The organism is Streptomyces sp. PsTaAH-137 (assembly GCF_003259365.1).
In the GTDB taxonomy this organism is placed as follows: Bacteria; Actinomycetota; Actinomycetes; order Streptomycetales; family Streptomycetaceae; genus Streptomyces.
Map to the genome: position 1 here is coordinate 230,687 of NZ_QLLY01000003.1, position 57,671 is coordinate 288,357.

Here is a 57,671-nt window from a genome sequence, read left to right on the forward strand (position 1 = left end):
TCATCGCCTCCTCCGGTCAGCCTCCGGAAGGAGCCGGAGAGCACCGCGGGCAGGGTGCAGGAGTCCGGCCCCTCGGCCGGCGAGACCGGCCCCGGAGTCCGGCGCCGGCAGCGGGACGGGCGGCGCGGGGATCCGGTCCGGCAGGAAGCCGTGGGCGCGTGCCGCGAGATGGCCTGCGCGGTAACGGTCCACCTTCCGGTGCCAGTTGAGGACGCCCGCCAGCCAGTTCCGGAGCTGCCGGACATAGCCGTCGACGGTCTCCCGCGCGTCCGCGTCGAGGCCGAAGTCGTCGCACAGGACGGGGAGTTCGTGCGCGACCACGTGTTCGAACTGCTGGAGGCGCTGGGTCATCAGATCGTGCACGACGTGCAGGGCCGTGGGGTAGTCGACGCCGAAGAAGGTCTGCACGACGAGGACGGCGTTGTGCAGCTCGCCCTCGTACTCGATCTCCTTCTGGTAGGAGAAGACGTCGTTGACCAGGCAGGCGTAGTCGACGGCCGCGTTCTCCAGCGAGCGGACGGGGCCGCTGCGGTACACCTCGGGCGGCACGGCCGGGCCGTGGCCGAGCCGGCACAGGCTCATGGTGAGGTCGGAGCCGAAGGTGGCGCGGCGCATCTCCAGGTAGTCGACGGGGTCGGGGACGCGGTTCTGCGCCTGGTTGGCCAGCTCCCAGAGCCAGCTCTCGGTCATCGTGTCGACGGCCGCCTTCAGCGTGGTCCGCTCCTCGGCGCTCATCCCGGCCGCCGTGCGCGCCCACAGGTCGAGGAGCCCGCGCTCCATGGCGTTGGCCGGTGCCGGCACCGGCTCTCCCTCGGTGACCGGCATGCAGGCCGACAGGCGTTCGGTGCACAGCTTGGCGGCGGCGATGTCGTGGCGGCCGCCGAAGACGAGGGGGTAGTAGTCGTCCGCGTACGTCCCCCAGGCGAGCCAGGCCGTGGCGAGGTCGAGCGCCTCGGGCGTGCCGTCCGGGTCGATGCCCGCCGCGCACAGGGCGAGATCGGCCGCCGCGAGCCTGTTCTCGTCCCAGACGCCCTCGGCCAGGATGCCCGTCCGGTGCGCCCAGGGCACGAGGCGGGCGCGGGCGCCGTCGAGGCCGGGGTTGAGGCGGAGCTCGAACGGCAGGGACAGGTCGGGGATCAGCGACGGGCCGACCTTCTGGAACGGCACATGGGTGTACGCCCGCAGCCGCTCGACCCCGAGGGCGTCGAACAGGGCCCGTACGTCGGTGCCGCGGGTCCCGACCCCGGTGGGACCGTGCAGCGGGCCGCGCTCGCGCACCGCGCCCTTGTTCATGTAGCGGCTGGACCGCAGGTGCCACTCGTGCCCGCCGGACTGCCAGTCCTGGAGGCCCCGGGCGTACGCGGCGACGGCGGCGACCTGGTCCGGGGTGAGCCCCTTGTCGGCGGCGAGCGCGGGCACCTCGGTGAACGCGGTGTGCTCGAACTGGTGCAGCCGTGAGGTGAGGACGTCGTTGACGGCCTCCGCCGCCTCCTGCGTCGTGCAGCCGAAGAAGGTCTCCAGGACCAGGACGCCGTTGGACAGCTCGCCCTCGTCCCGGACCTCACGCTCGTACGAGAAGAGGTCGTTGCGCAGGTGCACCGCGTCGGAGAACGTCTCCATGAGGACGCGCAGGGGCCGCGACCGGGCGACGGGCGCGGGGATCTCGGCGGTGGCGTACTCGACGAGCCCCGCGGACCAGGGGGCGCCGCCGACCTTGCGGCGCATCTCGATGTACTCGACGGGGTTGGCGATCCGGCCCTCGTCGATGTTGGACAGTTCCCACATCGACTCGTTGAGCAGGTGTTCGGTCGACTCGGCGAAGCGGCGGCGCCAGTCCATCGACATGGCGGGCACGGTACGCCGCCACAGATCGGCGAGGCCCGCCTCCACCGGGTTGCGCGGTTCCGGGACGGGCGCGGCCAGGTCCATGGGCATGAACAGCGGCAGCCGCTCCAGGTGGGCCTTGCCGGCGGCGCGGTCGTTGGTGCGCTTGAACATGTCCAGGAAGTGGTCGTCGAAGAAGAAGACCCACACGTACCAGTCGGTGATCAGGGAGAGCGCGGGACCGTCGCAGTCGGGGTGCGTGTACGCGCACAGCAGTCCGTAGTCGTGGGCGTCCAGGTCGCTCTGCTCCCAGACACCGGATCCCTCCAGCATCCCCATCTCCCGGGCCCAGGCGGTGGAGTGGGCGCGCGCCTCGTCGAGACCGGGATTGATGCGTGCCGTGTACGGCATGTAGAAGCGCGGCAACTGGAACGGCTGCGAGGGCGCCGAGGTGGACTGCTCAGTCATGTGCGCGGCCCTACCCGTGACCGCGCACAGCCATCCACGGGGCGGCAGATGATCGCACTATCGCGTGAACGGGGAATGGATCGGGCCCGGGTGGGGAACCGGCGGCGCGCCCTGGGTACGCCCGCCCCGTCCCGTGCACGTACTAGCGGGCGCTCCAGTGCTCGGGGCGGTCCAGGGTTTGCGGGATGCGGGTGGCCTTGTCGCCTCGTGCCGCGTTCAGCTGGGCCTGGGTGAGGAAGAGGGCGCCTCTCAGGTCGGCGCCCTCGATCCGGGCGTCGCGCAGGTCGGCGCCGATCAGGTCCGCCGCGCGCAGGTCGGCGCCGGTCAGGTCGGCGGCGACGAGGAGGGCGCCGCGCAGGTTGGCGCCGCGGAGGTCGGCCTTGCTCAGGCGGGCGCCCATCAGGTCGGCGCCGCGATGGTTCTTCTTGCGGCCCGGAACGGCGGCGCGTTCCAGCTCGCTCGCCTTCAGCAGCACGGTGTTGACGTCGGCGCGGATCGTGGGGACGTCGGCGGCGAGGAGTTCGTCGGCGCCCGCGCGCGTGAGCCGGTCGACCTCGGCGCGGGCCCGGCGCGCCTCCCCGTGCACGGAGGCGGCGCGCGGCAGGTCCAGTACGTCGGTCAAGTAGCGCAAAAGCTCTTGCAGTTGACGCATGACGGGGAAGACCTCGTACATGGCCCGCGCGGTCTGCGGCCGCTCGCGCCAGCTGACGCCCTCGAAGGTGAGCTGCGAGATCTTCTGCCCGGCGCCGAAGCAGTCGAAGACGGTGCAGCCCCGGTAGCCCTCGTCGCGCAGCCGCGTGTGGATGCCGCAGCGGAAGTCCTCCTGGAGGTTGTGGCAGGCCGTGCCCGCGTTCTTGTCCGCCGCGAAGTCCCGCGACTTGGCGAAGGGCAGCGCCACGCAGCACAGGCCGAAGCAGTTCCCGCAGTCGGCGCGCAGCTCGGCGCGGTCGACGGGACGGTCGGTGGCGGGCTCGGAAGCGGAGCCGGAGGAGGTCACGCCCCCATTGTCACCGATCGGCGGTGTACGCCCCCTTGTGGGTGGCCCGGGCGCGCGCGACCGTGGACGCGACCGGCACCGCCCCAGACCCCCAGGAGTCGACGTGGCCTCCTCCCACTCCTCCCGCTCGCCCCTGCAACCGTCGGCGGCGTCGGCGTTCCGGCTCCCCCACGAGCTGCACGGCGACGGGCCGCACAAGGTGATCGCGGTGCACGGCTGGTTCGCCGACCGGGCCGCGTTCGCGCCGATCGTGCCGGACCTGGACCGCGACACGTTCCAGTACGGATTCGTCGACCTGCGCGGATACGGCGAGGCGAAGGACGTGCCGGGCGCGTACACGACGGCCGAGGGCGCGGCGGACGTCCTGGATCTCGCGGACCGGCTCGGCTGGCGGCGGTTCTCGCTGATCGGGCACTCGATGGGCGCCAGTGTGGCGCAGCGCGTGGTGGCGGTGGCCGAGGAGCGGGTGCGCCGGCTCGTGGGCGTCTCGCCGGTGCCCGCGTCGGGGCTGCCGCTGCCGCCCGAGCAGTGGGAGCTGTTCTCGACGGCGGACACCAGGCCGGAGAACCGGCGCGCGATCCTCGACGTCACCACGGGCGGCGTCCGCCCGGCCGCCTGGCTGGACCGCATGGTGCGCCGCTCGCTGGAGTCCAGCGACGCCAAGGCGTTCCGGAGCTGGCTCGACTCGTGGACCGGTGACGACTTCCACACCGGTGTCGAGGGTTCGACGGTGCCGGCGCTCGCGGTGACGGGCCAGCTCGACCCGGCCCTTCCTGCGGACCTGATCCGGGCGACCTGGCTGCGCTGGTTCGTCCGCGGCGAGCTGGTCGACCTGCCGGTGTGCGGGCACTACGCGATGGACGAGGCGCCGCTCGCGCTGATCCGGGTCGCGGAGGACTTCCTGCGGGCGGACCCGGCATGACGCCACGGCGCGGCGTGCCCGGCGTTCCCGATGTGTTCGACCCGCGCCTATACGCGCGTGGCGTCCCGTACGACGGCTACCGCGTCCTGCGCGACCACCATCCGGTGTCCTGGCAGGCCGAGCCCGCGGTCCTCGGCTGGCCTGAGGGGCCCGGCTTCTGGGCGGTGACCCGGCACGCCGACGTCGTACGGGTCCTGAAGGACTCCGCGACGTACTCCTCGGCCCTGGGCGCGACGCAGATCCGCGACCCCGACCCCGCGGACCTGCCCTTCATCCGCGGCATGATGCTGAACCAGGACCCGCCCGCGCACGGCCGGCTGCGCCGGCTGGTGAGCCGGGCGTTCACGCCGCGCCGGGTGGCGGCGTTCGAGCGGGCGGCCCGCGAGCGGGCGGTGTCGCTGCTGGCCAAGGCGGTCGCGGGCCAGGACGTGGTGGACCTGGTCACGACGGTCACCGACGACTACGCCCTGCTGAACCTCACCGATCTGCTCGGCGTCCCGGAGTCGGACCGCACCCTCATGCTGGGCTGGACGCGCCGCGTCATCGGTTACCAGGACCCGGACGAGGGCACCGAGCCCGTCGCGGGCGGCCCGCCGGTGAACCCGCGCTCGCCGGCCGCGCTGGCCGACATGTTCGCGTACGCGGACGAGCTGACCGCCCACAAGCGCGCCCACCCGGCCGACGACGTGCTGACGACGCTCGCCGCCGACCCCGAACTCACCGCGCCCGAACGGCAGATGTTCTTCTTCCTGCTCACGGTCGCGGGCAACGACACGGTCCGCAGCGCGGCCCCGGGCGGCCTCGCGCTGCTGGCCGGGGACCCGGCCGCGTACCGGCGGCTGCGCACCGGTCGGGTGGACCCGGCGACGGCGACGGACGAGCTGCTGCGCCGCCATCCGCCCGTCCTGAGTTTCCGCCGCACGGCCACCGAGGAGACCCGGCTGGCGGGCGCCCGGATCGGGCGGGGCGACAAGGTCGTCGTGTTCCACGCCTCCGCCAACCACGACGAGCGCGTCTGGCCCGACCCCTTCACCCTCGACCTGGCCCGCGCCCCGAACCCCCATGTGTCGTTCGGCGACGGCCCGCACGTCTGCCTCGGCGCGCACTTCGCCCGGCTCCAGCTGCGCGTGCTGTACGAGGAGGTGGGCCGGGCCCTGCCGGAGCTGTCGCTCGCGGGGGCACCGCGACGGCTCGTGTCGAACTTCATCAACGGGGTCAAGGAGCTGCCGGTGCACCTCGCGCCACCGGCCCGGTGACAGCCGAAAGGGGCCGCCCCGGACTCCGGGACGGCCCCTTGATCGCCTGCGCACCGGCGGTTACTCCGTCGGCTCCAGCTTCAGCGAGACCGAGTTGATGCAGTACCGCTGGTCCGTGGGCGTCGCATACCCCTCACCCTCGAACACGTGCCCGAGGTGCGATCCGCAGCGCGCACAGCGCACCTCGGTCCGCACCATCCCGTGCGAGCGGTCCTCGATCAGCTCCACGGCCGCCGAGTCCTTGGGGTCGTAGAAGCTCGGCCAGCCGCAGTGCGACTCGAACTTCTCGGTGGACGTGAACAGCTCCGCGCCGCAGGCACGACAGGAGTACACGCCCTTGGTCTTCGTGTCGGTGTACTCGCCGGTGAAGGCGGGCTCGGTGCCGGCCTGGCGCAGTACCGCGTACTCCGCCGGGTTCAGCTCCGCGCGCCACTGCTCGTCCGGCTTCTCGACGTCGTACGCCATGTCCCTCATCCCTTCAGACGGTCCAGGATCCGCGGGCCGAGGTCGGTGACATCGCCCGCGCCCATGGTGAGAACAAGATCCCCCGGCTTGGCCATTCCCGCGACCGCGGCCACGGCGGCGTCCTTGTCCTGGGCGGCCTGCACGTCGGCGCCCGCGGCCCGGGCCGCGTCGATGATCAGGGCGCTGGTGACGCCCGGGATCGGGTCCTCGCGCGCCGGGTAGATGTCGAGGACCACCGAGGCGTCGGCGAGGGCGAGGGCGTCGCCCATCTCCTTGCCGAGCTCCTGCGTGCGGGAGAACAGGTGCGGCTGGAAGAGGACCAGCAGCCGGGAGTCGCCCGCCGCCGAGCGCATCGCCTCCAGGTCGGCGGACATCTCGGTGGGGTGGTGGGCGTAGGAGTCGATGACCTGCACCCCGTTCTCCTCGCCCTTGAGCTGGAGGCGGCGCTTGACGCCCGTGTAGGACTTCAGCGCGCCGGCCAGGTTGCGGGACGGGATGCCCATGGCGACGCCTGCCGCGAGCGCCGCGACGGCGTTGTGCGCGTAGTGGCGGCCGGGGACCGAGACGGTGAAGGTGAGCAGCTTGCCGTCGAGCAGGACCGTCACTTCGCTGGTCAGACCACGCGGGGTGATCTTGTGGATGCGGATGTCGGCCGACTCGGACTCGCCGTACGTGACGACCTTCAGGGAGGTGGTGTCACGGATGCGGCGGGTCAGCTCCGCGGCGCCCGACTGGTCGGCGGCGATGACCAGGGTGCCTCCGGGGACGATCTTCGTCGTGAACGTCTCGAAGGACTCGTAGATCTCGTCCATCGACGCGTAGTTGGCGTGGTGGTCGAGCTCGACGTTGAGGATGATCGCGACTTCCGGCCTGTACTTGTGGAAGCTGCGGTCCGACTCGTCGGCCTCGGCGACGAAGATGTCGCCCTCGCCGTGCAGCGCGTTCGAGCCGGGGACGTCGAGGTCGCCGCCGATCGCGTACGAGGGGTCGAGGCCGAGCGAGGACAGCGACACGGCGAGCATCGACGTCGTGGTCGTCTTGCCGTGGGTGCCCGCCACCGCGATCGGGCGCAGGCCGTCCATGAGGGAGGCCAGCGCGTCGGAGCGGTGCACGACCGGGATGCCGAGCTCCTTGGCGCGGGCCAGCTCGGGGTTGTCCTCGCGGATCGCGGAGGAGACCACGACGCAGGTCGTCTCCGGGGACACGTGAGCCGCGTCGTGCCCGATGTGCACGGTGGCGCCGAGCTCGCGCAGGGCCCCGGCCGTGGCGGACTCGCGCGCGTCGCTGCCCGCCACGTGCGCGCCGCGCTGGGCGAGGATCTTGGCGATGCCCGACATCCCGGCGCCGCCGATGCCGATGAAGTGCGGTCGCTCCATGGCGGCGCTGGAATGCGGAAGGCCGGGTGCCATGCGTGTTACTCCCCTGAGGTTCCGGTGCGTCCTGATCCGCGGCGCGTGGGGCCGCGGAGCGGACCCAGCCTATTGCCTCGGGACCGGCCGCCCCGCACCCGCACGCCCCACGTCACGCCTTGCTGTGCGAGAACAGCTTCAGGACCGGCACGCCGACCTTGTGGCGGGCCTGCGAGGCCCAGTCGCGGTGGAAGAACTCCTCGACGTAGTGCGGGTCGGTCAGCACGATGACCTCGTCCGCCTTGACCTCGTCGACCAGCGCCTTGAGCGCGTTCAGCGGGTGGTCCTCGATGAGCCGGCCCTGCGCGGCGCTGCCCGCCTGGTGCAGGGCGGCCAGGGAGACCTGGAGGGCCTGCTCTGCGGGCCGCTTGGCCTCGTCGCCCTCGGGGACCTCGCCCTCGCGGGCCGCTTCGTCCAGCTCGCCCATCGCCACGTCGTCGATGGCGCGCAGCAGCCGGTCGGCCTGGTCGCCACGGGGCTGGAGCAGTACATGGAAGGTGACATCCTCGTCACCGTGCAAGGTGGTGACAAACTCCACGTCGGCAGACGTCAGGGCCTTCTCGATCATCAATACGCTCGTGAACACGACGGGCGCCCTTCTTCTCCTACCGTGGGCCGTCCTTCGACGGGACCCTGCGGAACTGCGGAAACCATCCTGCCCCGTGGCCGCACGGGGTCTGCGAGTTTTAGTGTGCCCAGCGAAGACTAAACGGAACAGATCATTCCGTTCAGTGTCGCCTCCGACCGTATCGGGTGAACAGAAAACCGTCCTCCTCCAGCAGAGAGACCAGCTCGAAACGTTCCGGCACGCGCAGCACCGAGCCGCCGGCGATGCGCTGGGCATCGCCGGCGGTGAGCATCGGCGACACCGTCAGGCACAGCTCGTCGAGTACCCCGCCCGCGACGAATTGACCGAGCATCCGCGGCCCGCCCTCGGTGAGCAGCCGCCGGTGCCCGCGCTCGGCGAGGGCCGCGACCGCGCGGTCCGCTTCGACCGCGGCGCCCTCCCCGGCGAGCAGCACCTCGGCGCCGGACCCGCGCGCGGCCCCGATCCGGTCGGCCGGGGCGCCCGAGCCGGTGATCACATAGGTGGGGACCAGGGGCTCGGTGAACAGCGGCAGGGTGAAGTCCAGGTCCAGGCTCGCGCTGATCACCGCGATCGACGGGGCGGCGCCCTGGCCTGCCGCGGCGCGGCGGGCGGCGAACGCCTCACGCGCGCGGGCCGGACGGTATCCCTCCTGGCGGACGGTCTGCGCGCCGACCACCACCACGTCGGCGAGGCCGCGCAGGGTGCCGAAGATCCGCATGTCGGTGTCGTTCGAGATGGGCTGGGAGCGGCCGTCGTGCTGGGCGGCGCCGTCGAGCGTGGAGACCATGTTGGCGCGCAGCCAGGGCGCCTCGGCGGCCTGCGGCGGATAGGCGTAGGCGTCGGCGAGCGCGTCGAGGCTCCACGCGCCGTCGCGGGGCTCCGCGGCGGCCGGGGCCTCCCCGGTCCCCTCCCGGCCCAGGTGATCTGCTGTTTCGTACGTCACAGGGAACAGGCGTCGCATGACGTGCAGTGTGGCACGGCCATTAAGCTGATGAGCTGTGTCATCCTCCACCCAGTCGTCCTCCGCCCACGGGGCTTCCGGCCACGGGCCCGCCGCCCCCGCCACCCCGCAGTCCCTGTGCGCCCGCGAGCCGCACGTCCCCGCGGAGCGCCTGGTCGCGGAGATGGTGCCGCCGCCCCGCTTCGCGTCGGCCCGCTTCGACACCTACATCCCGGACCCGAACCAGCCGAGCCAGACCCAGGCCGTCGAGGTCCTCGGCTCCTTCGCGGCCGGGCTCGGCGGCGCGCACTCCTCCGGCTCCGGCAAGCGGAAGTGGTTCGCCAAGAAGCCGGCCGCCCCGACCGGCCCGCGCGGCGTCTACCTCGACGGCGGCTACGGCGTCGGCAAGACCCACCTCCTCGCCTCCCTCTGGCACGCGACCCCGGCCGAGCCCGCGCTCAAGGCGTTCGGCACCTTCGTCGAACTGACGAACCTGGTCGGCGCCCTCGGCTTCCAGCAGACGGTGAAGACGCTCGGCGGACACCGCCTGCTGTGCATCGACGAGTTCGAGCTCGACGACCCCGGCGACACCGTGCTCGTCTCCTCGCTCCTCGCCCGCCTCGTGGAGTCGGGCGTCGCGCTCGCCGCCACCTCGAACACGCTGCCCGGCAAGCTCGGCGAGGGCCGGTTCGCGGCCGTGGACTTCCTGCGCGAGATCCAGGGCCTGTCCGCGCACTTCCGTCCGCTGCGCATCGACGGCGAGGACTACCGCCACCGGGGCCTGCCCGAGGCGCCGCCGCCCTTCTCCGACGAGCAGGTCACCGAGGCCGCGTACGCCACCGAGGGCGCCTCGCTCGACGACTTCCCGCACCTGCTCGAACACCTCGCGCGCGTGCACCCCAGCCGCTACGGCGCGCTGACGGACGACCTGACGGCGGTCTGCCTCACCGGCGTGTCCGCCGTGCCCGACCAGTCCACGGCGCTGCGCCTGGTCGTCCTGGCCGACCGGCTCTACGACCGGGAGATCCCGGTGCTCGCGGCGGGCGAGCCGTTCGACAAGCTGTTCAGCGAGGAGATGCTGAACGGCGGGTACCGCAAGAAGTACTTCCGCGCCATATCCCGGCTCACCGCGCTGGCCCGGGACGCCAAGGGCCTCGTAGCGGCCTGAGAAGCCGCGCCCCGGCCGTCTGCCGGTGCGCGCGTCCACGTGGTAGACACAGCCGGGTCACAGTTCCTGTCCGCCAACAGGAGGTTGCACCCATGTCACGCACCACGCAGACGCGCACCGGCGACTCGCGCACCACTGATGCACGACAGTCCGCGACACGACGTCAGATCCTCGCCCGCACCGGCGCGTTGGGGGTGGGGATCGCCTTCGCCGGGGAGCTGTCCGAGCTGTTCACCGGCTCGGCCGCGGCCCAGGGGCGCGCCGGATACGGCCCCCTGGTCGAGGACCCGGCCGGCCTGCTCGACCTCCCCGCGGGCTTCCGCTACAAGGTGCTCTCCCGCGAGGGCGACGCACTGCGCTCGGGTGAGGGGGCGGTGCCCAGCAACCACGACGGCATGGCCGCCTTCGCGGGAGAGAAGGGCCGGGTGCGTCTCGTGCGCAACCACGAGAACAGGGTCACCGGCCGGGTCCCGGTCCCCGTCGTCGAGGGCATCACCTACGACCCGATGGGCAAGGGCGGCTGTACGGCGCTCACGCTCGACCGGCACAACGGCGTCCTCGACGAGCGGGTCGCCATCGCGGGCACCGCGGTCAACTGCGCGGGCGGGCCCACCCCGTGGGGCACCTGGCTGACCTGCGAGGAGACCGAGGACAGAGCCGGCACCAACGGCTACACGAAGGACCACGGCTTCATCTTCGAGGTCGACCCCGTCGACCCGCGGCGCTCGGGCGCCGTCCCGCTGACCGCGATGGGCCGCTTCCAGCACGAGGCGATCGCCGTCGACCCGCGGCGCGGTGTCGTCTACGAGACGGAGGACGCCTTCGACAAACCGTTCGGCCTCTTCTACCGCTTCCTGCCCGACAAGCCACGCGGCGGCCTCGGCTCCCTGCGCGCGGGCGGCACGCTCCAGGCGATGCGGGTGCCGGGCGTGCCCGACCTGTCGGCGGTCCAGGAGACGGGAGCCACCTTCGGCGGCATCGAGTGGGTCGACGTACCCGACCCGCTGGCGGCCACCACCGCGATCCGCAACCAGGACTTCGGCCCGAAGGGCATCACCCACGCCCAGAAGCTGGAGGGCTGCTACTGGGGCGGCAGCTGCGTCTACTTCGTCTCGTCCTACGCGCGCAGCCGCGAGGGCTCGGCCGCCGACCACTTCGGCCAGATCTGGCGTTACGACCCGTCGGCCCGCCGCCTGACCCTGGTCGTCGTCTTCGGACCGGACACCGACGTACAGCTGCCGGGCGAGGAGCCGGACAACATCTGTCTCGCGCCGAGCGGCGGGCTGATGGTGTGCGAGGACGGCGAGGGCGCGCAGCACGTCTTCGGGGTGACCCGCAGGGGCGAGGTGTACGCGATGGCGCGCGGGCGGCAGAACATCGGGACCGCGCAGGAACCGGCCTGGGGCGAGTTCGCCGGGGTCACCTTCGCTCCCGACGGGAAGTCGATGTACGTGAACGTGTACACGCCCGGGACGACGTTCGCGGTGACCGGCCCCTGGCACAAGTAGCGCGGGCGCCGGGACCGACGCAGGATCGTAGGACCTGACCGGAAGGGGCGCGCGGTGGCGAAGGGCAAGAGCAAGCAGGGCGGCGACGGCGGCAAGAACGGCAAGAAGAAGGCCGCGCCCGCACTGAGCGAGCTGCTGCGCGTCCCCGGGGGCGAGCGGGTCGATCTGTCGGCGTACGACGCGGCCGCCACCCCGGGCGGCCCGCGGGACAAGGCGGCGGGGGTCGCGGCCGCCGCGGAGCTCGGCCCGCGTCTGGCCGGGCTCCAGGAGCGGCTGTGGGCCGCGGGCTCGGCCGGCGACCGGCGCCGGGTGCTGCTGGTCCTCCAGGGCATGGACACCAGCGGGAAGGGCGGCACGGTCAAGCACGTCATCGGCCAGTTCAACCCGTCGGGCTGCCGCATCAAGGCGTTCAAGGCCCCCACCCCGGAGGAGCTGAACCACCCCTTCCTGTGGCGGGTCGTCAAGGCGCTGCCGGAGCCGGGCGAGATCGGCATCTTCGACCGGTCGCAGTACGAGGACGTGCTCGTCGCCCGGGTGCGGGAGCTGGTGCCGCGCGCTTCGCTGGGGCGCCGCTACGGGCAGATCAACCGGTTCGAGAAGACCCTCGCCGACGACGGCGTGACCGTGATCAAGTGCTTCCTGCACATCTCCTACGAGCAGCAGAAGCGCCGTCTCCTCGAACGGCTCGACAACCCGGACAAGCACTGGAAGTTCAGCACCGGCGACATCGACGACCGCACGCTGTGGCCCGCCTACCAGGAGGCGTACGAGATCGCGCTGGAGCGCTGCTCGACGGAGGCGGCGCCCTGGTTCGTGATCCCGGCGGACCGCAAGTGGTACCGGAACTGGGCCGTCAGCACGCTGCTCCTGGAGCATCTGGAGGCGCTCGACCCGCAGTACCCGAAGGCGGACTTCGACGTGGCGGAGAGCCGTCGGCGGCTCGTCGCGATGGACTGACCGGGCCGCGTGCGCCGGGGGGACGCGGAGACGGACATGTCCGCCGTGCCCCTTGGGCAGGGTGCCCTTATGAATCAACCTTCCGCACAGTCATGGGAGTTCACGGACGACCGGGGGCATCTGGCCGCCTCGCTCGACACACCGGCCCGGATCGTGGCCTACATACAGGCCGGGGCGAGTTTGTGGGATCTCGGGACCCGGCCCGTGGGGATCTTCGGTTCGTACCACGACGGGGACAGCCCCGACCGCGCCAAGTCCGGCGCGCTGCCGCTCGACGAGGTGCCGTACCTGGGGGCCGGAGCCGGGCTCGGCCTGGACGACGTGCTCGCGGTGCGGCCGGACCTGGTGGTCGCGCTCACCTACGGGGGCGGGCAGGTCTACGGGATCGAGCCCGACACGGCGAAGCATCTGGAGGAGCACGTCCCGGTCGTCGTGATCGACGTGGGACAGGGGCGGACCCTCGCCGGGGTGCGTGAACGATTCGCCGAGCTCGGCAGATCGCTCGGCACCGCGGAGGGCCCGGACGCGCTGGCCGCCCTCACCCGGGCGGAGTCCGGCCTCGCCGAACTGACGGCGTCCGCGCGGGGGGCGGCCCGGGTGCTGGCCCTGTCGCCGGGCGGCCCGGACAGCGTCCACCTGGCGCGGCCCGCCAAGTGGCCCGACCTGAGCGCCCTGACGGGCCTCGGGGTGCACACCGTCGAGCCGCCCGAGGGCCCCGGGGCCAACTGGCACACCGGCACCTGGGCGGACGCGGCCGAACTCGCCCCGGACGTCGTCCTGCTGGACGCCCGCGCGAACGCGGCGCCGTCCGGCCAGTACGCCGGTGACGCCCACTGGGCGGCCGTGGCCGAGCGGGCCGTCGTGCTGCCGTGGAACCCGGAGACGCCCGCCAGCGCCGCCGCTCACGCCGCCTTCTTCGAGCGGCTCACCAGGGCCTTGCGCGGCGACGGCTGAGACAGGTTTCCACTCCTGGGGTTCCGGGCACCCGCGCGGCAGTTCCTCCGATGCCGTTGAGGGAGACGGAAATGGAGTGGTTGAACCGGGCCGCGTGCGTGCACGAGGACCCCGAGTTGTTCTTCCCGGTCGGTACGGCCGGGCCCGCCGTGCAGGACGCCGAGGCCGCGAAGGAGGTCTGCCACCGGTGCCCGGTCGTCGCCGAATGCCTCGACTGGGCCGTGACCACGGAGCAGACGACCGGCGTGTGGGGCGGCACCTCCGAGCGTGAGCGGGCCCGGCTGATCAGAGCCGCGCGCCGGATGCGCGGCGGGCGGACGGTCCTGGCCCGCTGACCGGGTGAGCGGAACCGAACGGTAACCGAATAATCCGATTTACCCAGTTATCGTCGCGGCGTGATCAGCTATCGCTCCTTCCGCCGCACCGTTCTGTCGTGCGCCATCGGCGCCCTCGCGCTCGGGGCCGCCGCCTGCTCCGGCGAATCCGGACACGCACCGTCGGGGCAGGCCGGGCGGCCCGCCGCGAGCCCGTCGGCCGCGGCGACGCCGACCGGGCCGCCCCGGCTCGCCCCGGGCCCGTCGGGCCTCACCCCGGTCTTCAAGAGCGCCGAGAGACCCGTGAAGGGCGCCCAGGACGCACGGAGTCGGACCGTCGCGCTCACCTTCGACGCCGACATGACCGCCGACCAGGGACCGCGGGCCGCCGCGGGCGAGCACTTCGACAACCCGCGGCTCATCGCGACGCTGCGCCGCCTGAAGGTCCCGGCGACCGTCTTCATGACCGGCCGCTGGGCCGAGGAGTACCCGGCTCAGGCGCGGGACATCGGCGGCGACCCGCTCTTCGAGGTCGCGAACCACTCGTACAGCCACTACGCCTTCACCGGCGACTGCTACGGCCTGCCGACCGTGCCGGCGGCGGGGATGCGGGCGGACGTGGAGAAGGCGTTCACCGCGTTCCGCAAGGCCGGCGTGCGGCACGTCGTGCCCTACTTCCGCTTCCCGGGCGGCTGTTACGACCGGGGCGCGCTGCGGGCGCTCACCCCGGCCGGGGTCACGGCGATCCAGTGGGACGTGGTGAGCGGCGACGCGTTCGCGACGGACGCGGGCGCGGTGACCCGGCAGGTGCTCGACGGGGTGCGGCCGGGTTCGGTGGTCGTCATGCACTGCACGCGCAGCGCGGCGCCGACGACGGAGCGCGTGGTGCGGGACGTGGTCCCGGCGCTGCGGGCGAAGGGCTACCGGTTCGTGCGGGTGTCGGAGCTGGTGGGGGCGGCGGCCCGGAAGCGGTGACGCGCCGCCGTACGCTGGCCGGCATGGCCGATGACCGCGTCCCCGCCCCTGCGACCGCTCCCGAGGAGCCCTTCGCCGAGTGCGTGCTGTGCCGGGAGCCCACGGAGTTCCCGGAGTCGACGAAGGGCGCCACGCTGTGCCCGGTGTGCACGTGGCAGGAGGCGCAGCGCACCGCGTGCTCCGGCTAGGGCCTGTCGGTCGGCGGCGCGGCGAAGGTATGTGCGGCAGGCTGGCAGACTGGAGGGCGTGACCAGCGACGACACCGCCACCGACAGCCCTTTCCGGTCCGAGCCCACCGCGCGGGACGAGGCGCCGCAGTTCGTGCTGCCGCTCGTCGTCCGGATCGAGCGGGCCGCGCCGCCGGTCCGCACGGACGCGCTGGAGACGGCGGCCCGCGCGGTGCTGACGATCCTCTCGGACGAGCGCTCGCTCGGCGACGGGGAGTGGGCGCGGGCGATGCGGGACTGGCAGGACGCCCGGATCCGCAAGGTGGTGCGACGGGCCAGGGGCGCCGAGTGGCGGCGCGCCGAGGCTCTCGAGGGCATCACGGTGACCGGTGCCGCCGGGACCGAGGTGCGGGTCTTCCCGCCGGTCCCGCTCGACGGCTGGCCCAAGGACCTGGCCCGGCTCCAGGTCTCCGGCACGGATCTCGACGACCCCGAGCCGCCGGCCGCCCCCGATGCGGCGGGGGTGACGCTCTGGCTCAACCCGGAGCTGGAGATGACCGCGGGCAAGGCCATGGCGCAGGCCGGGCACGGCGCCCAGCTCGCCTGGTGGGAGCTGTCGGACGCACGGCGCAAGGAGTGGCGCGAGGCGGGCTTCCCGCTGGCGGTGCGGGTGTGCGAGGACCGCGACCGCTGGGCGGCGCTGACCCGCGCCGGGCTGCCGGTGGTGCGCGACGCCGGGTTCACGGAGATCGCCCCGGGCTCGTGCACCGTGGTCGCCGAGGGCCCCCGGGACGGCGGCTGGCTGCCGGATCTCGGGCATGCGTGAAGCACGGGAAACACACGGGCCGCACCACGGAAAGCGACCGAATCGGACCCTGGCGGTCCGTCTCGCGGGGGCCTAGCATCGGGTGAGCAGAGCGAGCAGCGCCGGACGGGGAGTTCCGTCGGCCGCCCGCCGCACGCCCCGAGACCCCGGGTCCTTCCGTCCGCCGTTCCCCGAGCGGCCGGGGGCGTTCACGCCGTCGTTCGGCCCCGGCCCCTCGTCCTTGCCGGCCCCTTCGGGGCGGTCTCCCGCCTGCCCCGGCCGGCGGGGACGGTGAGCACGCGAGCCACGCAGGGGGAGGCGCAGGCTTCCGTGCCCGTGGGCCGCCGCCGATGCCGGCTCAGCCGCCGGCGGCGGTCACTCGCCCCTCCCCCGGAACCTCAAATGTTCCTCTGAACGTCTCCCGCCGTGGGTTCGGCCGGACGCGCCGGGGCCATGACACCTGGACAGAGTCGGCGCGGAGGAGGGGGACGGACATGCGGCAGCTTCCGCGGCTGGGTACGGGGATCGGATGGCGGCCGGAGATCGCCGACGTGGTCGAGGCGATGCCGGGCATCGACTGGGTCGAGGCGGTCGCCGAGAACGTCTGTCCCGGGCATCTGCCCGACTCGCTGCGACGGCTGCTCGACCGGGGCGTGACCGTCGTGCCGCACGGGGTGTCGCTGGGGCTCGGCGGCGCCGAGCGGCCCGACGAGGGGCGGCTCGCCGACCTCGCGGCGCGGGCCGAGGCGCTGGGGGCGCCGCTGGTCACCGAGCACATCGCGTTCGTCCGGGCGGGCGGCGAGCGCACCGCGTCGCCGCTTCTGGAGGCCGGGCACCTGCTGCCGGTGCCGCGCACCCGGGACGCGCTCGACGTGCTCTGCGAGAACATCCGAATCGCGCAGGACGCGCTGCCGGTGCCGCTCGCCGTGGAGAACATCGCGGCGCTGTTCGGCTGGCCGGGCGAGGAGATGTCCGAGGGGCAGTTCCTGTACGAGCTGGTGGAGCGCACCGGCGTCCGGCTGCTGATCGACGTGGCGAACCTGCACACGAACCACGTCAACCGGGGCGAGGACCCGGCCAAGGCGCTGGACGAGCTGCCCGTCGAGGCGATCGCCTACGTGCATGTGGCGGGCGGCTTCGAGCGGGACGGGGTGTGGCACGACAGCCACGCCCACCCGGTGCCCCGGGCGGTGCTCGACATCCTGGCGGACCTGGCGTCCCGGGTGACCCCGCCGGGCGTCCTGCTGGAGCGGGACGAGAACTTCCCCGAGGACTCGGGCGAGTTGGGGCGCGAGGTGGAGACCGTCCGGGCCACGGTGCGCGCGGCCGGCGGCCCCGCACCGGCCGCCCCGGGGGACGCGGCCCGCGCGGAGGTGGCCGGGGCCGACGACTCCGTACGGGGACGGGTCGCCCTCGCCCAGACCGCCCTGCTCTCCGCGCTGGTCGCGGGCACCCCGGCGCCGGAGGGCTTCGACCGGGTCCGGCTCGCCGTGCAGAGCCGCGCGCTCGCGAGCAAGCGGGCCGACGTCGTCGCCAAGGTGGCACCCGAACTGCCGGTGATCCTGGGCGCGTCGGCGTACCGGACGGCGTTTCTCGCCTACGCGGCACGCCGGCCGATGACCGACGGCTACCGGCGCGACGCACTGGACTTCGCCGAGGACCTGCTCCTGGAGCAGCGGGTCCCGGAGGCGGGCCCGCGCCGCGAGCTGACGGCCTGGTGGCTGGACCGGTCCGGCCCCGCGCCGCTGACGGGCCGCCCGGTGGCCCGGGCACTGCGGGCCGCACGGTTCGCGTTGCGCAGGGGCTGACCGCGGGCCGGGTACACACCGGGGCGGGGCGCGCGGGCCCGCACAACCCCCGCGTCCCGTACGGCGGTTGACGTAGTCCGTGCGGATGCCCGGCACCCGGTGCCGGGGAGCACTAGCGTGCGGTGCCGCACCAGGAGGCACCATGCGATCGCTCTCGCCGACCCGCGGCACCCGTCTTGTCCCCCGGCTGAACGGGACCGCGCTCATCATCACCGGGCTGCTGGCCACCCTGGCCGCGCTCGCCTTTCCCCTCTGGTCCTACGCGGACCGGTCGGCCACCGGCCTGGACACCCTCGACGCGCAGACGGTGCCGACCCGGTTCGGCCCGCTGTCGGCGACGGACCGGCTCTTCATCACGAAGGTGCGGCTCGCCGGGCTGTGGGAGATGCCCGCCGGGCAGCAGGCCGAGGAGCGGGCCCCGACCAAGGCGATCGAGACGGCGGGCGAGCACCTGGTCGAGGGCCACACGTTCCTGGACGCGCGGGTGCGGGAGGTCGCCGCGCAGCTCCACCTGGAACTGCCCAACCAGCCCAATCCCCAGCAGCAGAGCTGGCTGCGGACCCTGACCGCGGCGAAGGGCCTGGACTACGAGCGCGAGTTCGCCAACATCCTGCGCGCCGCGCACGGCCAGGTCTTCGCCCTCGTCGCCCAGGTGCGTGCCTCGACCCGCAACACGCTCGTACGGGACCTCGCGGACGACGCCAACACCACGGTCCTGGACCACATGAAGGTCCTGGAGGCGACGGGCCTGGTCGACTTCGACGCGCTGGCGCGGAACGCGGCCACCGCGACCCCGCCGCCCGGGACCCGCTCCCCCGCCCCGCCCGGGCCGACCGCGTCCCCGGACTCGGCGACGCCCGTCACCCCGTCGCCGACGTTCTCGCTGCCGCCCGCGGCGTCCAGCCCGGCGGCCGGGCGATGAGTGTCCGCATAGTGACTATGCCGTAGCGGAAACTCGAACACCTGTCATAGAAACACCACATGTTCTGGGTCCTGTATCTCCTCCTGGCCTGCGCGGCCGCCGCCGTGTCCTGCGGACGGCTGTGCCTCGCGGCCGTGCGCGCCGCCGAGGGCGAGCGCGCCGAGGACGCCGCGCGGGCCGGCGCGCACGTCCTGTCGGACCACGAACTGTCCCTGTACGAGACGGCGTTCCTGTCCGGCGGGCCGGTGCGGGTCGTGGACGTGACGCTGGTGTCGATGGCGCGCGGCCGTCGGCTGCTGCTCGCGCACACCGGCTGGGCGACGGTCGTCGACCCGGTGGGCGGGGACGCCATGGAGCGTTCCGTGCTCGGCGCGATCGGGCCGGCCGGGCAGTCGCGGACGGCGCCGCTGCGGGCCGCCACCGTCGCGGGCGACGCGGTGCGGGCGCTGGCCGACGGGCTCGTCGCGGCGGGCCTCGCGGTCCCGGAGGCGGCCCGCTCGGCCGTCTCGGGCGCGGTACGGCAGGTGCGCGCGGCGGCCGTCGCGGTGGTCGTGCTCGGCGCGCTCGCGACGCTCACCCCGGGCGAGGGCACCGAGGCGCAGCAGACCCCGGTGGCGCTCTGGTTCGCGCTTCCGCTGCTGCTCACCCTGAGCTGTCTGGCCATCGCCCGGATCGAGATCCACCCCTACACGCGCTGGGCCTCGCCGGTCGGGCAGCGGCTGCTCGCCGCGCGTCCCGCGGCCGCGGGCAGTCTGTTCGCGGTCGCCGTGCGCGGGCTGCGCGCGGTGGACGATCCGCAGGTGCGGGCCGCGCTCGCCGAGTGAGCGAAGAGCCCGGGCCGACGCAACGGGGTCATTGATCCGACACCGGCGACCCGGTGCTTTACATCACCAACCACCGCACGAAGTATCCGCGTATGAGACACGCGTTGCGAGCCACGTCCGTCCTCTGCGCCGCCGCGGGGTCGCTGGTCCTGTCCGCGCCGGCCGCCTCCCCCGTGTCCCCCGTCTCCCCCGTCCCGCTCCCCGGCCCCGCCGCCGCGCCGGAGCGGGCCGGTGTCGCGGTCGCCGCCGCGCGGGCCGCCGTCGCGGGCATCACCTGGAAAGCCTGCCCGGAGGTGGAGGAGCTGGACGACCCGGTGCGCTGCGGCACCGTCTCCGTCCCCCTCGACTACGCGCACCCGTCCGGCAGGCGGATCGACCTGACCGTCAGCCGGGTCGCCGCGCGCGGCAAGAAGAGCGAGCGGCAGGGCGCGTTCGTGTTCAACCCGGGCGGCCCCGGCGGCAACGGCATGTACTTCCCGCTGGCCGGCGTGATGCCGGAGTGGAAGCGGATCGGCGCCGCCTACGATCTGATCGGTTACGCGCCTCGCGGAGTCGGGCGGTCCGCTCCGCTCTCGTGCCAGGACCCGAAGCGCTTCGCGAAGGCGCCGACCCAGTCGCCGACGCACCCTTCGGCCTCGTACAAGAAGGAGCGTGTCGCGCAGGCCAGGTCGTACGCGGCGGGCTGCGCGAAGAACCCGGGGATCGAGCACTACACGACGCTCGACAACGCCCGTGACCTGGAGGTGCTGCGGGCCGCGCTGGGCGAGCCGAAGCTCACGTACATGGGTGCCTCCTACGGGTCGTACATCGGCGCCGTGTACGCGCGGCTGTTCCCCTCGCACGTGCGCCGCATGGTCTTCGACTCGGCGGTCGACCCGGACCCGCGCAAGGTCTGGTACGGGAACAACCTGGAGCAGTCGGCGGCGTTCGAGCGCCGCTGGAGCGACTTCCGGACGTGGGTCGCCAAGCACGACAGCACGTACCACCTGGGCGCGACGCCCGAGGCGGTGCTGCGCTCGTACGAGAAGGTGCGCGCGGAGCTCGCGCACGAGCCGGCCGGCGGGAAGGTCGGCCCGGGACAGTTGCAGTCGGCGTTCCTCCAGGCCGGGTACTACGACGACTACTGGCCGATGCGGGCCGCCGCCCTGTCCGCCTATCTGAAGGGCGACCCGAAGCCGCTGATCGGCCAGGCCACACCGCCGTCGGGGACGCGTGCCGAGCTGGAGAACGAGAACGCGACCGCCGTCTACACGGCCGTCGAGTGCAACGACGCGCCCTGGCCCACCGACTTCCGCGTCTGGGACCGCGACAACACGGCGCTCGCGAAGAAGGCACCGTTCGAGACGTGGGACAACGCGTGGATGAACCTGCCGTGCGCGTACTGGTCGACGCCCCGGCAGCAGCCGGTCGACGTGACGACGGCACCCGGTGAGCTGCCGCCGACCCTGATCCTCGCCGCCGAACGGGACGCGGCGACGCCGTTCACCGGCGCGCGGGAGCTGAACCGGCGGATCGCCGGGTCGGTACTGGTGACGGAGAAGAACGCCGGGACGCACGGGATCGGCGGCGGCGCCAATGCCTGTGTGAACGGGCACTTCGACGCGTATGTGCTGGAGGGGCGGCTGCCCGAGCGGCGCGGGGCGTCCTGTGCGGCCCACGCGGAGCCGACGCCGCTGAACTGAAGCCCCTCCGGCGGTTGAGGAGCGGGGTCCGGGGCAGAGCCCCGTGCCCCGCGCTCAAGCGGGCGGCACGACTTACGCGAGCCCTGCCACCAGGTCGGCGACCGACTTGCGGCGCCCGGTGTAGAACGGCACCTCTTCACGGACGTGCCGCCGGGCCTCGGAGGCGCGCAGGTGACGCATCAGGTCGACGATGCGGTACAGCTCGTCGGCCTCGAAGGCGAGAATCCACTCGTAGTCGCCGAGCGAGAACGAGGCGACGGTGTTGGCCCGCACGTCGGCGAAGCCGCGCGCCATCTTGCCGTGGTCGGCGAGCATCTTGCGGCGCTCGTCGTCGGGCAGCAGGTACCAGTCGTAGGACCGCACGAAGGGGTAGACGCTCACGTAGTCGCGGGGCGTCTCGTCGGCGAGGAACGCCGGGATGTGCGAGCGGTTGAACTCGGCGGGGCGGTGCAGCGCCATGTTCGACCAGACCGGCTCCAGGGCGCGGCCCAGCTTCGTGCGGCGGAAGAGGTTGTACGCCTCCTGCAGCTCGTCGGCCGTCTCCGCGTGCCACCAGATCATGAGGTCGGCGTCGGCGCGCAGGCCGGACACGTCGTACGTGCCGCGGACCGTGATGTCCTTCGCCGCGAGCTGGTCGAACAGCTCCTGGACCTCGTCGGCGTACCCGGCCCTGTCCTCGGGGAGGACGTCCTTCAGCTTGAAGACCGACCAGAGCGTGTAGCGGATGGTCTCGTTGAGATCCTTCGCCAACTTGCCCTTGTTCGGGATACGGGCTGCCGCCGCGTCGGGGGTGGTGTTCTCGTCGCTCATGTCCCTCATTCTCCCGCGTCGCCGTCCGCGTCCGGCACCGGGTCCCCGCGCAGCTCGTCCACGGCCGCGTAGGCGCTCGCGATGCAGGCCGGAATGCCGACGCCGTCGTACGCGGCGCCGCACACGGCGACGCCGGGGAGCCGTCCGATGTGCTCGCGGACGCGGGTGACGCGGTCCGCGTGGCCGACCGGGTACTGGGGCAGGCCGTCCTGCCAGCGCGTGACGTGGGCGTCGACGGGAGTGGCGGTCAGGGCGACGGCCTCGCGCAGGTCGCGGCGGGCGATGTCGACGAGCTCGGCGTCGTCGCGGGCCAGGTCCTTCTCGTCGCCGTACCGGCCGACCGAGGTCCGCACGATGCGCAGGTCGGGGTTCTCGTCGGCGATCCAGCCCCACTTGTGGGAGGCGAAGGTGGCGGCCTTGATGGTGCGGCCGTCGACCGGGGGCACGAGGAAGCCGCTGCCGGGCGGGAGGCCGGCCTCGCTCGTGCGGTAGGCCAGGGTGATCAGGGCCATGCTCGCGTACTCGATCGCGCGGAGTTCCTGGGCGGCGTTCGGGGAGGCGGTGCGCAGGACGCTCGCCGCGGCGGGGGCCGGGAGGGCGATGATCACTTGGGGGGCGCTGAAGGTGCGGCCCGACTCGGTGACCAGGCGCCATTGCGGCCGGTGCGGTGCCGTCGCGTGCTCGTCGGGGGTGGCCGGGCGCGCGGTTCCCCGCGCCCCCAGCTGCACCGCGCGTTCGCCGAGAATGATCTCGCCGCCCTTTGCGCGGACCGACTTCGCCACCGCCTCCGGGAGGGTGCCGACGCCGCCCTCGATGCCCATGAAGACCGGGGCGGGCCGATCCGCGGGCTGGGGGGTGCGGGCCTGGATGGCGCGGACGGCCGCCGTCAGGGACGTGTGCCGGCGGGCCTCGTCGAAGAGCTGCGGGACCGCGCTGCGCAGCGAGATGCGGTAGGCGTCGCCCGCGTACACGCCGCCGAGGAGCGGTTCGACGAGGCGGTCGACGACCTCGCGGCCGAGCCGCGCCGCGACGTACTCGCCGACCGCGATGTCGTCGCCGATCGGGGTGGGCGGGAGGTCCGCGTCCTGCGCGATACGGGCGAGGCCCTCGTCGGAGAGGACACCGGCGAGCGCGTCGGCGGTGCCGGGGACGCCCATGACATGACCCTTGGGCATGGGGCGCAGCGCGTCCCGGGTCCAGATCGAGGCGGTGGCGGTCGACGGCGGCTGGAGGCGGTCACCGAGGCCGGCCTCCTTCGCGAGGCCCACGGCCTCGGGGCGGCGGGCCAGCATCGACTCGGCGCCGAGGTCGACGCGCGCGCCGGCGATCTCGCCCGCGCGCAGTTTGCCGCCGAGCCGGTCGGAGCTCTCCAGGACGGTGACCCGGACACCGGGGTCCCGGTCGAGCAATCGGTGGGCGGCCGCCAGGCCCGTGATGCCACCGCCGATCACCAGGACGTCCCTGACGGTCTCTGTTTCCGTACGTGTGTCCGCTTCGCGCATGTCTCCCACTCTCTCAGAACGGACGGCCGTCTCCGCCGAGTCCCGACCGTTACCGGTTCGCCGCCGCCCGGCAATCACCGAATGGCGCACTCGCGCGTCAAAGGAAGCGTCCGACGACCGGCGTTTCTCAGGGGGTACGTTCATGCAGGCATCCGGCACGACCACGCTGCGGCGAGCGCCGCGCATCCTCGCTCCGCTGCTGCTCGCCGCGGCTCTGGCCCTGACCGGCTGTTCGGGCGCGGACTCGTCCGCCGACGGGGACAACGCCAAGTCCGGCGTGCGGGCCGACTCCGCGGGCGGGGGAAGCGCCGCGGACTCGCAGGCCACGGGCGGCGGGGCGGCCCGCTCCGGCAGCGAGGGCTCGGCGGACGGCGGCTCCGCGAAGGCGACGAAGCCGCCGAAGCTCACCGGCACCCACATCATCCGCACCGCCTCCCTCTCGGTCCGCGTCAAGGACGTGCCGGACGCGCTCGACGCGGCGCGTGTCGCGACCGAGAACGCGGGCGGCTATGTCGGCGACGAGGAGACCGACCGCGACGGCCACGGGCACGAGCGCACCCGGGTCACTCTGCGGGTTCCGCAGGAGTCGTACGAGAAGGTGATCGGCCAACTCGCCGGAACCGGACGCCTGTTGTCCCGGAACCAGAGCGCCCAGGACGTCACCGACCAGGTCGTCGACGTGGACAGCCGGGTCGCGTCGCAGCGGGCCAGCGTGGCGCGGGTGCGTGAACTCATGGACAAGGCGACGGCGTTGAGCGACGTCGTGGCCCTGGAGGGCGAGCTGAGCAGCCGTGAGTCCGCGCTGGAGGCGCTGCTCGCGCAGCAGTCGTCCCTGAAGGACCGGACGACGATGTCGACGATCTCCCTGAAGCTGTCCGAGGCGCCGCCGGCCGCGGCGGGCGGCAAGGACGACGACGGGCCCGGGTTCCTGGACGCCCTGTCGGGCGGCTGGGGCGCCTTCGTGACGTTCCTGACGTGGGTCGGGATCGTGCTCGCGGCCGTGCTGCCGTTCGCCGCCCTCCTCGCGCTCCTGGCACTGCTGTGGCTGCGGGTGATCCGGCCCCGGCTGCCGCGGCGGCCCGCGCCGGAGCCGGTCCGCACGGCGGTCGGCCCGCTGCCGGAGCACCCCCGGTCCGGGGCGGGTGAGCAGGACTGACGCGCCGGGTCCACGTAGCGTGGGCCCATGACTGCTGAGCGACTTGTGGTGATCGGCGGCGACGCGGCGGGCATGTCCGCAGCGTCGCAGGCACGCCGTCTGCGGGGCCCGGACGAGCTGGAGATCGTGGCGTTCGAGCGGGGGCACTTCACGTCGTACTCGGCGTGCGGGATCCCGTACTGGGTGGGCGGACAGGTCGGTGAGCGCGACGAGTTGATCGCCCGGTCGCCCGAGGAGCACCGGGCCCGCGGCATCGGTCTGCGGACGCGGACCGAGGTGGTCGAGCTGGATCTCCGGGAGCGGCGGGTGCGCTCCCGCGACCTCGACAGTGGGGCCGAGTCCTGGACCCCGTACGACAAGCTCGTGATCGCGACGGGCGCCCGGCCGGTCCGTCCCGAGCTGCCCGGCATCGACGCGGCCGGGGTGCACGGGGTGCAGACGCTCGACGACGGGCAGGCGCTGCTCGACTCCCTCCGGGAGACGCCGGGGCGGCGGGCCGTGGTCGTCGGCGCCGGGTACATCGGGGTCGAGATGGCCGAGGCGCTGCTCAACCGGGGCTACGAGGTGACCGTGGTCAACAGGGGCGCCGAGCCGATGTCCACGCTCGACCCGGACATGGGCCGGCTGGTGCACAAGGCGATGACCGGCATGGGCATCACCATGGTCGACGACGCCGAGGTGACCGAGATCCGCACCGGGGACGACGGGCGGGTGCGCGCCGTGGTCACGCGGGACGCCGAGTTCCCCGCCGACGTCGTGGTCCTGGGCATCGGAGTGCGTCCGGAGACGACACTGGCGCGGGCCGCCGGACTGCCGCTCGGTGAACACGGGGGCCTGCTCACGGACTTGGCGATGCGGGTGCGCGGGCCCGAGGCGGGCGGCGTCGTCTGGGCGGGCGGCGACTGCGTCGAGGTGCTCGACCTGGTGTCGCGGCGCGAGCGGCACATCGCGCTCGGCACGCACGCGAACAAGCACGGGCAGGTCATCGGGTCGAACGTGGGCGGCGGGTACGCCACGTTCCCGGGTGTCGTCGGTACGGCCGTCAGCAAGGTCTGCGAGCTGGAGATCGCCAGGACCGGACTGCGCGAGAAGGACGCCCTGCGGGCCGGGCTCCAGTACGTGACGGCCACCATCGAGTCGACGAGCCGGGCGGGCTACTACCCCGGGGCCGCCCCGATGACGGTCAAGATGCTGGCCGAGCGGCGCACCGGGCGGCTGCTCGGGGTGCAGATCGTGGGCCGGGAGGGCGCCGCGAAGCGCGTCGACGTGGCGGCGGTGGCCCTGACCGCCGGAATGACGGTGGAACAGATGACGGCGCTCGACCTGGGCTACGCGCCGCCGTTCTCCCCGGTGTGGGACCCGGTCCTGGTGGCGGCCCGCAAGACGGTCGCGGCGGTACGCGCCCAGAGTTAGGGCGGGTACCGCCGCGACCGGTGTGCCTGCCGTGTTCTGGCGGGCTAGGGCCTGTCTCTCAGATCCCTCCGTCCGCCCGGAGGGCGGGCCCTGCGGCGGCTGGTGCGTGCTCTCAGGGGGTCCCCCCGGCCGAAGGCTGGGGGAGTGCCGGGTGCACGGCCTCGTACTGGGCGTACTCGGCCTTGTGCCCGGTGCGGCGAGAGCGCGTGCCAGGCGTCGCGGGGCAGGAGGGATCTGGGAGACAGGCCTAGCGGGCGGTCTGCGTGTGGACGTAGTCCACGAGGCGGGTCAGCGCCTCCGGGTCGGTGGTCGGCAGGACGCCGTGGCCGAGGTTGAACACGTGGCCCTCCAGGCCCGCCGCGGCGTCCAGGACCTCGCGCGCCTTCTCCTCGACCGCCTCGGGGGTGGAGAAGAGGATCGCCGGGTCGAAGTTGCCCTGAAGCGCCTTGCCGGGGCCGACGCGGCGCGCGGCCTCGTCGAGCGGGACGCGCCAGTCGACGCCGACGACGTCCGCGCCGGCCTCGCCCATCAGGCCGAGCAGCTCACCGGTGCCGACGCCGAAGTGGATGCGCGGCACGCCGTACTGCGCCACCGCCTCGAACACCTTCGCGGAGGCGGGCATGACGCTGCGGCGGTAGTCGGCGGGCGACAGCGCGCCGACCCACGAGTCGAAGAGCTGGACGGCGCTGGCGCCGGCCTCGATCTGCACCTTCAGGAACGCGGAGGTGATCTCGGCGAGCCGGTCGAGCAGGTCGGCCCACAGCTCCGGCTCGCCGTACATGAGGGCCTTGGTGATCTCGTGGTTGCGGGACGGGCCGCCCTCCACGAGGTAGCTGGCGAGGGTGAACGGCGCGCCCGCGAAGCCGATGAGCGGCGTGCCGCCGAGCTCGGCGGTGAGCAGGCCGATGGCCTCGGTGACGTAGGCGACGTCGTCCGGGGTCAGGTCGCGCAGCTGCGCCAGGTCGGCGCGGCTGCGGATGGGGTTGGCGATGACCGGGCCGACACCGGGCTTGATGTCGAGGTCGATGCCGATGGCCTTGAGCGGGACGACGATGTCGCTGTAGTAGATCGCCGCGTCGACCTTGTGCCGGCGCACCGGCTGCATCGTGATCTCGGCGACCAGCTCGGGCCGCGTGCACGACTCCAGCATCGGGATGCCTTCACGGACCTTGAGGTACTCGGGCAGCGAACGGCCCGCCTGGCGCATGAACCACACCGGGGTGTGCGGCACGGGCTCACGCCTGCATGCCTTCAGAAAAGCTGAATCCTTGACTGCGTCGGTGGTCGCTGACGGCTGCTGGCCCGTGGCCTCGGTGTTGGCACTCACACGGATGAGTTTCGCACGCTCGCGCGTCACTCCGGGAACGGCGTCGGCGCCGGGTGTCCTTACCCGCGCGGGGCGTCCGTTCCCCTTAACCTTCCCCGCATGGCCGCGGCCTGCGAACACCGCAGACGGCGCAGACGATGCCGACAGGATGAGTGAATCAGTGAGGGACGGGCAGAACGCTCGGGACATGAACGCTGCACAGAAGAAGGACGACACGGCGCCCGCTGCCCCTCCTGCCTTCCGCACGGCGGTCGACGCCCTGCGCGTCGCACGGCTGCGCCCGGAGATCGAGATCGACCCCACGCGCCCGCCCCAGCGCCTGGCTCCCTTCGCGTACGCGCTGGAGGCCGCCGTCATCGAGCCGGGTCCCGACTCGGACGACGCGGAGGCGCTGGCCGACGGCCGTCTGGTGCTGCTGCACGATCCCGGAGGGCACGAGGCGTGGCACGGCACGTTCCGCCTGGTGACCCTGGTCCGCGCGGAGCTGGAGCCGGAGATGGCGGCCGATCCGCTGCTGCCGGACGTGTGCTGGTCGTGGCTGACCGGCGCGCTCCGGGCGAGGGGTCTCTCGTACGGGGAGCCGTCGGGCACGGTCACCCGGGCCAGCTCGCACTATTTCGGCGGGATCGGCGACCGGCCCGCCGCCTCGCAGATCGAGATCCGTGCGTCCTGGACGCCGCGCGAGGGCCGCGGCGGGGTGCCGGACACGGCGGCGCATCTGGCCGCGTGGTGCGAGCTGCTGTGCCAGCTCGCCGGGCTGCCGCCCGCGCCGGCCGCTCCGCAGGGCGGGGAGGGCGGCGCGGTCGTGACGCTGCCGCAGCGCAGGGGCCCCCAGGCCAACTGATTCCGAGGGGCGGTTTTCGGCCGCATAGGCCGTACCGCCCCTCTCGCATGTCCGCTGTCCGGGCGAATCGATTCGGTTCGATCTTCGGATGATCGAGCGCTTGTCCGAATTGGGTGAATTGTTACTCACCAAATCGTGATCTTTCCCTAAAGGCGGGCGGGTTTGCTGCCGAAGACCTCAGTGACCTTGAAAGCACGGTTCGTCCCGGCTTCTTCCCCCAGCCGGCTCCGTCCCGCACCCCAGGAGGCCTGGTGTCCGTTCTTCTCGAGCAGCCCTCAAGCCTGGTCGCCTACCGCCCGAACAAGCCGACCGCGATGGTCGTCGTGGCCGATCCGCGCGTACGCTCCACCGTCACCCGCCATCTGTGGGCGCTCGGAGTACGCGATGTGATCGAGGCCTCGTCCGTCGCTGAGGCTCGTCCCCGCATCGGCAACCCCCGTGACATCTGCGTCGCCGACGTCCACCTCCCCGACGGATCCGGACTGACGCTTCTCTCCGAAACCCGAGCCGCGGGCTGGCCCAACGGCCTCGCCCTCTCCGCCGCCGACGACATCGGCGCCGTACGCAATGCCCTGGCGGGCGGCGTGAAGGGCTATGTCGTCACCGGTACCCGTACCAACGTCGGCCTTCCGAACCGTCCCGGCGCCGCTCCGATCGGCTCCGCGGCCGCCCGGATGGGGCACCGCCGTCCCCCGGGTGCCCCGAGCCACCCGGGTGGCTACCGCGAGCTCTCCGGCCGTGAGGTCGAGGTGCTCCGGCTCGTCGCCGAGGGTCAGTCGAACAAGGCCATCGGAGTCTCGATGGGCCTGTCCGCCCTGACCGTCAAGAGCCACCTCGCCCGGATCGCCCGCAAGCTCGGCACGGGTGACCGTGCCGGGATGGTGGCGGTCGCCCTCCGCACCGGAATCATTCACTGACCCTCCCCTCTCCCCCGCTGGCCGGATCTTTCCGGTTTACGCACCTTGGGCGCCCGTCGACGGAACGTTCCGTCGACGGGCGCCGTCCGTTCACAGATACCCTTGACAGGTGACCGACGCCCAAGAAACCGCAGCAGACAGCTCACTGCGCACCACCGGAGCCCCGCGGCGGCAGCCGCAGACGCCCCCGGCTCCGGACACCGACGTCACTGCTGACGGGGCACCGGTCCCCCTGCTCGAACCCCGTGAGGGCATTCCTCCGGTGATCGCCGACGCGTCCGCGCTGGCCGATGTCGTCGCGGCCTTCGCCGCGGGCACCGGCCCGGTGGCCGTCGACGCCGAGCGCGCGTCCGGGTACCGCTACGGGCAGCGTGCATATCTGGTGCAGCTGCGCCGCGAGGGTGCGGGCACCGCGCTCATCGACCCCGTGGGCTGCCCCGACCTCTCCGCCCTCGGCGACGCGCTGGCCGACGCCGAGTGGGATCTGCACGCCGCCACCCAGGATCTGCCGTGCCTGCGCGAAATAGGCATGCGCCCCTCGCGGCTCTTCGACACCGAGCTGGCCGGACGGCTCGCCGGGTTCCCGCGCGTGGGCCTGGGCGCCATGGTCGAGAACGTGCTCGGCTACACGCTGGAGAAGGGGCACTCCGCGGTCGACTGGTCGACCCGGCCGCTGCCCGAGCCCTGGCTGCGCTACGCCGCGCTGGACGTGGAGCTCCTCGTCGATCTGCGGGACGCCCTGGAGAAGGAGCTCGACCGGCAGGGCAAGCTCGAATGGGCCCACGAGGAGTTCGACGCGATCGCGTCGGCGCCGCCCGCGCCGCCGCGCAAGGACCCGTGGCGGCGGACCTCCGGCATGCACAAGGTGCGGCGCCGTCGTCAGATGGCCGTCGTACGGGAGCTGTGGACCGCGCGGGACAAGGTCGCCCAGCGGCGCGACGTCTCGCCGGGCAAGGTGCTGGGTGACGGGGCGATCGTCGAGGCCGCGCTCGCGCTGCCGGTGAATGTGCAGGCCATGTCGGGGCTGCCCGGGTTCGGGCACCGGATGGGCCGGCGTCAGCTGGAGCAGTGGCAGGCCGCCGTCGACCGGGCCAGGGAGCTGCCCGAGTCGGAGCTCCCCCAGCCCGGGCAGCCGGTCGCCGGGCCGCCTCCGCCGCGCGCCTGGGCCGACAAGGACCCGGCCGCCGCGGCTCGGCTGTCCGCGGCGCGGGCCGGGGTGACGGCGCTCGCCGAGACGCTGAACATGCCGCAGGAGAACCTGATCACGCCGGACACCGTGCGGCGGGTCTGCTGGGAGCCGCCGTCCTCGGTGGACGCCGACTCCGTCTCGGCGGCCCTGGCCGCCCACGGGGCGCGGCGCTGGCAGATCGAGCAGGTCACGCCGGTTCTGGTGACGGCGTTGTCGGCCGGCTGACGGCCGGTGGCCGCTTCTCGCGCAGTTCCCCGCGCCCCTGAAGGGCGAGCTTCGCTCGCTTCAGGGGCGCGGGGAACTGCGCGACCGGCCACGACGAAAGCCGCGGCCGACGGACCGCCCCCGAATGTGACGTTCGCCGCTCCGGCCGAGGGGGCTGGGCAGCATGGTTACCCGCAAGTAGCATGAAGGGGTGAGCGCGCGCTCAGTCGCGCGCCGCGGCAGTGCCGTCCCGCATCTTGGAGGAGAGCCATCGTGCCTCGTACCGTCAGGGACGTCGTCTTCGTCGACGGCGTCCGCACCCCGTTCGGCAAGGCGGGCCCGAAGGGCATCTACCACGAGACCCGCGCCGACGACCTCGTCGTGAAGTCCATCCGGGAGCTGCTGCGCCGCAACCCGAACCTGGACCCGGCCAAGATCGACGAGGTCGCCATCGCCGCGACCACGCAGATCGGCGACCAGGGCCTGACCCTGGGCCGCACGGCCGGCATCCTCGCCGGACTGCCGCAGTCGGTCCCGGGCTACTCCATCGACCGTATGTGCGCCGGTGCGCTCACTGCGGTCACCACGACGGCCGGCTCCATCGCGTTCGGCGCGTACGACGCCGTCATCGCCGGTGGCGTCGAGCACATGGGCCGCCACCCCATGGGCGAGGGCGTCGACCCGAACCCGCGCTTCGTCAGCGAGAAGCTCGTCGACGAGTCGGCCCTGTTCATGGGCATGACCGCGGAGAACCTGCACGACCGCTACCCGCACATCACCAAGCAGCGCGCCGACGAGTACGCCGTGCGCTCGCAGGAGAAGGCGGCGAAGGCGTACGCGAACGGCAAGATCCAGCAGGACCTGGTGCCGATCTCGGTGCGCAACACCAACGCCGAGGTGGGCGAGACCGGTTGGGGTCTCGTGACGTCCGACGAGCCGATGCGCCCGGGCACCACCCTGGAGAACCTCGCCGGTCTGAAGACGCCGTTCCGTACGCACGGCCGCGTCACCGCCGGCAACGCCGCGGGCCTGAACGACGGCGCCACCGCGTCGCTGCTCGCCTCCGAGGACTTCGCCCGGGAGAACAATCTCCCGGTCAAGATGCGCCTCGTCAGCTACGCCTTCGTCGGCGTGGAGCCGGAGGTCATGGGCTACGGCCCGATCCCGGCGACGGAGAAGGCCCTCGCCAAGGCGGGCCTGACCATCGACGACATCGGCCTGTTCGAGATCAACGAGGCGTTCGCCGTCCAGGTGCTCGCCCTGCTCGACCACTACGGCATCGCCGACGACGACCCGCGCGTGAACCAGTACGGCGGCGCCATCGCCTTCGGCCACCCGCTGGCCTCGTCCGGCGTGCGTCTGATGACCCAGCTGGCCCGGCAGTTCGAGGAGCAGCCCGAGGTCCGCTACGGCATCACGACCATGTGCGTCGGCTTCGGCATGGGCGCGACGGTCATCTGGGAGAACCCGAACTTCGAGGGGGACAAGTGAGCACCACCACCGCAGAGCTCCTCAAGGGTGCCGCCGAGCTGTTCCCCGGTGAGGTCGTGACGTCCGCGCACGTACGTCACCTGGAACTGCCGTACGGCGCCGGTCGGTTCGCGCTGATCACGCTGGACAACGGCTTCGACCACACCAAGCCGACCACCTTCGGCCCGGGTTCGCTGGCGAACCTGAACGTCGCCATCGACCAGGTCGAGAAGGAGGCGGCCGACGGCGACATCGTCGGTGTCGGTATCACCGGCAAGCCGTTCATCTTCGCCGTCGGCGCCGACCTCAAGGGCGTCGAGCTGCTGAAGAACCACGACGACGCGCTCGCCATCGGCAAGGGCGGCCACGAGGTCTTCAAGCGCCTCTCGGGCCTGGCCGTGCCGACGTTCGCGTACTACAACGGTGCCGCGATGGGCGGTGGCGTCGAGGTCGGTCTGCACTGCTCGTACCGCACCGTCTCCAAGGCGCTCCCCGCGTTCTCGCTGCCCGAGGTCTTCCTCGGTCTCGTCCCCGGCTGGGGCGGCTGCGCGCTGCTGCCGAACCTGATCGGTGCCGACAAGGCCGTCTCGGTGATCATCGAGAACAGCCTGAACCAGAACAAGCAGCTCAACGGCAAGAAGGTGCACGAGCTCGGGATCGCCGACGCGATCTTCGAGGGCGCCGACTTCCTGGAGCAGTCGCTGATCTGGACCGCTCAGGTGCTGAAGGGCGACGTCAAGGTCGAGCGCCCGGACATCGACCGCGGTGAGGCCTGGGACCAGGCCGTCGCGCGCGGCAGGTTCATCGCCGACTCCAAGGTGCACGGCGCGGCCCCGGCCGCGTACCGCGCACTGGAGATCATCGCCGCCGCGAAGAGCGGGGACCTCCAGGCCGGGTTCGACGCCGAGGACAAGGCCCTCGCGGACCTCATCATGGGCGGCGAACTGCGCGCCGGCATCTACTCGTTCAACCTGGTGCAGAAGCGTGGCAAGCGGCCCGCCGGCGCCCCGGACAAGAGCCTGGCCCGCCCGGTCACCAAGGTCGGCGTCGTGGGCGCGGGCCTGATGGCCTCGCAGCTCGCCCTGCTCTTCCTGCGCCGCCTCGAGGTGCCGGTCGTGCTGACCGACATCGACCAGGAGCGCGTCGACAAGGGTGTGGGCTACGTCCACGCCGAGATCGACAAGCTGCTCGGCAAGGGCCGCGTCAACCAGGACAAGGCGAACCGCCTCAAGGGCCTGGTCTCCGGTGTGCTGGACAAGGCCGAGGGCTTCTCCGACGCCGACTTCATCATCGAGGCCGTCTTCGAGGAGATCGGCGTCAAGCAGCAGGTGTTCGCCGAGGTCGAGGCCGTCGCCCCGGCGCACGCGATCCTGGCGACGAACACCTCGTCCCTCTCGGTCTCCGAGATGGCGTCGAAGCTCAAGCACCCCGAGCGGGTCGTCGGCTTCCACTTCTTCAACCCGGTCGCGATCCTCCCGCTCCTGGAGATCGTGCGCGGCGAGCAGACCGACGACGCGGCGCTCGCCACGGCGTTCGGCGTCGCCAAGAAGCTGAAGAAGACCGCGGTGCTCGTGAAGGACGCCCCGGCGTTCGTCGTGAACCGCATCCTGACCCGCTTCATGGGCGAGATCCAGAACGTCATCGACGAGGGCACGCCGGTCGAGGTCGCGGAGAAGGCGGTGGAGCCGCTCGGCCTGCCGATGTCCCCGCTGGTCCTCCTCGAACTGGTCGGCCCGGCCATCGGCCTGCACGTCTCGGAGACCCTGAACCGCGCCTTCCCGGAGCGCTTCACGGTGTCCCCGAACCTGGCGGCCGTCGTCAAGGCCGGCAAGCGCGGCTTCTACGTCTACGACTCCGGGAAGCCGGAGCTGGACCCCGAGGTCGCAGCCCTCCTCAAGCAGGGCGACGTCGTCCTCACCGAGGAGCAGGTCCGCGACCGCGTGCTCGACGCCGTCGCCCAGGAGATCGGGCTCATGCTCGACGAGGGCGTCGTCGCCGAGGCCCAGGACATCGACCTGTGCCTGATCACGGGCGCCGGCTGGCCCTTCCACCTGGGCGGCATCACGCCGTACCTGGACCGCGAGGGCGTCTCCCAGCGCGTGAACGGCAAGCCGTTCCTGGAGGCCGGGATCGCCAGCGTCCCCGCGTAGTCCCGCTCGATCTGACGGTGGCCGTTCCCGCATTCGGTGCGGGGGCGGCCATCGCCGTTCTCGATTTGCTGCGCTCGCCCAGCGGGAGTGCCGCCGTCAGCCGGCGTACGCCTCCTGCCACGCCTCCAGCGCGAGCCCGGGTTCATCCTTGCGGCGGGTGAGGAGCAGGCGGGCCGGAGCGCCCGGTACATACGCGGCGGCGACCACCCGGCCGGCGCCGTCCTCGGTCAGGGCGAGACGGGCGTCCGGCGGCAGCGGGGCGCCCGACTCCGTCCACCAGGCCCCCGCACTCTCCACCTCGGTCGGGTACGCGGCGAACGCGACCCGCCCGCCCCGGGACCGCTGGGCCAGCAAGGTGCAGTCCACGTCGTCGAGGCGGCAGCGGACCGCGACCGGGGCGCCGTCGCCCGCGGCGTCCACCAGCCGCACCGGGTCCGCGCCGCCGCGCCAGGCGTACAGACCGCCGTCCTCGGTGACGTAGAAGAGGGTGGTGTGCTCGGCGGAGGTCGCGAGGGCGCACAGGGTGTCCGGGCGGACGGCCGCGGGCTGCGGCTTGTCATCGAGGACCGGGGCGGCACCGGGCTCCTGCTGCCGCCAGCACAGGATGCCCTCCGCGCTCGCGGCGTACAGCGTGATCAGGCCCGACTCACCGGCGACGACGGCCGGCCGGCCGCGGACACCGCGGCCCTTGAGGTCGCGCCAGGGACCCCAGCCGCTCTTCTCCTCCTGGACGCGCAGGCTCATGCCGCCGCCCTTGTTGCGGACGAAGACATGGGCGCGGCCCTGCGCGTCGACGGCTACGGCGGGTGGGCCCATGCGGTCGCCCTTCTTGTTGGGGTGGCCGATCGCGGACCAGTCGAGCGCGGCGAGGTGCGGCTGGAAATGCGTGGAGTGGACCAGGCCGGACTCGCCGGGAACGGTAGGGCGCCAGGCGGCCAAATGGGTGTACCCGAGGGCGCTGCGCGCGAGGCCGAGGGTCTCCGGGTGCACGCGCTGGTCGCCGCCGACCGTGCGGGGCGGTGCCCAGGGGCCGCCGGGAGTGCGTTCCGTACGGCAGACGACCGCATCGCCGTCCGGCGCGTGGGCATAGGCGCGGAGTCCGCCCTCACGCCCGCATATCAGCCAGTCGCCGTTCACGTGTTCTACCTTAGGCGGGGGTGCGCGCGTGGCTCGTGCGACCCTGGGCTGCATGAGTGGAGTCCTGGTGGTCGACGGTGCCAATGTCGTGGGCTCGGTGCCCGACGGCTGGTGGCGGGACCGGCGCGGCGCGGCCGAGCGGCTGCGGGCCCGGCTCGCGGAGCACGCGGAGCGGACCGGGGCCGAGGTGATCCTCGTGGTCGAGGGAGCCGCGAAGGGCGTGGAGTCGGCGCCCGGGGTACGGGTCGAGTCGGCCGAGGGCAGTGGGGACGACCACATCGTGGAACTGGTGGCGCGCCTCGGGCGACCTTGCACCGTCGTCACCGCCGACCGTGAACTCCGCGCCAGGGTGGCCGCGTTGGGAGCCGCGACCGCGGGTCCTCGCACCGTCTACGGATGATCCGCCGGGCCGGACGTCCGTGCCGGTCCTTCTGTTCTCGCGCAATTCTCTGCGATCAATTTCACTCCCGCCACTGTCGGCCGCCGGATAGACTCCTGATGCCTCCGTCAGCGAATAGAGGGAGGTCACCACAGAGGAGCGGGCACGATATTTCATGAACGATGAACTCCCTGCGCTCGCGCCGAATCTGGCGACGGTCGACAGACGTGGCACGGTCACCGAGACCTATTCGGCCGGGGCCGTCCCCGTGGAGTACCGGTTCCGGCCCGCCGACGGCGATGTCCGGCACCTCGTGGTGGTTTTCTCGGGACTCGGCGCACCCAATGGCTATCACTTCGCCGGAAAGTCGCTGAGCGGCCTGCGCGCCAATGTGCTGTGGATCCGGGACGATTTCGACGGCAACTACAGCTACTACATGTGCCGGAACATGAACTTCGACATCGAGGGCGCCGTCCTCGGACTCATCGAAGGAAAGCTGAACCAGCTCGGTCTGACGCGTGACCAGGTGACGGTGCTGGGAGTGTCGAAAGGCGGCAGCGCCGCTCTCTATTACGGCCTGAAGTACGGGTACCGGAACATCGTTTCCGTGGTCCCGCAGTTCCTCGTCGGCAGTTACGTGCGGGACCGTGCGGTGACCGGTCGGTACATGATGGGCGACGACATGCCGCAGCAGCACGTCGACGTGCTCGACCGCGCCATACCCGACCTGCTCAAGACCTACGGCGGGCAGGGGCACAACGTCTATCTGTTCACCTCGGAGGCCGACGAGCAGTACGAGACCGAGATCAGCCCGCATCTCCAACTCTTCTGGGCCTGCGAGAACTTCAACTTCATCCGCACCAGTTCACAGCTGGTGCGCCAGCACGGCGAGGTGTCGTTCTACAACCTCCAGCTCACTCTGGGGGTACTCGCGGCGCTCGCCGAGGGGGCCGCGCCCCGCCTGGGCTTCGTCGAGAACGGGGACACGCGGGTCGACCCGGTCGAACAGCAGCGGTACCTGGCCGAGCTGCGTGGCACGGACGCGCTCACCGCCGTTCTGCTCAAGCAGGAGATACGCGGCGGGAGTCTCCGACTCAGCGGCCATGCCTTCATTCCGGGGCAGTCCCCGCACGGTGAATTCCCGACCGCCAAGAGCCTGGTTCTCGAAGGCCGCGGAAAATACTGGGAGTTCCCGCTGGCCACGACCGAGGCGAAGTACACGTACAGCCGCTACTTCGACCGTTTCGCCCGCGACTACGCGGACGGGGGATTCGAGTCGGACGACGGTTCCGGAATTTCGATGAAGGGTATTCCGGGCGGTGTCTACGACCTGTCCGTACGGGTGCAGAGCCCGGCCGAGGGAATCGACCGGCGGACCAAGCTCGTCACGCAGCGCGCTTTCGACATCCGGCGTCCCGTGGGCGGCATCGAGGTCTGTCTGATCGGCGACGAGAACCGGGTGCGTCTCGTCCGGCGGCCGCTGATCGGACATGTCTCCCAGGAGACGGCCTTCTCTCTGGAGAAGAGCTGGCTCAAAGAGCGGACCCTGCACGTAGAGGGGGTGTTCTTCATCCACGGAATCGAGGCCGCGGAGCGTGGGCACGCGCATTACTACCTGGTGCTGCGTGGTGAGGGGTCCACTCATTCCTTCCGGCTCGGCATGTCCCGCAAGGTCGCCGCGATACGGCCGCACATCCGGCCCGGCGACTACGGCACCTATGACTTCGGCTACTTCGCCACGTCGGGCTACAAGGGCGTGAGCCTGGACAAGGCACCGGCGGGGAACTACGAGGCGTACATCTCCATGAGCACGGGCGGCTCTCTCTTCTCCGCCCCGGCGGGGAACATCACGCTTCCCTGAGCCGGCCGGTGGAACCCGCGCTCATTCGGGGAGGACGGCCAGGGCGTCGGCGACGGGGCGTTCGGTGACGGCGCCGTCGTCGGCGGAGCGCGGCCGATTGCGAAGTTCCCCGCGCAGGACGGCCGTCGTCGAGCCGCCACCGTCGAGATTGATCCCGTCGACGGCTCCGAGAGACAGCAACAGCTCAGCCGCCTCGGCCGCTGTCATGCCGACGCTGTGGCCCCGCGCCCGGCCGTCGACGGTGACCAGGAGCAGGGTGCCGTCACCGGTGACGCCCGCGAGGGTGCGGGGCTGGCGCGCCGCGGCGAGGCTCCGGATGCCCGGGTCCACCCTCCCGTCGCGCACCAGTCGCGCACTGCCCGCCACGGCGGTTCCCACCGGACCGGGCAGTGCCCGCCCGGCGGCATCGGTGACGCGCTCCGAGACCGCCATGCGCGTACCGGTCCTCGCGTGCGCGCGCAGCCAGTCGGCGCCCGCGCCGATCCCGTACAGCGCACCGCCGCCCGCCGGCAGCCGGCCCCCGGCGGGAGACCGCGTGCCCCGCACGGTCCCGTCCGCGGCGAGCAGGACTTCCGTACTGCCCGGCGGGCCGGACGGGGTGTCCGTACCCCACTCGGAAGTGAAGGAGACGACCTCGTCGGGGTCGGTGCACAGTCCGCTGTACGGCCGCGTCATGGGCCGGCCGGTCGCGGCGAGGCGGTCCCCGCCGACGCCGCCGCAGCCGAGGATCCGGCCCGCGACCCGGTTGACACCGTCGACCTCTCGCCGGGCACCGTCGGCGGCGCGCACCCGCCCGATGGTGGACGCCTCGGTGATGCGGGCGATCATGCGTCCACCGGAATACCCGACGAGGAGTGCGGGCCGGCCGGCGATCGCCTCGCTGAGCACCTTGCCGTCCTCCGCGTAGAGCCCGGTCGGATCGCCGTCGTAGCCGCCGTGGTGGTGACCGGTGGCGATGTCGAAGTACGTGCCGTTGACCGCGCCGAGCGCCCCGGCCCCGCGGGCCATGGAGCGGACCGTCTCGGCGCGGGCCAGCGTGCTGCCGTGCACACCGGTGACCCGCACCCGTGCGTCGGGGCCGACGCTCAGCATCGTCATCCGCACCGGACTGCCGTCGCCGAGCCTGCGCCCGGACTCCCGGAAGCGGAACCCCTCGGGCAGCGGTGACCCGGCGTCATGGGGGACCGATGCCGAGGGCGGTCCCGATGTCTGCTCCGGGTCCGCCGGGGAGCCGGCCGAAGTGCAGCCGGCGAGCAGTGTCAGGCAGAGCGTCGCGAGGGCCACTGCGAGCCCGCGGGTTCTCGCGGTGTTACCGATCGTCCGGCCGTCCCGCCCGAACTGCCCACAGGGATCGGGTCATTCGGCGACCACCCCCGGGTCCATGGTGTCGATCACGTCGAAGGCGCGCTCGCAGTTGAACGTGTCGCGCAGCACGAAGAACTCCTCGGCCCTGCGCGTGTACCGCGGTTCGACCTGGAAGTCCCGGCTGATGGACGCGATGATCTCGTCGACGGCACGCTCGACGGTGCCGCAGGTCGGGCCGAAGCCGTCCCGCGCCAGGTCGAAGTAACCGCGCTTGTAGTGCTTGCTGTAGAACGCCTCGTCGTCGAAGTTCGTGTAGACGATCGGCTTGCGCATGTAGGCGACGTCGAAGAAGACCGACGAGTAGTCCGTCACCAGCATCGAGCACTCGCGCATCGCCAGTTGCACGTCTCGGCCGGTCGTGGAGACCGTGATCGACGGGTGGTCGATGCGGAAGTGCTTGAGGTACGGGCGGATCTCGTAGTGCGGCATGAACTCCAGTTCCACGTTGTAGTACTGGAGCGCCTTCAGCAGGCGTTCGTCGCGCAGCAGGGACGAGAAGAAGCGGTAGTACTCGGAGGCCGCGAACGGGATGTCCGGCTTGGCCGCCTTGTTGTAGGAGGGGGCCACGATGTCGCGGCGCCAGGTGGGCATGACGAGCACGCGGCGCAGCCCGGGGACGGGTTCGAGGGCGTCGAAGCGCGGCAGGCCGGTCGCCGCGACCCGGTCGTAGCCGTATCCGCAGTGCTCGGCGTAGTACGCGCGCTCGCTGCGGCCGGTGGTCAGCACCATGTCCACGTTGGTGACCTGGGCGTGGATGGACGGCGCGACGTCGTTGTAGACGACGCCGTGCTGGAGGAAGACCCTCTTGTAGCGCAGCAGGTCGCCGTACCCGCGCAGGAACGCTCGCTTGGACAGACCGGGGAAGCCCAGATAGGCCTCCAGGTCGTAGGCGTTGATCAGGCGGCGGGCGTGCAGCAGGTAGACCCGGTACTTCCACGACAGCCGGTCGATGACGTGGCCGTACGGGTCGATCTTGGCGCGGTCGGCGGAGTCGCCGTTGATCGCGTAGTAGACCTTGCGCTTGGGCTCGTTCTGCCGGATCCACTTGAACAGGTGGTACGAGTTGTCCTGTGCGGTGTCCTCGCGCTCACCGATGATCCAGATGTTCTTGCGGTGCAGCCACGGATGGGTGAGCCAGTACAGCAGGCGGGTGCGCCAGCCGGGCCTGCCGGGCAGCGCGGCCCGCAGCTCCTTGCGGAACCTGCCGAGCTTGTTGCCGCCGCGGCGGACCAGGCCCTTGACCCGGCGGACGGTGAGCTGCTCGTCGTCGTCGATGGTGAGCAGGACCGTGGCGCGGCCCGCCGGGTGGACGCCCTTGAAGCGGTGCAGCATCTGGCGGGCCTCGACGGGCGTGTCCAGGTGCCGGTCGCCGTCGTGAACGCGGACCGCGACGGTCAGGTCGCGGTTGCTGAGCCTGCCGAAGTCGCCGGGCCGGACCACGGCGCGCCAGCCGGAGAACCAGTCCTGTTCCTTGCGGGTGCGCCAGCGGTCGCGCCGGTAGACCTGCTCGACGGGGACGGTGCACTCGGTGCGTCCGTCGCTCAGGACGAGTTCGACGCGGTTGCGGAACTCGTGGGCGATGTCGACGCCGGACAGCACGAGCAGTCCTTCGAAGGTGATCGCGTCGGGTGTGACGTCGAAGGTCTCCAGGACGGCCTTCTGCCGGTCGACGCGGAGCAGCGCGGTCTCGGTAGTGTCGACGGTGAGCCGCCGGTACAGGCCGGTGTCGTCGATGTGCAGGTAGGGCGCGTAGTCGGGCCGGTCGTGCGGGTCGCAGAACAGCGCGAAGTTGCCGGTCCGCACGGCGTGGTGCTGGAGCCTGGCCTGCGCGGCGACGGCGTACTGGAGGATCAGGTCGTCGGGTATCTGCGCGTAGACGCCGTGCAGGGCGCCGAAGACCGCGGCGATCTCGGCCCGGCTCATGATGCGGTGGATGTTGCGCAGGTAGGGCTGGAAGGTGCGCACGACGAAGCGCTGGGCGAGGCGGGCGGCGCGCGGGGAGAGCGAGCCGCTGCGGCCCAGGAGGTGTCCGCACAGGCGGATCAGTTCCTGCGTCTTGACCGGGTCGTTCCACGGCAGGTCGAAGAGCGAGTCGCGCTGTTCGCGGTCGCGTTCGTAGGTGCTCGCGGTGGGCGCGACGGCGATCCGGCGGGCGTGCAGCAGGGCGGGCACGCTGACCCAGGCGTCCTCGTGGCCCGGGCCCATGCCGAGGCGCAGGTTCTGCCGGCGCACCAGGTCGGTGCGGAGCAGCTTCGCGCCGAGTCCGGTGGAGAAGATCAGGTAGGGCGCGTCGTCGAGCTGGGTGATGGCGCCCTTCTGCTTGCCGAAGTACCGCTTCCACGGAGTGTCGGTGTCGCGGCGCGGGCCGGGGAAGTTGTCCTGGTCGCCGACGACGACGTCGGCCTTGGTGCGCTCGGCGGCTGCCAGCAGCCGGCCGATGACGTCCTCGCCGAGGATGTCGCGGGCGCGCGCGAACATGACGAACGGGGCGCCGACGTACCGCACGCCGTGGTCGAAGGCGGCCCGCATGCCCATCAGGGCCTGCGGTACGACGGTGACGTTCGGGTAGTGCACCGCGAAACTGGCGAGCCGGCGTCCGGTGCTGTCGGTGGAGCCGTCGTCGACGAGGATGACCTGGGTGCGGGCGAACTCCGTCTGCGCGGCCAGTGAGCTGAGGAACTCGTACAGGTTGTACTCGTCGTTGTGGCAGTGCACGACGAGGGAGGCGGCGAAGCGCCCGACGGTGGCGCCGGGGGTCGGCGCGGGTGCCGTCGACCACCACAGCCAGGGGGTGCCGCGGTCGTCGGACCGCTCCGCCTGCGCACTCGTCTCGGGGCGCAGGGCGAGGTTGCCGCTGACGGTCTCGTAGATCTCGAACGTCTCGTCGTCGCCGTGGTAGCGCTCGCGCGACATGTCGAGTCCGCGGATGCAGACGGTGGTGGTGGCCCGTTCGCCCGCGTGCCGGATCTGCACGAACAGGTTCCAGACGGCGCCCTTGGCCTGGCCGGGGCGGCCGACGGTCTCGTCCAGGTCGACGGTGGTCTGGAAGTGGATGTACTCGTCGTCGACCTCGACACCGCTGACCGTGAAGGTGTGGTCCGTCTTGGGGCTGCGGCGGCGCAGCACGGCGATGAGTTCGAGCTTGTCCTTGGGGACGACCCGGCCGAACTGGTTGCGGATGCGGCCGGTGACGTGGAGTTCGCCGTCGTGGATCTCGACGCGGGTGGCCTGGTTGAACAGGCGTGCGTCGGTGAGCTTCTGGTCGGTCAGGTCGAGGTCGGTGACGTCGAGGAAGTAGTCGGCGTGCGGTCGGCCGAGCAGGGCGCCGGACCAGAAGACCTTGCCGTCGCGTTCGACCAGGTCGCTGCTGAGGACCGAGCGCCGCTGCACGTAGTCGGCGACGGTCAGCGCGACGTCGACCCGGCCGTGCATGAGCCCGAAGGCGCGGACGCGCTCCAGCGGGCCCGCCAGTTCGTACGTGTCCGGGGGCAGGGAGCGCAGGTACGGGGCGACGACGCGGACGAAGCCCTCGCGGTAGGCGTCGTCGCCCTCGCGCAGTTCGGGTGTGTAGAGCTTCAGGTCGTGGGAGAGGAACTTGGCCGCCTTGTGGGCGATCAGGTCGTGTCCGCCGTTGTGCGCGAGGAACGCGTCGGTCCACTGGTGGACGAGGACACGGTCGCGGATGCTGCGCAGTTCGCCGCGGCGGTTGGTGATCGAGGGGGTGTCGGTCTCGCGCTCCCAGATCCAGCGGTAGACGGGCGCGGTGAGCAGGGTGATCGTACGGGCGCAGAACCCGGCGACCGTGGAGAAGTACGTGTCCTCGAAGTACACGTTCTCCGGGAAGCGGATGCCGTTGTTGAGCAGGAAATCCAGGCGGTACAGCTTGGCGGCGGCGATCGGGTCGTCGACCAGCTCGGGGACGGCGGCGAGGCCGCCGGTGACGGTGCGGTCGGTGCCGTAGAGCTGGGGCTGCCAGATCGTCGTCTCGTCCTTGGCGAGGTTCACCCGCAGGGCGCGGCCCGCGGTGATCTCCGAGCCGGTGCCGAGGGCGGCGGCGAGCAGAGTCTCGACGGCCTTGTGGGGCAGCTCGTCGTCGGCGTCGAGGAACATCAGGAACTGCCCTGTGGCGGCCTCGATGCCGTTGTTGCGGGGCGCGCCGACACCGCCGCTGTTCTGCTGGCGGGGCAGGATCCGTACCCGGCCGTCGCGGTGTGCGTATCCCTGGGCCACCGTGACGGTGCCGTCGGTGGAGGCGTCGTCGACGACCAGCACCTCGACGCGCTGGTGCGTCTGCCCGAGGGCGGAGCGCAGGGCGCGGTCGAGGGTGGCACCGGCGTTGTAGGCGCCGATGACGATCGTGACGGTGTACGCGGACGGGTCCGGGTGGGGCGCGGGGTGCTGGTTCATCTCAGACGCCCGTCGCCCTCCGTCCAGGGCTGCTCGACGCGCTGGACGACCTGGACGGGGATCGGCTGGGTGGCCTGGTGGTCGGCGGGGACGTACGAGCCCAGCGGGGAGACGTAGGTGTAGCCCGCCTGCGGCTGCTGGTAGGGCTCCGGCTCCGGCTGGGGATACGGGTGGAAGCCCGGGTCCTCGTACGGCTGGGGCGCGGGGAACCGCTCCTCGACGTCGGCCGGGGGGAGCGGCTCGGCGGGCACGCGGCCGCGGTGGCGTCCGGCGAAGAGGTGGTCGGCGACGGTGCCGACAGTCTGCGGGGCGGGCGCGAGATCGTCCATGACGCGGGTGAAGTCTCGGGTGGAGAGCCAGAACTTGTACATGATCACGAGCTCGAAGAGGCCGAGCAGCACCGCGGAGACGGCGGTGGTCCAGAGGATCTGGCCGATCAGCGGGCCCACGATGAAGATGAACATCTGGAACTCGATGCCGCTGATCAGGTGCGGCCTGATGCGGCTGCGCAGCAGGGCCTGGCGGACCCGGGTGTACCAGGGGAAGCGGCCGCGGAACTGGGCGTGCAGGTCGACGACCTCGCCGGTGCCGGCGTGCTGCTTGAGGACATCGGCCTCGATGCCCGGGTTCTCGCGCAGCAGGTCCTCCATGAAGACGACCTTGGGCTCGGCGCCCGCGGCGGGCTGCGCCTGCTGCGGGGCCGGGCGGCTCTGCGGAGTCTGGTGCCGGGCCTGCAGCCCCTGCTGGACCTGCCGGGCCCGCAAAAGTCGCTGGGTCTGTTCGAACTGCTCGGTCTTGGCAGCCTGTTCGGCGGCGGCCTTCGCCTCGGCGGCCTTGCGCTCGGCGGTGACCTTCTCGATCTTCGTCCGCATCGACATGCGCATCTTGTAGATCTGCAGCGCGTCGACATAGCGCAGCATGTCGAGGAAGACCACGACGAGCGCGGCCAGCAGGAAGTAGGCCTCGTGCGTGCGCAGGTACTGGCCGCCCATCAGGGCGAGCGCGCAGAACAGCACACGGATGCGGTCGAAGACGTAGTCGAGCCAGCCGCCGAAGACGGAGCCGTTGCCCTTGAGGCGGGCCAGCTTGCCGTCGATGCAGTCGAGGATGAAGCTCAGGTGGTAGAGCGCGGCGCCGATGATCAGCGACATGCGGTCGCCGCGCAGGAAGAGTCCTGCGGAGCCGAGGCCGACGAAGAGCGCGGCCCAGGTCACCCGGTTCGGCGTGACGAAGCGGAACCGGGCGAGCCAGCACAGCATGCGGGTGGCCACCGGGTCCACGAGCAGTACCGTCCACCACGCGTCACGCTTCTTGCACGTGAGCTTCTGGACGGCGCGTACGGACAGCTTTCTCATCGACCCTCTGCGACTCTGCTGGCTTCACCTGATGTTCACAGCACATTCGGTCGCTATTCGGACAGTGACCGCGCAGGATCTTCGCCTGATTTCTTGATTTCAGTCAAACCTCAGAACAAAAGCGACATAACTCCTTAAAATTAAGTCAACTCTCAACTTTCATAAGGGACATAAGGTCTAGACCTGCAGGGAAGGCGTGAAACCGACGGGCGACCGGCAGGGGATCGATGGGAGAGACATGCATCACGTCTCTTCACGTACAGCCATCGGCTCCCGAAGTGAGTCCGCGAAGCGTGGGCCTCAGTCTCACTCTGAGGCATGTTTGAGCGGTGAAATGCGTCTATAGTGCTGCGACGTCCGGCTGACCCCACGCGCGCCGGCACGGCACGACCCCGGACCCGTTCCCGCCTCGGCGATCCCCCACTCCGGCTCTCACGTGCACCCATCTGACGTCCGCCGCCCCGGAGGATTGCGATCCCATGAGTCATGCCACCGCCACGCCCAGCCGACGACGCGGCAAGGCCCCACGGCGCGAGCGCACCCGCGGTCAGCGCATCCGCCGCATCATCCTCTGGTCGCTGCTGGTCGTGGTGCTGGCCGCGGGCGGTACCGGCTACTGGCTCTACAGCAGCCTCAACGGCAACATCGACGGCGTCGACCTCGACAAGGCGATCGGCACCGACCGCCCCGAGAAGCTGCCGACCAGCGGGACCAACGTGCTGGTCCTCGGCTCCGACTCGCGGGCCGGGGCCAACGCGAAGCTGAAGACCGGCAATGTCTCCGGCGCCCGCTCGGACACCGCCCTCGTGATGCACATACCCGAGGGCCGCAAGCAGGCCACGGCCGTCAGCATCCCGCGCGACACCCTCGTCACCCGCCCCGAGTGCACCAAGACCGATGGCACGACCGTGCCGTCGGCGAAGCGTGTGATGTTCAACTCCGTGTACTCGCTGGCCGGTCCGGCCTGTGTGGTCAAGACCGTCGAGAAGATGTCCGGGGTGCGCCTCGACCACTTCATGGAGATCGACTTCGCGGGCTTCAAGGATCTCGTCGACGCCATCGGCGGCGTGAACGTCACGGTCGACCAGGCGATCCACGACAAGTCCAGCGGGCTCGACCTGACCAAGGGCACCCACAAGCTGAACGGCACCGAGTCCCTCGCCTTCGTCCGCACCCGGCACGGCATCGGCGACGGCAGCGACCTCGGCCGCATCGGTCTCCAGCAGCAGTTCATGATCGCGCTGCTGAGCGAGATCAAGAAGCAGGATCTGCTGGGCAGTCCCACCAAGAGCTACAAGATCGCGGACAGCCTCACCGCGTCGCTGACCACCGACTCCGAGCTCGCCAACCTCAAGGCGCTCGCCGAGTTCGGCCGCAGCCTCAAGGGGGTCGACCCGGAGACGATGGAGACGATCATGCTGCCCGTGCAGTACGACACCGCCGACCCCAACCGGGTCGTCGCCGCCGAGCCGCAGGCCACGCAGCTGTGGAAGGCCCTGCGCACCGGCGCCGAGATCCCCGAGTCGGCGAAGAAGTCGCCCGCGACCGGCGGGAACTGACAGAGCGGAGGGGGCGGGCGCCGGGCGCCCGCCCCCTCCGCTCTGTCCCGAGCACACCCCGGATCGGACTCCCGCCTCAGATCCGGTACCAGTCCCCCAGCGAGAGCCCGGAGCCGGCCGCCTGATGTGTGATCCACACCGTGCCCGACTCGTCGACCGCGGCGAGCGTGAGCGCTCCGTGCCCGTCCACGGCGAGCCCGGGACCGCCCACGCAGCCACGCCCGGTGTCCGACCACCACAGGCCGTTCGCCTCCGACTCGGATACGAACGCCGCCAGTTGGACCGTCCCGGTGACGCCCCGGTGGGCGAGGACCGTGCAGTCGTAGCCGTCGACGTACGCGCGTGCTGCCGCGATCTGGGTGTCGTCCGCACCGCCGCCGACGGCGACCGGCCACACGCCGGGGCGCTGCGCGATCAGTCCGCCCGCACGGTCCGCCCAGTAGTACGTGATCCGCTCTCGCGCCGTCTCCACACCGGCGACCGAACCCACGGCGGGCGTCTGCGGGATGTCGTAGCCGCGCAGGAAGTCCCCGCCGGGCTCGGTCTGGTACCAGTGCAGCGCGGCACGCCGACCGGGGGCGAGCAGTTCGACGCGGCCGGAGGCGGTCACCGCCGGGGCCAGCCCGTGCAGGGCCTGGTCGCCGCCGAGGTCCTGCCAGGGCAGCCACTTGCCGCCCTTGCCCTCGCGGCGCAGGTGCACCCCGCCCGCGCCGTCGCGCACGAAGACATGGACGGTTCCGTCGTGGTCGACGGCGCCCGCGGGGCGGCCGAACTTCCGCGCCCCTTCCAGGTCCTTGAACGGATTGCCGAGCCCGCGCCACTCCGAGAGCGGGCGGCCCGTCTGGTACTGGATGGCGTGCACGATGTCGACGGTCATCGCGCCGTCGGGGCGTCTGCGGTCCCGGCGGCCCAGGAAGTGGACATAGCCGTCCGCACCCTGCACCAGGGAGACGAAGCGGGTGCGCGGCGCGGGCAGCAGATCCGGCTCGCTCCAGCGCGGCACGCCCGGGCGCTCCTGCGTCCAGCGCCGGATGCCGTCCTTCACGGGGAGGTAGGCGGTCAGCCGCCCGTCCTTGCCGAGGAACAGCCAGCGGCCGCCCTCGACGCCGACCGGCTCCGGGGTCCGGCTCGACGACTCCCCGCTCACGGTGCTCATCGGCATGACCGGTGCCACCCTCCCACTGAGTTCTCTTCCGGTTCTGACGCCCGGAACCTGAAATTTACTATCATATGCAGCCAAGTCTTGACAGGGGAGGGTCAAGTGGGGTGACCCGAGTCTCAGGAGCCAGGTCTCAGGGGTCAGGTCTCAAAGGTCAGGATTTGAGGAGGGCGGACTCGCGCGGCCGGTAGAGCACCGCACCGTCGACGTCGCCGACCCGCTCGTACCCCACCAACATCCGCCCCAAGGCCCCCACCCTCCCCACCCCATAAGGACCACCCCGCGAATCGTCCACCACCAGCCCCGGAGGCCGGGCCGCGAACTCCGCGCGGAAGGTGCGCCAGGTGCCCGGTACCGCCCACCGCTCCCCCACCCGCCCCCCGTCCCGCCCCCCGCTGTAATTGGTGAGCAGCCCCGCCGTCAGGAAGCGGGTGGCCGGGGGGCGGTCCGCCAGCCAGTATGTTTCCGGGTGCATGCCCCAGATCAGGACCGGGTCGTGCGGGGCGGTCCGGGCGCGTACGGCGTCGGCGACGCGCTCGGCGTGGGTGAGGTCGGGGCGTGGGGCGAGCAGGCCCCAGGCGATGAAGAGGGCGCAGCAGCAGGCGGAGACGAGGAGGGAGCGCGAGAGGCGTTCGCGCGGGAGGGGCTGGAGCGCCGCCGTGGCCAGGAGGGCCAGGGGCGGGGTGAGTTGGAGGTAGTAGTGGCCGAAGAAGTGGAAACCGGCCAGGACCGCCGCGCCCGACGACGCCAGCCAGAGCCACAGGTCGCCGTGGCCCGTGCGGGCGATGCGCAGGACGCGGACGACGGGCGGCAGGATGCCCGCGCAGGCCACGCCGAGGATCGCCGCGTTCACCAACCCTCGTACGAGGACGTGGAGTTCGGAGCCGGTGAACGAGGCGTACGCGCCCGAACCCGTCACCGTCCAGAACAGGAAACCGGCGGGGTCGGTGGCCCAGGCCGCCGCGAGGACCGGGGCCGTCACGCCCACCGCGCACCGCACCGCGCCCGCCCGCGGCGCCCCGCACCGCCACAGCGTCCAGGCCACCGGGAGCAGCACGGCCGCGCCGGTCTGCTTGGTGAGGAAGGCGCCCGCGACCGCCGCGCCGCACCAGCCCCAGCGGCGGCGGTCGGCGCACCACACGGCCGCCGCGGTCCACGGCAGCATGAACACCTCGAAGGTCGCGGCCTGGGCGTCCTCCGGGTTGAGCCCGACGGAGATCAGCAGGTACAGCACGCCCGCCGTGCGTCCCGCGCCGTCGCCCCAGCGGCGTCGCGCGGTCGACGCGAGCAGCACCGCCGTCACCAACTGCGCTGCCACGGCGCACCACTTGACCGGGGTGAGCGACTGCGACCCGAAGAGGGCGAACACCGCTTCGTACAGCCAGGGCACGAACGGCGGTTTGCGGTCCACCACCGTCTCGTAGAGCGTGCCGCCCTGTGCGAGGAGCCGGGCCTGGACGGCGAGATAGCCCTCGTCGGGGTTCCACAGCGGCTGCGCGAAGGACGGCACGCGGGTGGCGCAGGCGAGGAGGGCGAGCAGCGGGAGCAGCCGTCTCCAGTAGCCGGGGCGGTAAGAGTGCGGGGCGGCGCGGCGGGCGTCGGACACGTACGGTAGCGACTGCGGCGCCTGGGTGAGCATGCACGCCAAACTATCCGGCCCCGCAGTTCCAGCCGAAGCGGGACATACGGGGCCGGGAGAATGGATTGCCGGTTACCGGGAGTTGTCGGCTCCGGTGTGCGCGGCGGCGCGGCTGTGCCGGCGCCCGTACGCGAAGTAGATGACCACGCCGATGACCATCCACACGGCGAACCGCAGCCAGGTCTCCACCGACAGGTTCAGCATCAGCCACACCGAGCACGCCACCGACGCGATCGGCAGGACGGGCACCCACGGGGCCTTGAAGCCGCGCGGCAGATCGGGCCGGGTGCGGCGCAGGATGAGCACGCCGACGGCCACGATCACGAAGGCGAACAGGGTGCCGATGTTGACCAGCTTCGACAGCTCGGTCAGGGAGACGAAGCCCGCGACGAGCGCGGTGATCAGCCCGAGGATGATCGTCGAGCGGTACGGCGTGCGGAATGTGGGGTGGACGGCGCTGAAGACCGGCGGCAGCAGTCCGTCGCGGCTCATCGCGAAGAAGACGCGGCTCTGGCCGAGCAGCAGGATCATGCAGACGACGGTGAGGCCGACGACCGCGCCGAAGGAGATGACGCCCGCCCAGAACGGGTGACCGACCGCCTTGAACGCCTCCGCGAGCGGCGCGTCCGCGTCGAGGTCCTTGTAGCTCTGCATGCCGGTGACGACGGCGGCCACGGCGCAGTAGAGGACCGTGCAGATGGCGAGCGAGCCGAGGATGCCGCGCGGCACGTCCTTCTGCGGGTTGCGGGTCTCCTCGGCGGCCGTGGCGACGACGTCGAAGCCGATGTAGGCGAAGAAGACGACGGCGGCGGCCGTGAAGATGCCCATGATGCCGAAGCTGGACGGGGTGAATCCGGCGATGCCTTCGAGGAGTGTCTGCGACAGGCCGGAGCCGCCCTCGGTCGCCTTGCTCGGCGGGATGTACGGGGAGTAGTTGGAGCCCTTGATGAAGAAGGCGCCGACCGCGATCACGATCAGGACGACGACGACCTTGATGGCGACGACCACCGAGGTGACCCAGGCGGACAGCTTCATGCCGAGGACGACGACCGTCATGACCGCGAGGACGAGCAGGAACGCGGGCAGGTTGAAGGTGAAGCCGCTGCCCTCCCCCGGTCCGCGCAGCGCCTCGGGCAGCGGGATGCCCCAGCTGTCGAGCAGCGACTGGACGTACCCGGACCAGCCGACGGCGACGGTGGCGCAGCCCAGTGCCAGTTCGAGGATCAGGTCCCAGCCGATGATCCAGGCCGGGAACTCGCCGAGCGAGGCGAAGGCGAAGGTGTACGCGGATCCCGCGACCGGGACCGTCGAGGCGAACTCGGCGTAGCAGAGCGCGGCGAGCGCGCAGACGACGGCCGCGATGGCGAAGGCGATGGTGACCGCCGGGCCCGCGTAGTCGGTGGCGGCGGTGCCGGTGATGACGAAGATCCCGGAGCCGATGACGACCCCGACGCCGAAGACGGTGAGGTCGAGCGCCGAGAGGGACTTCTTGAGCCGGTGCTCGGGCTCCTCGGTGTCCTTGATGGACTGTTCGATGGACTTGGTGCGCAACAGGCCGCTCGTCCGCCGGGTACCCGGCTCCGGGCCTGAGTCTGGCTGCGTGGTCACCGGCATACCTCCATGCGGCTCGCTCCTCCGTCTCGACATGATCGGGACGAGTAGGCACCGGATACCCGGTCAGTCACGGGTATTCACGCGAATGGGCCGGTCGAACCACCCGAAGGTGGCTCGACCGGCCCATCGGGTCGGTACGACGATCAGTCGCGCGCCGGCTCCATCTCCTCGGCGACGGAGTGCTCCCGGCGGCCGTCCAGCTTCGACACCAGACCGGTGACCTGGCGGGCGATGTCCGGGGCGGTCAGGCCGATCTCCGCCATGACCTCCTTGCGGGAGGCGTGGTCGAGGAAGCGCGGCGGGATGCCGAAGTCGCGCAGCGGCACGTCGACGCCCGCGTCGCGCAGGGCCTGCGCGATCGAGGAGCCGACACCGCCGACGCGGGAGTTGTCCTCGACGGTGACGACGACGCGGTGGCGCTCGGCGAGCGGGGCCATCGCCTCGTCGACCGGCTTGACCCAGCGCGGGTCGACGACGGTCGTGGTGATGCCCTGCTTGTCGAGCAGGTCGGCGATCTCCAGGCACATCGGCGCGAGGGCGCCGACGGAGACGAGGAGCACGTCGGGCCGGTCGGAACCGGGCTCGCGAAGCACGTCCATGCCGCCGACCGTGCCAACCGCCTCGACGGCGGGGCCGACCGCGCCCTTGGAGTAGCGGACGACCGTGGGCGCGTCCTCGACCTGGACGGCCTCGCGCAGCTGGGCGCGGACCTGGTCGGCGTCGCGCGGCGCGGCGATCCGGATGCCGGGGACGACCTGGAGCAGCGACATGTCCCACATGCCGTTGTGCGAGGCGCCGTCGGTGCCGGTGACGCCCGCCCGGTCCAGCACGAACGTCACTCCGCACTTGTGCAGGGCGACGTCCATCAGGACCTGGTCGAAGGCGCGGTTCAGGAACGTCGCGTAGACCGCGAAGACCGGGTGCAGGCCGCCGTGGGCGAGGCCCGCCGCGCTGACCGCGCCGTGCTGCTCCGCGATGCCGACGTCGTAGACGCGGTCGGGGAAGGCCTTGGCGAACTTGTCGAGGCCGACCGGCTGGAGCATCGCGGCGGTGATCGCGACGATGTCCTCGCGCTCCTGGCCGAGCTTGAGCATCTCGTCGCCGAAGACGGAGGTCCAGTCGGCGCCCGCGGCCTTGATGGGCAGGCCGGTGTCGGGGTGGATCGGGCCGATGCCGTGGAAGCGGTCGGCCTCGTCCTCCAGGGCCGGGCGGTAGCCGCGGCCCTTCTCGGTGAGGCAGTGCACGATGACCGGGCCGCCGAACCGCTTGGCGCGGATGAGGGCCGACTCCAGGGCCTCCATGTCGTGGCCGTCGATGGGTCCCACGTACTTCAGGCCGAGGTCCTCGAACATGCCCTGCGGGGCGATGAAGTCCTTGAGGCCCTTCTTCGCGCCGTGCAGCGTCTCGTAGAGGGGCTTGCCGACGACCGGGGTGCGCTCCAGGAGGTCCTTGCCGCGGGCCAGGAAGCGCTCGTAGCCGTCCGTGGTGCGCAGGGTCGCCAGGTGGTTGGCGAGGCCGCCGATGGTGGGCGCGTAGCTGCGCTCGTTGTCGTTGACGACGATCACCAGCGGGCGGTCCTTGGCGGCCGCGATGTTGTTCAGCGCCTCCCAGGCCATGCCGCCGGTCAGCGCGCCGTCGCCGATGACCGCGACGACGTGGTCGTCGGTGCGGCGCAGCTCGTTCGCCTTGGCGATGCCGTCGGCCCAGCCGAGGACCGTGGAGGCGTGGCTGTTCTCGATGACGTCGTGCTCGGACTCGGCCTGCGAGGGGTAGCCGGACAGGCCGCCCTTCATCTTCAGCCTGGAGAAGTCCTGGCGGCCGGTGAGCAGCTTGTGCACATAGGACTGGTGTCCGGTGTCGAAGAGGATCTTGTCCTTCGGCGACTCGAAGACCCGATGCAGGGCGAGGGTGAGCTCGACCACGCCGAGGTTCGGCCCGAGGTGGCCGCCGGTCTTGGATACCGCGTCGACGAGGAAGGTCCGGATCTCATCCGCCAGCTGGTCCAGCTGCTCCAGGCTGAGCCGGTCCAGATCGCGCGGTCCCGTGATGCGGGTCAGCAGCGGCACCCGTGCCTCCTTGCAGTAGAGCTGTAGTAGCTGGTTGAGCTGTTCGAGCTTGCCGGGTCTGTCGAGTCTAATGTTCCGCCGTTGCGAGCGGCGTCCGGGCCGTGCGTTCGGGGCATGACTGTGCCCGGCGTCACCGTTGACACCGGGCACAGTCAGTCCGGGAATCCCAGCTCAGAAGGGGTCAGGCGCGGCCGGCCGACTTCTGGGTCTTGCGGGTGACCGAGTCGATGACGACCGTGGCGAGAAGCACACCACCGGTGATCATGTACTGGATCGGGGTGGCGATGCCCTGGAGGGCCAGGCCGTACTGGATCGAGGTGATGACCAGCACACCGAGGAGCGCGTTCCAGGTGCGGCCCCGGCCACCGAAGAGGCTGGTGCCGCCGATGACGGCCGCGGCGATGACGTTCATCAGGAGGTCGCCGGAGCCGGCGCCCTGGTTGGCCGCCGCGATCTTGGAGGCCCAGAAGAGACCGCCGACCGCCGCGAACAGGCCCGCGATGGCGAAGACCGAGATCCGCACCGCCGTGACGTTGATACCGGCGCGGCGCGACGCCTCGACGCTGCCGCCGAGCGCGAAGACCTTGCGGCCGTACGAGGTGCGGCGCAGCACGAAGTCCGAGCCGACGAGGACGATGCCGAAGAGCAGCACCGCGAGCGGCAGGCCCTTGTAGTTGTTGAAGATGACGGCCACGCCGAAGACACCGATGGCCAGCAGCACCGTGCGGACCAACAGGTCGCTCAGCGGGCGGGACGGGATGCCCGCGGCCTCGCGGCGCCGGTTGGCGAGGAAGCTCGGCACGAAGTAGGCGAGGACCGCGACGACCGCCAGGCCGTAGGCGGCGGCGACGTCCGAGAAGTAGTACGTGGTGAGCTTGCCGACCACGCCGTCGCTGTCGAGGTTGATCGTGCCGTTGGAGCCCAGGATCTGGAGCATGAAGCCGTTCCAGAACAGCAGGCCGGCCAGGGTGACGGCGAACGCGGGGGCGCCGACCCGGGCGAAGAAGAAGCCGTGCAGGGCGCCGATGACCGCGCCCGCGGCGAGCGAGACGAGGACGGCGAGCCACTCGTTCATGCCGTGCGTGACGCTCAGGACGGCGGTGATGGCCGAGGAGACACCGGAGACGGAGCCGACCGAGAGGTCGATCTCGCCGAGCAGCAGCACGAAGATGATGCCGACCGACATCATGCCGGTGGCCACCATGGCGACGAAGATGTTGTTCAGGTTCTCCGCGCCGAGGAACGCCGAGTTGAGGCTCTGGAAGATCGCGCAGATGACGATCAGGCCGATGACGACGGGTATCGCACCCAGGTCACCACCCTTGATCTTGCGCTTGAACTCGCTGACGTAACCCGCGAAGCCCTGCTCGCGCACGAGGAGGCGCGGGTCGACGGCGGTCACGGACGCGCCGGCGGCGGCCGGAGCGGCGTCCACCGCGGCCTGCCCCTTGTCGCTCTTGTCGATGCTCACGTTGGAGCCCTTGTCGATGCTCACTTCTGAGCCTCCGCGTTGCTGCGCGCCGCACGACGGGTCACGGCGTTGTCCGTGGCGCCGGTGATGGCGGAGATGATCTCTTCCTGCGAGGTCGTCTTGACCTCGAACACGCCGTTGTTGCGGCCGAGCCGGAGCACGGCGACCTTGTCGGCGACGGCCTTCACATCGGCCATGTTGTGGCTGATGAGGATGACCGCGTGGCCGCGCTCGCGCAGACGCTCGACGAGGTCGAGGACCTGGGCGGTCTGCTCGACGCCGAGGGCCGCGGTGGGCTCGTCGAGGATGACCAGCTTGGGCTCGCCGAGCATGGAGCGGGCGATGGCCACGACCTGGCGCTGACCGCCGGAGAGCGAGGCGATCGGGATGCGCACGCTCGGGATGCGGATCGACAGCGTCTGGAGCAGTTCGCGGGAACGGCGCTCCATCTCGACCTCGTCGAGGACGCCGCGGCGCTTGATCTCGCGGCCCAGGAACAGGTTGCCGACGACATCGATGTTGTCGCACAGTGCGAGGTCCTGGTAGACGGTCGCGATGCCCAGGTGCTGGGCGTCCTGCGGCTTGTTGACCGCGACGGCCTTGCCGTCCCACTCGATGACACCGTCATCGATGGGGTGCACACCGGCGATCGTCTTGACCAGGGTGGACTTGCCGGCGCCGTTGTCGCCGACCAGGGCGACCACCTCTCCGGCGTGGACCTCGAGCTCGACGTCGGTGAGCGCCTGAACGGCACCGAATCGCTTCGAGACCCCGCGCAACGCCAGCACAGGCGTAGCGGACACGTGAACCATCTCCTTCGCCGCCAAAGGCCTGACCCGGCGGGAGGTTGAACCAAGAAGTATGAGGGGGGTTGTTCCGTCCGGCGCCGCGCCGTTGAGCTGCGGGGCTGTCGGCGGCGGGGCGCCGGACGTGTCTTCCACGGGAGCGCTCCTACGAGGAGTGCGCAAGTCCCGTACGGAACAGCGGAGTCACCGGGTCGGCGGGTCGGACGACCGCGCCGGTCCCGGCGGCTCCGGTCGGCTTACTTGAGGCCGAGCTTGTCGCAGGCCGACTTGTACTTGGCCGTGCAGATCTCGTCCAGGGTGTAGTAGCCCTGGTCGATGACGGTCTCCTTGATGTTCTTCTGGGTCAGGGAGACGACCGGCACGATGACCGAGGCGATGCCCTTGTCGGTGCCGCTGTCGACGGTGCTGGTGGTCAGGCCGGCGGAGTCCAGCTTGCCCGTCTTGGCGATCGAGACGGCCATCTTGGCGACGGTCTCGGCCTCCTGCGGGTACGACTTGAAGACCGACATGTTCTGGTCACCGGTGATGATGCGCTGCACACCGGCGAGCTCGGCGTCCTGGCCCGTGACCGGGGGAAGCTTGCTCAGGCCCGCGCCCTTGAGCGCGGTGATGATGCCGCCCGCCATGCCGTCGTTGGCGGAGTAGACGCCCTTGATCTTGTCCTTGCCGATCGCCGAGATGGCCGCTTCCATGTTGGCGTTGGCGTTCTCCGGCTTCCACTCCTTGGTGTCGTAGGACTTGGCGATGTCCACCTTGCCCTTGAGCACCGACATGGCGCCGTCCTTGAACTGCGCGGCGTTCGGGTCCGTGATCGCGCCGTTCATCATGACGATCTTGCTGCTGGCCTTGGCGTCCGAGCCCATGGCGTCCAGCAGGGCCTTGCCCTGGGTCTTGCCGACCTCGGTGTTGTCGAACGAGGTGTAGGCGGCGATCGGGCCCTCGGCCAGGCGGTCGTACGCGACGACGGGGATGCCCGCGTCCTTGGCCTTCTTCACGCCGTTGGCGACGGCCTTGTAGTCGACCGCGTCCAGGATCAGGACGTCGACCTTCTTGGTGATCATCGTGTCGATCTGCTGCGACTGCAGGGAAGCATCCTGCTTGGCGTTGAGGTACTCGACCTTGCCCTTGCCCTTGGTGAGCTCGGATATCTGCTTCTCGATGATCGGCTTGTCGAACTTCTCGTAACGAGCCGTCTGGTTCTCCGGAAGCAGGAGACCCACGGTGAGGGCGTCGCCCTTCTTGGAGCCGCTGCCGGCCTTGTCGCCGCTGTCCTTGGACTCCTTGGCGGAGCCACAGGCGGCGAGAGAGACAGCCATGGCGGTGGCACAGAAAGCAACGGCCGCACGACGCATACGCGTGTTCACTTCAGAAACCTCCCTGACGAGGCCGCGTCGTTGCGGCCGAGGTAGCTGGGAGTCAACTCGGCCGCAACACAAGCGTCAAGGAGTAAATACTTAACGAGATGGCAACGGTGTCATGCGTTCTCTAAGTGAAGGCAGGTGTAGCAGCGGGAACAGAGCCCCCACCAATTCCTTCCAAAAGGGTCGAATCGCCCATCTCGCTCAGCGCCAGGGCGAGCGCCCCGAGCACCTCCGCACGGCCGCCCAACGCCCCCGGAAGGACCGAGAGTTGGCGGGCGGCGCTGGGGATCGCGTAGCGGCTCACAGACTCCCTTATGGGCCCCAGGACCAGCTCACCGGCCTCCGCCAGATCGCCCCCGAGGACGACCCGGCTGGGGTTGAGCAGATTGCAAAGATTGGCCACACCCGAGCCGATGTGCCGGCCCACGTCCGCGATGACGCGGCGGCATCCGGGATCGCCGTCGCGCGCGAGCCGCACGACGCCCTCCATGGTCAGATCGGTGCCGTGGCTCGACTGGAGCAGCGGCAGGACGTACCGGGCCGCGGTGAAGGTCTCCAGGCAGCCGCGGTTGCCGCAGCGGCAGACCGGGCCCGACTCGTCGAGCGTGATGTGCCCGATCTCGCCCGCCGTGCCGCCCGGGCCGCGGTAGATCTTGCCGTCGATCACCAGGCCGGAGCCGACGCCGCTGGCGACCTTGATGTAGGCGAGGTCCCTGACCCCGCGCCCGCTCCCCCAGACCAGCTCGCCGAGCGCGCCGAGGTTGGCGTCGTTGTCCACGTGCACCGGGACGCCGAGCCGCCTGCTGAGCTCCTCGGCGGGCCGGGTGCCGGTCCAGCCGGGCAGGATCGAGGTGGAGCCGAGCGTGCCGCTCTCCACGTCGATGGGGCCCGGCACGCCGAGGCCGACGCCGGCCACCTTGGTGCGGTCCACGCCGGTCGCCGCGATCAGCCGCTCGACCAGCTCCTCCGCGCGGTCGAAGCCCTGCGCGGCGGACGCGTCCACGTCCAGCGGCTCGGACTCCTCGGCGAGCACCTGGTGCGCGAGATTGCCGATCGCCACGCGCAGGTGCGTGTGGCCGAAATCGACGCCGATCACGATGCCCGCGTCGCCGCTGAGCGAGACGCTGCGGGCCCTGCGGCCCCCGGCCGAGGTGGGGGTCACCTCGACCGTCCCCCCGTCCTTGAGCTCCCGGACGATGTTGGAGACGGTCGCCGCGGACAGGCCCGTCGTCCTCGCGATCTCCGCCTGCGTGAGCGATCCGGCGAGGCGCACGGCACGTACGACCCGCTCCAGATTGGCCCGGTGCAGCGACGACTGCGACCCCGGAGTCTCCATTGACCCACCCTTATCCGTGGCTCGCGTCACCGTAAGTGACCGAACCTTGTACAAGTTATGAACTCCAAACTCTGCCGAACCGGCTGGTGCCGTCAAGCCCTTGACGGAAATCGGTTCCAGGCCGTGTCCGCCCGGGGCTACCGCCGGTATCCCCTCCACACGCAGGGCTCCGGCCCCGGAGAGGCGTCTCTCCGGGGCCGGAGCCCGGTCATGTCGGGGG

45 protein-coding genes are annotated in these 57,671 nt (G+C 71.6%); 24 read left to right on the plus strand and 21 right to left on the minus strand.

Translation table 11 applies throughout. From position 1 onward, the window contains the following. Together cyc2 and K377_RS07465 are read right to left on the minus strand one after the other, a co-directional pair. On the minus strand, positions 1 to 2,292 hold the full coding sequence (gene cyc2 / locus K377_RS07460; protein ID WP_220093172.1) for a germacradienol/geosmin synthase Cyc2: 2,292 nt from the start codon (positions 2,290 to 2,292) through the stop codon (positions 1 to 3). A 142-nt stretch (positions 2,293 to 2,434) separates the two neighbouring features. Beyond that, positions 2,435 to 3,289, minus strand: a complete 855-nt coding sequence (locus K377_RS07465) for a pentapeptide repeat-containing protein (protein ID WP_258394989.1) — start codon at positions 3,287 to 3,289, stop codon at positions 2,435 to 2,437. A gap of 103 nt (positions 3,290 to 3,392) precedes the next feature. Between K377_RS07465 and K377_RS07470 the strand changes: the two genes are divergently transcribed. Beyond that, positions 3,393 to 4,211: an alpha/beta fold hydrolase gene (locus K377_RS07470; protein ID WP_258394990.1), complete on the plus strand. Its 819-nt coding sequence runs from the start codon at positions 3,393 to 3,395 to the stop codon at positions 4,209 to 4,211. Beyond that, positions 4,208 to 5,467 carry a cytochrome P450 gene (locus K377_RS07475; RefSeq protein ID WP_111662385.1) on the plus strand — a complete coding sequence of 420 codons (1,260 nt, stop codon included), beginning with the start codon at positions 4,208 to 4,210 and terminating at the stop codon, positions 5,465 to 5,467. Before K377_RS07470 ends, K377_RS07475 begins: the two co-directional genes overlap by 4 nt. 60 nt (positions 5,468 to 5,527) lie before the next feature. Here K377_RS07475 and msrB read toward each other — a convergent pair whose 3' ends face one another. The 4 genes from msrB to K377_RS07495 all read right to left on the minus strand — a co-directional run bounded on the left by msrB (position 5,528) and on the right by K377_RS07495 (position 8,891). Next, positions 5,528 to 5,932 carry a peptide-methionine (R)-S-oxide reductase MsrB gene (gene msrB, locus K377_RS07480; protein WP_111662386.1) on the minus strand — a complete coding sequence of 135 codons (405 nt, stop codon included), beginning with the start codon at positions 5,930 to 5,932 and terminating at the stop codon, positions 5,528 to 5,530. A 5-nt stretch (positions 5,933 to 5,937) separates the two neighbouring features. Next, positions 5,938 to 7,341, minus strand: a complete 1,404-nt coding sequence (gene murC / locus K377_RS07485) for a UDP-N-acetylmuramate--L-alanine ligase (protein ID WP_111662387.1) — start codon at positions 7,339 to 7,341, stop codon at positions 5,938 to 5,940. A 112-nt stretch (positions 7,342 to 7,453) separates the two neighbouring features. Next, entirely contained in the window at positions 7,454 to 7,927 is a 474-nt protein-coding gene (locus K377_RS07490; protein WP_111662388.1) for an indole-3-glycerol phosphate synthase, read from the minus strand. Positions 7,928 to 8,069: 142 nt separating this feature from the next. Next, a complete protein-coding gene (locus K377_RS07495; protein WP_111662389.1) occupies positions 8,070 to 8,891 on the minus strand; it encodes a pyrimidine reductase family protein in 822 nt (273 codons plus the stop codon). 115 nt (positions 8,892 to 9,006) lie between these two features. On the opposite strand from K377_RS07495, the gene zapE reads away from it, so the two are divergent. The 12 genes from zapE to K377_RS07555 all read left to right on the plus strand — a co-directional run bounded on the left by zapE (position 9,007) and on the right by K377_RS07555 (position 20,954). Further along, positions 9,007 to 10,038, plus strand: a complete 1,032-nt coding sequence (gene zapE / locus K377_RS07500; RefSeq protein ID WP_202455657.1) for a cell division protein ZapE — start codon at positions 9,007 to 9,009, stop codon at positions 10,036 to 10,038. Between the two features lie 92 nt (positions 10,039 to 10,130). Further along, positions 10,131 to 11,546 (plus strand): alkaline phosphatase PhoX, encoded by a 1,416-nt coding sequence (locus tag K377_RS07505; protein WP_111662391.1) that lies wholly within the window; start codon positions 10,131 to 10,133, stop codon positions 11,544 to 11,546. Between the two features lie 123 nt (positions 11,547 to 11,669). Continuing rightward, positions 11,670 to 12,503 carry a PPK2 family polyphosphate kinase gene (locus K377_RS07510; protein ID WP_202455658.1) on the plus strand — a complete coding sequence of 278 codons (834 nt, stop codon included), beginning with the start codon at positions 11,670 to 11,672 and terminating at the stop codon, positions 12,501 to 12,503. Between the two features lie 69 nt (positions 12,504 to 12,572). Next, positions 12,573 to 13,457 carry an ABC transporter substrate-binding protein gene (locus K377_RS07515; RefSeq protein ID WP_111662393.1) on the plus strand — a complete coding sequence of 295 codons (885 nt, stop codon included), beginning with the start codon at positions 12,573 to 12,575 and terminating at the stop codon, positions 13,455 to 13,457. A 71-nt stretch (positions 13,458 to 13,528) separates the two neighbouring features. Continuing rightward, positions 13,529 to 13,792, plus strand: coding sequence for a WhiB family transcriptional regulator (locus K377_RS07520; RefSeq protein WP_111662394.1), 264 nt, complete (start codon positions 13,529 to 13,531; stop codon positions 13,790 to 13,792). Between the two features lie 60 nt (positions 13,793 to 13,852). Further along, on the plus strand, positions 13,853 to 14,746 hold the full coding sequence (locus K377_RS07525) for a polysaccharide deacetylase family protein (RefSeq protein WP_111662395.1): 894 nt from the start codon (positions 13,853 to 13,855) through the stop codon (positions 14,744 to 14,746). A gap of 23 nt (positions 14,747 to 14,769) precedes the next feature. Beyond that, the gene (locus K377_RS41590) at positions 14,770 to 14,934 is read left to right on the plus strand and encodes a hypothetical protein (RefSeq protein WP_181512500.1); all 165 of its coding nucleotides are present in this window, start codon (positions 14,770 to 14,772) and stop codon (positions 14,932 to 14,934) included. Between the two features lie 58 nt (positions 14,935 to 14,992). Further along, positions 14,993 to 15,739, plus strand: a complete 747-nt coding sequence (locus K377_RS07535) for an aminoacyl-tRNA hydrolase (RefSeq protein WP_111662397.1) — start codon at positions 14,993 to 14,995, stop codon at positions 15,737 to 15,739. Between the two features lie 473 nt (positions 15,740 to 16,212). Further along, positions 16,213 to 17,526 carry a DUF692 domain-containing protein gene (locus K377_RS07540; protein ID WP_111662398.1) on the plus strand — a complete coding sequence of 438 codons (1,314 nt, stop codon included), beginning with the start codon at positions 16,213 to 16,215 and terminating at the stop codon, positions 17,524 to 17,526. Positions 17,527 to 17,668: 142 nt separating this feature from the next. Further along, positions 17,669 to 18,448, plus strand: coding sequence for a DUF4142 domain-containing protein (locus K377_RS07545; protein WP_111662399.1), 780 nt, complete (start codon positions 17,669 to 17,671; stop codon positions 18,446 to 18,448). 59 nt (positions 18,449 to 18,507) lie between these two features. Further along, entirely contained in the window at positions 18,508 to 19,272 is a 765-nt protein-coding gene (locus tag K377_RS07550; protein ID WP_111662400.1) for a TIGR04222 domain-containing membrane protein, read from the plus strand. Between the two features lie 92 nt (positions 19,273 to 19,364). Next, the gene (locus K377_RS07555; protein WP_111662401.1) at positions 19,365 to 20,954 is read left to right on the plus strand and encodes an alpha/beta hydrolase; all 1,590 of its coding nucleotides are present in this window, start codon (positions 19,365 to 19,367) and stop codon (positions 20,952 to 20,954) included. A 72-nt stretch (positions 20,955 to 21,026) separates the two neighbouring features. Here the strand turns inward: K377_RS07555 and hemQ are convergent, their stop codons facing one another. After that, a complete protein-coding gene (hemQ, locus tag K377_RS07560; RefSeq protein WP_111662402.1) occupies positions 21,027 to 21,764 on the minus strand; it encodes a hydrogen peroxide-dependent heme synthase in 738 nt (245 codons plus the stop codon). A gap of 5 nt (positions 21,765 to 21,769) precedes the next feature. Next, positions 21,770 to 23,266 (minus strand): protoporphyrinogen oxidase, encoded by a 1,497-nt coding sequence (hemG, locus tag K377_RS07565; protein ID WP_111662403.1) that lies wholly within the window; start codon positions 23,264 to 23,266, stop codon positions 21,770 to 21,772. Between the two features lie 142 nt (positions 23,267 to 23,408). Between hemG and K377_RS07570 the strand changes: the two genes are divergently transcribed. Beyond that, positions 23,409 to 24,422: a DUF4349 domain-containing protein gene (locus tag K377_RS07570; protein WP_111662404.1), complete on the plus strand. Its 1,014-nt coding sequence runs from the start codon at positions 23,409 to 23,411 to the stop codon at positions 24,420 to 24,422. Positions 24,423 to 24,449: 27 nt separating this feature from the next. Continuing rightward, positions 24,450 to 25,835 carry an FAD-dependent oxidoreductase gene (locus tag K377_RS07575; protein WP_111662405.1) on the plus strand — a complete coding sequence of 462 codons (1,386 nt, stop codon included), beginning with the start codon at positions 24,450 to 24,452 and terminating at the stop codon, positions 25,833 to 25,835. Between the two features lie 247 nt (positions 25,836 to 26,082). On the opposite strand, the gene hemE is transcribed toward K377_RS07575, so the two are convergent. Then, entirely contained in the window at positions 26,083 to 27,162 is a 1,080-nt protein-coding gene (gene hemE / locus K377_RS07580; protein WP_111662663.1) for a uroporphyrinogen decarboxylase, read from the minus strand. 187 nt (positions 27,163 to 27,349) lie between these two features. Here hemE and K377_RS07585 point away from each other — a divergent pair, with 187 nt between their 5' ends. The 5 genes from K377_RS07585 to K377_RS07605 all read left to right on the plus strand — a co-directional run bounded on the left by K377_RS07585 (position 27,350) and on the right by K377_RS07605 (position 33,936). Beyond that, positions 27,350 to 28,006, plus strand: coding sequence for a DUF3000 domain-containing protein (locus K377_RS07585; protein WP_111662406.1), 657 nt, complete (start codon positions 27,350 to 27,352; stop codon positions 28,004 to 28,006). Positions 28,007 to 28,257: 251 nt separating this feature from the next. Then, entirely contained in the window at positions 28,258 to 28,923 is a 666-nt protein-coding gene (locus K377_RS07590; protein ID WP_111662407.1) for a response regulator transcription factor, read from the plus strand. A 109-nt stretch (positions 28,924 to 29,032) separates the two neighbouring features. Further along, entirely contained in the window at positions 29,033 to 30,337 is a 1,305-nt protein-coding gene (locus K377_RS07595) for a ribonuclease D (protein WP_111662408.1), read from the plus strand. A 252-nt stretch (positions 30,338 to 30,589) separates the two neighbouring features. Further along, positions 30,590 to 31,807: an acetyl-CoA C-acyltransferase gene (locus tag K377_RS07600; RefSeq protein ID WP_111662409.1), complete on the plus strand. Its 1,218-nt coding sequence runs from the start codon at positions 30,590 to 30,592 to the stop codon at positions 31,805 to 31,807. After that, positions 31,804 to 33,936 carry a 3-hydroxyacyl-CoA dehydrogenase NAD-binding domain-containing protein gene (locus K377_RS07605; protein ID WP_111662410.1) on the plus strand — a complete coding sequence of 711 codons (2,133 nt, stop codon included), beginning with the start codon at positions 31,804 to 31,806 and terminating at the stop codon, positions 33,934 to 33,936. The genes K377_RS07600 and K377_RS07605 overlap by 4 nt, the downstream gene beginning before the upstream one ends. A gap of 96 nt (positions 33,937 to 34,032) precedes the next feature. Here K377_RS07605 and K377_RS07610 read toward each other — a convergent pair whose 3' ends face one another. Further along, a complete protein-coding gene (locus tag K377_RS07610) occupies positions 34,033 to 35,073 on the minus strand; it encodes a hypothetical protein (RefSeq protein WP_111662411.1) in 1,041 nt (346 codons plus the stop codon). Between the two features lie 52 nt (positions 35,074 to 35,125). On the opposite strand from K377_RS07610, the gene K377_RS07615 reads away from it, so the two are divergent. Both K377_RS07615 and K377_RS07620 read left to right on the plus strand, forming a co-directional pair. Beyond that, positions 35,126 to 35,473 (plus strand): NYN domain-containing protein, encoded by a 348-nt coding sequence (locus K377_RS07615; RefSeq protein WP_111662412.1) that lies wholly within the window; start codon positions 35,126 to 35,128, stop codon positions 35,471 to 35,473. A 154-nt stretch (positions 35,474 to 35,627) separates the two neighbouring features. After that, positions 35,628 to 37,313 (plus strand): hypothetical protein, encoded by a 1,686-nt coding sequence (locus K377_RS07620; protein ID WP_111662413.1) that lies wholly within the window; start codon positions 35,628 to 35,630, stop codon positions 37,311 to 37,313. 21 nt (positions 37,314 to 37,334) lie between these two features. Here K377_RS07620 and K377_RS07625 read toward each other — a convergent pair whose 3' ends face one another. The 3 genes from K377_RS07625 to K377_RS07635 all read right to left on the minus strand — a co-directional run bounded on the left by K377_RS07625 (position 37,335) and on the right by K377_RS07635 (position 44,440). Beyond that, a complete protein-coding gene (locus tag K377_RS07625; protein WP_258394991.1) occupies positions 37,335 to 38,597 on the minus strand; it encodes a phosphodiester glycosidase family protein in 1,263 nt (420 codons plus the stop codon). Between the two features lie 72 nt (positions 38,598 to 38,669). After that, the gene (locus tag K377_RS07630; RefSeq protein ID WP_111662414.1) at positions 38,670 to 43,085 is read right to left on the minus strand and encodes a glycosyltransferase; all 4,416 of its coding nucleotides are present in this window, start codon (positions 43,083 to 43,085) and stop codon (positions 38,670 to 38,672) included. Then, entirely contained in the window at positions 43,082 to 44,440 is a 1,359-nt protein-coding gene (locus tag K377_RS07635) for a CDP-alcohol phosphatidyltransferase family protein (RefSeq protein WP_111662415.1), read from the minus strand. Before K377_RS07635 ends, K377_RS07630 begins: the two co-directional genes overlap by 4 nt. A gap of 479 nt (positions 44,441 to 44,919) precedes the next feature. Between K377_RS07635 and K377_RS07640 the strand changes: the two genes are divergently transcribed. Beyond that, on the plus strand, positions 44,920 to 45,999 hold the full coding sequence (locus tag K377_RS07640; RefSeq protein WP_111662416.1) for an LCP family protein: 1,080 nt from the start codon (positions 44,920 to 44,922) through the stop codon (positions 45,997 to 45,999). A 76-nt stretch (positions 46,000 to 46,075) separates the two neighbouring features. Here the strand turns inward: K377_RS07640 and K377_RS07645 are convergent, their stop codons facing one another. From K377_RS07645 to K377_RS07680, 8 genes are all read right to left on the minus strand, one after another. Continuing rightward, positions 46,076 to 47,161, minus strand: coding sequence for a hypothetical protein (locus K377_RS07645; protein WP_237551816.1), 1,086 nt, complete (start codon positions 47,159 to 47,161; stop codon positions 46,076 to 46,078). 151 nt (positions 47,162 to 47,312) lie between these two features. Continuing rightward, positions 47,313 to 48,797 (minus strand): glycosyltransferase family 39 protein, encoded by a 1,485-nt coding sequence (locus tag K377_RS07650; protein ID WP_111662417.1) that lies wholly within the window; start codon positions 48,795 to 48,797, stop codon positions 47,313 to 47,315. 72 nt (positions 48,798 to 48,869) lie between these two features. Further along, a complete protein-coding gene (locus K377_RS07655; protein ID WP_111662418.1) occupies positions 48,870 to 50,411 on the minus strand; it encodes an amino acid permease in 1,542 nt (513 codons plus the stop codon). Positions 50,412 to 50,554: 143 nt separating this feature from the next. After that, entirely contained in the window at positions 50,555 to 52,477 is a 1,923-nt protein-coding gene (gene dxs / locus K377_RS07660) for a 1-deoxy-D-xylulose-5-phosphate synthase (protein ID WP_111662419.1), read from the minus strand. A 181-nt stretch (positions 52,478 to 52,658) separates the two neighbouring features. Further along, the gene (locus K377_RS07665; protein ID WP_111662666.1) at positions 52,659 to 53,948 is read right to left on the minus strand and encodes a sugar ABC transporter permease; all 1,290 of its coding nucleotides are present in this window, start codon (positions 53,946 to 53,948) and stop codon (positions 52,659 to 52,661) included. Between the two features lie 20 nt (positions 53,949 to 53,968). Next, a complete protein-coding gene (locus tag K377_RS07670) occupies positions 53,969 to 54,760 on the minus strand; it encodes an ATP-binding cassette domain-containing protein (protein WP_161195149.1) in 792 nt (263 codons plus the stop codon). A 230-nt stretch (positions 54,761 to 54,990) separates the two neighbouring features. Next, a complete protein-coding gene (locus K377_RS07675; RefSeq protein ID WP_181512510.1) occupies positions 54,991 to 56,106 on the minus strand; it encodes a sugar ABC transporter substrate-binding protein in 1,116 nt (371 codons plus the stop codon). Between the two features lie 133 nt (positions 56,107 to 56,239). Beyond that, on the minus strand, positions 56,240 to 57,451 hold the full coding sequence (locus tag K377_RS07680; protein WP_111662422.1) for an ROK family transcriptional regulator: 1,212 nt from the start codon (positions 57,449 to 57,451) through the stop codon (positions 56,240 to 56,242). Positions 57,452 to 57,671 lie beyond the last annotated feature (220 nt).

Bases quoted from the DNA above. Each gene is read 5' to 3' on its own strand.
- cyc2 (WP_220093172.1), bottom strand. From the start codon at position 2,292: ATGACTGAGCAGTCCACCTCGGCGCCCTCGCAGCCGTTCCAGTTGCCG.
- K377_RS07475 (WP_111662385.1), top strand. From the start codon at position 4,208: ATGACGCCACGGCGCGGCGTGCCCGGCGTTCCCGATGTGTTCGACCCG.
- msrB (WP_111662386.1), bottom strand. From the start codon at position 5,932: ATGGCGTACGACGTCGAGAAGCCGGACGAGCAGTGGCGCGCGGAGCTG.
- murC (WP_111662387.1), bottom strand. From the start codon at position 7,341: ATGGCACCCGGCCTTCCGCATTCCAGCGCCGCCATGGAGCGACCGCAC.
- K377_RS07495 (WP_111662389.1), bottom strand. From the start codon at position 8,891: ATGCGACGCCTGTTCCCTGTGACGTACGAAACAGCAGATCACCTGGGC.
- K377_RS07505 (WP_111662391.1), top strand. From the start codon at position 10,131: ATGTCACGCACCACGCAGACGCGCACCGGCGACTCGCGCACCACTGAT.
- K377_RS07515 (WP_111662393.1), top strand. From the start codon at position 12,573: ATGAATCAACCTTCCGCACAGTCATGGGAGTTCACGGACGACCGGGGG.
- K377_RS07520 (WP_111662394.1), top strand. From the start codon at position 13,529: ATGGAGTGGTTGAACCGGGCCGCGTGCGTGCACGAGGACCCCGAGTTG.
- K377_RS41590 (WP_181512500.1), top strand. From the start codon at position 14,770: ATGGCCGATGACCGCGTCCCCGCCCCTGCGACCGCTCCCGAGGAGCCC.
- K377_RS07540 (WP_111662398.1), top strand. From the start codon at position 16,213: ATGCGGCAGCTTCCGCGGCTGGGTACGGGGATCGGATGGCGGCCGGAG.
- K377_RS07545 (WP_111662399.1), top strand. From the start codon at position 17,669: ATGCGATCGCTCTCGCCGACCCGCGGCACCCGTCTTGTCCCCCGGCTG.
- K377_RS07550 (WP_111662400.1), top strand. From the start codon at position 18,508: ATGTTCTGGGTCCTGTATCTCCTCCTGGCCTGCGCGGCCGCCGCCGTG.
- K377_RS07555 (WP_111662401.1), top strand. From the start codon at position 19,365: ATGAGACACGCGTTGCGAGCCACGTCCGTCCTCTGCGCCGCCGCGGGG.
- hemQ (WP_111662402.1), bottom strand. From the start codon at position 21,764: ATGAGCGACGAGAACACCACCCCCGACGCGGCGGCAGCCCGTATCCCG.
- hemG (WP_111662403.1), bottom strand. From the start codon at position 23,266: ATGCGCGAAGCGGACACACGTACGGAAACAGAGACCGTCAGGGACGTC.
- K377_RS07570 (WP_111662404.1), top strand. From the start codon at position 23,409: ATGCAGGCATCCGGCACGACCACGCTGCGGCGAGCGCCGCGCATCCTC.
- K377_RS07575 (WP_111662405.1), top strand. From the start codon at position 24,450: ATGACTGCTGAGCGACTTGTGGTGATCGGCGGCGACGCGGCGGGCATG.
- K377_RS07585 (WP_111662406.1), top strand. From the start codon at position 27,350: ATGAACGCTGCACAGAAGAAGGACGACACGGCGCCCGCTGCCCCTCCT.
- K377_RS07615 (WP_111662412.1), top strand. From the start codon at position 35,126: ATGAGTGGAGTCCTGGTGGTCGACGGTGCCAATGTCGTGGGCTCGGTG.
- K377_RS07620 (WP_111662413.1), top strand. From the start codon at position 35,628: ATGAACGATGAACTCCCTGCGCTCGCGCCGAATCTGGCGACGGTCGAC.
- K377_RS07630 (WP_111662414.1), bottom strand. From the start codon at position 43,085: ATGAACCAGCACCCCGCGCCCCACCCGGACCCGTCCGCGTACACCGTC.
- K377_RS07635 (WP_111662415.1), bottom strand. From the start codon at position 44,440: ATGAGAAAGCTGTCCGTACGCGCCGTCCAGAAGCTCACGTGCAAGAAG.
- K377_RS07640 (WP_111662416.1), top strand. From the start codon at position 44,920: ATGAGTCATGCCACCGCCACGCCCAGCCGACGACGCGGCAAGGCCCCA.
- K377_RS07645 (WP_237551816.1), bottom strand. From the start codon at position 47,161: ATGCCGATGAGCACCGTGAGCGGGGAGTCGTCGAGCCGGACCCCGGAG.
- K377_RS07650 (WP_111662417.1), bottom strand. From the start codon at position 48,797: ATGCTCACCCAGGCGCCGCAGTCGCTACCGTACGTGTCCGACGCCCGC.
- K377_RS07655 (WP_111662418.1), bottom strand. From the start codon at position 50,411: ATGCCGGTGACCACGCAGCCAGACTCAGGCCCGGAGCCGGGTACCCGG.
- K377_RS07670 (WP_161195149.1), bottom strand. From the start codon at position 54,760: ATGGTTCACGTGTCCGCTACGCCTGTGCTGGCGTTGCGCGGGGTCTCG.
- K377_RS07675 (WP_181512510.1), bottom strand. From the start codon at position 56,106: ATGCGTCGTGCGGCCGTTGCTTTCTGTGCCACCGCCATGGCTGTCTCT.
- K377_RS07680 (WP_111662422.1), bottom strand. From the start codon at position 57,451: ATGGAGACTCCGGGGTCGCAGTCGTCGCTGCACCGGGCCAATCTGGAG.